The following is a 47,329-nucleotide window of genomic DNA, read 5'->3' on the forward strand; positions in this document are numbered from 1 at the left end:
TTTTGCTCAATGATGAGCGCCGCTTGTTCGATGAAAATGTAAGCGGTTCCGATTTGATCTGTTAAGGAAGGAGAGTGTGGGGAATGCCACCAGCACAAGAATTAAAGCGCGAATTAAAAAGCAGGCATTTGTTTATGATTGCCCTTGGCGGGGTGATCGGCACGGGGTTGTTTTTAGGATCCGGCTATACGATTCATGAGGCGGGGCCGGGGGGAGCGGTGGCCGCTTACTTATTTGGCGGTCTCGTCATGTATTTGACGATGCTTTCGCTAGGGGAATTGGCGGTGAGAATCCCCGATGCCGGGTCGTATCAGACGTATGCAACGAAATTCATCTCGCCGGCTGTCGGCTACTGCATCGGCTGGCTGTCTTGGCTCAATTGGTCGGTGACGGTCGGCATCGAGCTGCTCACGGTCAGCATTTTGATGAAGCGATGGTTTCCCGATGTGCCGACATGGGTGTTTTGTGCGGTCTTTGCCTTGTTGTTGTTTTTGATCAACGCCTTGTCTGTCAAAGGGTTTGGCGAGGTCGAGTTTTGGTTTTCCAGCGTGAAAGTGCTGACGGTGATCGCCTTTATTGTGCTTGGATTGGCGGCGATGTTTGGCGTCATCCAGATGAAAAACGGGCAGCCTGCTCCGTTTTTCACGAACTATACGGATCATGGCGGTTTGTTTCCAAAAGGGTTTTGGGCGATTTTTTCAACCATGATATTGGTTAACTTTTCTTTCCAAGGGACGGAACTGGTCGGCGTGGCTGCCGGGGAAAGCCGCGAGCCGGAGAAGACAGTGCCGGTGGCGTTGCGCAATACGGTATGGCGCATTTTGATCTTCTTCATTCTGGCGATTTTTGTGCTGGCCGGTTTGTTTCCGTGGGAGAAGGCGGGTGTGGTGAAAAGTCCATTTGTGGTCGTGTTTGACAATATTGGTATTCCGTATGCGGCCGATATCATGAATTTTGTCATCATTACGGCGGTGCTGTCGGTGGCCAATTCAGGATTGTATGCAACGTCGCGCGTGCTTTGGTCGATGTCGCGTCAAGGAATGGTGACGCCGTTTTTCAGCAAACTGTCGAAGCGCGGCGTGCCGCTTAACGCGCTGATCGCCAGCATTGCCATCGGATGCTTGTCGCTGTTATGCAGCATTTACGCGGAAGATACGGTGTATGTTTGGTTGACGGCGATCGCCGGGTTTGGCGCGGTGACCGTCTGGGCGTCGATTGCGCTGTCGAGCTATTTGGGACGGAAGGCGTTTTTGCGCGAGGGCGGCGATGTGCGCGATTTGAAGTATCGGACGCCGCTGTATCCATTCGTGCCGCTGGCGGCGTTTGCGTTAAATATGGTGACGATCATCGGATTGGCCTTCATTCCCGATCAGCGGATCGCGCTTTACTGCGGGATTCCGTTTTTGCTCGCTTGTTATGGCTACTACCACTTGGTGGCGAAAAAACGACTTCGGCCTTTGAACGTGGAAAAAGAGGAGCTGACGGTGGCCAAGTAAAAATCATTGAAAAAAGCCATAATTATTTGCATAATATAACTATGAAACCGTTTTATAACGAAAAAATTTTTTGCTTGTTAAAAAGGAGGACGACGAAATGGTGCAGCCGTACAGACATGAACCGCTCACCGACTTTACTGTGGAAGCGAACCGGGACGCGTTTTTGGTAGCGCTCAAGAAAGTGGAATCGGAGCTTGGGCGCGATTATCCGCTCGTGATCGGCGGCGAGCGCATCATGACCGAGGACAAGATCACGTCGATCAATCCGGCCAATAAGGCGGAGGTGGTCGGCCGGGTGGCGAAAGCGAATCAAGAGCTCGCCGAACGGGCGATGAAAGCCGCCGATGAAGCGTTCCGCACGTGGAGCCGGACGAGTCCGGAAGCGCGGGCCGATATTTTGTTCCGGGCGGCGGCGATCGTGCGCCGGCGCAAGCACGAATTTTCCGCTTGGTTGGTGAAAGAAGCCGGCAAGCCGTGGCGCGAGGCGGATGCCGATACAGCCGAAGCGATCGACTTTATGGAATATTACGGCCGGCAAATGTTGAAGTTGAAAGACGGCATTCCGGTGGAAAGCCGTCCGGGGGAAACGAACCGCTTTTTCTACATCCCGCTTGGCGTCGGCGTCGTCATTTCACCGTGGAACTTCCCGTTTGCCATTATGGCGGGAACAACGGTCGCTTCGCTTGTGACGGGCAATACGGTGCTGCTGAAACCGGCGAGCGCCACGCCGGTGGTGGCGTATAAATTTGTGGAAGTGTTGGAAGAAGCGGGGTTGCCGGCTGGTGTCCTCAACTACATCCCGGGCAGCGGGGCCGAAGTGGGCGACTATTTGGTCGACCATCCGCGCACGCGGTTTATCAGCTTCACCGGCTCGCGCGATGTTGGCATCCGCATTTACGAGCGGGCAGCGAAAGTGCACCCGGGACAAATTTGGCTGAAGCGCGTCATCGCGGAAATGGGCGGCAAAGACGCCATCGTTGTGGATAAGGAAGCCGATCTGGAACTGGCGGCGCAATCGATTGTCGCCTCGGCGTTTGGCTTTTCGGGGCAAAAATGTTCGGCGTGCTCGCGCGCGATCATTGTTGAAGATGTGTATGATCAAGTGTTGAACCGCGTCGTCGAGCTGACAAAGCAGCTCAACGTCGGCGACCCGGCGGAGCAAGCGACGTTTATGGGGCCAGTGATCGACCAAAACGCGTACAACAAAATTATGGAATATATCGAAATCGGAAAACAGGAAGGCCGTCTGATGACCGGCGGAGAAGGAGACGATGCAAAAGGCTTCTTCATCCAGCCGACAGTGTTTGCCGATGTTGATCCGAATGCGCGCATTATGCAGGAAGAAATTTTCGGTCCAGTCGTCGCGTTCGCCAAAGCGCACGACTTTGACCATGCGCTTGAGATCGCGAACAACACAGAATACGGTCTGACAGGCGCTGTCATTTCCCGCAACCGAGCGAATCTTGAAAAAGCGCGGCAAGAATTCCATGTCGGCAACTTGTATTTCAATCGCGGCTGCACGGGTGCGATCGTCGGCTATCAACCGTTTGGCGGCTTCAATATGTCAGGGACGGACTCGAAAGCCGGCGGTCCGGATTACTTACTCCTCCATATGCAAGCGAAAACGGTATCGGAAATGTTTTAAGGCAAAGGGGCTGACCCAACAGGCGATCTCCCCTCAAGAAAGACACAACATATTGTGTGGCAGGGAAGCGGCTGGTGCTTATATAGCGATGAGAGAGGGTGTCCCAGTCCTTTTGGGACACCCGCTTTTGCAACGCAACGAAGAAAACGGAAAGGAGCGGTGAAGGTGACAACTAAATCGGAACAGCTCATTGCGAAGACGGAACAATACGGGGCGCGCAATTACCATCCGCTGCCGATCGTCATCTCGGAAGCGGAAGGAGTATGGGTGAAAGACCCGGAAGGCAACCGCTATATGGATATGTTAAGCGCTTATTCGGCGGTGAACCAAGGCCATCGCCATCCGAAAATTATTGCGGCCCTGAAAAAGCAGGCGGATCGTGTCACGCTCACGTCGCGCGCGTTCCATAACGACCAGCTCGGTCCGTGGTACGAGAAAGTATGCCGATTGACAAAAAAAGAAATGGTGCTGCCGATGAACACGGGCGCCGAAGCGGTGGAAACGGCGCTCAAAGCGGCGCGCCGCTGGGCGTATGACGTCAAAGGCGTCCCGGACAACCAAGCCGAAATCATCGTTTGTGAAGGAAACTTCCACGGCCGGACGCTTGCCGCCGTGTCGCTGTCGTCCGAACCGGCTTATAAACGCGGGTTTGGGCCGCTGTTGCCGGGCGTGAAAATCATCCCGTACGGCGATATCGAAGCGCTGAAAGCCGCGATCACACCGAATACAGCGGCGTTTCTTGTCGAGCCGATCCAAGGCGAAGCGGGCATCCGCATCCCGCCGCAAGGATTTTTAAAAGCGGCGTATGACGTATGCAAGCAACATAACGTCTTGTTCATCGCGGACGAAATTCAAACCGGGCTCGGCCGGACCGGGAAGTTGTTTGCCTGCGACTGGGAAGAGGTTGTGCCGGATATGTATATTTTAGGAAAAGCGTTGGGCGGCGGGGTGTTCCCGATTTCGTGCGTCGTCGCCAATCGCGATATTTTGTCGGTGTTTGAACCCGGCTCGCACGGCTCGACGTTCGGCGGCAACCCGCTCGCTTGCGCGGTGTCGATTGCAGCGCTCGAGGTGATTGAAGAAGAGCGTCTAGCGGAGCGTTCGCTTGAACTTGGCGAATACTTCCTTTCGAAACTAAAACAAATTCAAAACGAGGATATTAAAGAAATTCGCGGCCGCGGCTTGTTTATCGGCGTTGAGCTGCATGGCCCGGCGCGTCCGTACTGTGAGGCGCTGAAAGAGCAAGGCTTGCTTTGCAAGGAAACACACGAGACGGTCATTCGCTTCGCGCCACCGCTCATCGTGACAAAAGAAGAGTTGGACTGGGCGCTTGAGCGGATTGTGAACGTTTTATCCCGGCCGGTTTCCAGTCCAAACGAATGAGAATGCAATGCGAATAGGCTGTGAAGCGAAAGAGGGTTGCGAATCTCGTTCAACAAGAGAGCATATCGCTTGAATGGAATGCGAATAGGCTGTGAAGCGAAAGAGGGAGCTGATTCAAACGCCCGCCCAATCAAGTGTGGGGCTGGAATCAGCTCCTGTTATTTTTGCGGTCACCGCGCATTTTCTGCTAAGATAGGAGAAAGGATGGTACGGATGGAGCATATCATACAGAGACGAAGAGCGAGTGAATGGAGGAAGAACTGTGCAGGCGTGGATCACTGATTTTATGGAGCAATTTGGCTATATCGGCATTTTCCTCATGATCGCGCTGGAAAATATCTTTCCGCCGATTCCGTCGGAAGTCATTTTGCCGTTTGGCGGGTTTATGACGACCTACACCACCTTGACGGTTCCCGGCGTCATTGCGGCAGCGACAGCGGGTTCGGTTGTTGGGGCGATCGTGCTGTACGGCATCGGCCGGCTGTTGTCGGTCGAGCGGCTTGGGCGGATCGTTGACCGTTGGGGCGGATGGCTGCGGGTGAAGACGGAAGACATCGATAAGGCGAACCGGACGTTTCAGCGCTACGGGGTGTGGGCGGTATTCGTTGGCCGCATGATTCCGCTCGTGCGCAGCTTGATTTCGATTCCCGCCGGCATGGCGAAGATGAACGTGTGGCTGTTTGTCTGGCTGTCGGTGCTCGGCACGCTTATTTGGAATACGATTTTAATCTCGATCGGGGCGGCGCTCGGTGAGTCGTGGGGGAAAGTATCGGAAGTGATTGGGATGTACGCTGAAGTGGTGTATGTCCTTATTGCTGCGGTTATTGTGGTTGGAGCGATCCGCGTTTGGAAGCGGCGCCAGGCTTCTTAATTCCGACATCGTAAAAAATGGTTTGGTCAAAAAGGGCTGCCCCAAGGCTGTTTTTTCGGCTTGGAGCAGCCCTTCTCGCAAACGGAAAACTTCCCGCTCCCACGTGAAACGGGAGTAGAGGCGAACGGGCTTTGTTGCCTGTGAGCTTTTTCATGGTCGTTAAAAGGTTCCGCGCTTCCATAACAAATAAATGAAGTATGGTGCACCGATGATTGACGCCACCACTCCTGCCGGAAGCGGTTCGGCGAGAACGTTGCGCCCGATCGTATCAGCGGCAAGCAGCAGCCAACCGCCGATGAGCATCGCTGCCGGAATGGCCCGCTCATGGCGCGGGCCGACGATCATTTTGGCGATATGCGGCGCCATTAAGCCGATAAAGGGGATGCCCCCGGTTACAGCGACGGCCGCTGCCGCGACGGCAACGGCGGTTGTCATCAGCACGAGCCGCTCGCGGCGAACATGGACGCCGACCCCGATGGCGACCGGATCGCCTAAATGCAAAAGGTTTAGCCGTTTCGCCCGATACAGGCCGATTAACGCACCGATGACAAGCCACGGCAGCATCGCCCAAATAAACGGCCAATCATCGCCCCAAATGTTGCCGTAAAGCCATCTGGCGATAAAGTCGACTTTCGTTCGGTCCGCGGCGGAAATGATGACGATCATGAGCCCGGAGAGCGCCATCGAAAATCCGACCCCGGTCAAGATGAAGGACACCGGCTGCAGCCCGGTTGTTTGATTGTAAGAAACGGCGTAAATGGCCGCTGCCGTCAACAGCGCTCCGACGAAAGCGACGAGCGGCAGCGCGTAAAGAAACGTCCCGGCTTCAATCGGGAAAAATAAAAAGAATATAGCGACGCCCGCGCCGGCACCGGCGTTGATGCCCAATATGCCCGGATCGGCGAGCTCATTTCGGGTGATGCCTTGCAGCATCGCTCCCGATAGGGCGAGCGCCATCCCGGCGAGCAACGTAATCACGATACGCGGCAGGCGGAGAGAAAACAAAATAAATTCTTCTTGCATCGAGCCGTAGCCAAACAGCGTCGGCACGATGCGTTCGTACGGGAGCGGCGCCTCGCCGGTGCCCAACGCGATGGCGGCTGTTGCGGCAATAAGCAACAAAAGCAGCCCCAACACGATCGTGATGCGTATTCTCATTCAAAGCCCCTCCCTTTTTTTCGCACGACAAACAGGAAAAACGGCAAGCCGATCACCGCAACGATGGCTGCCACCGGCGTTTCAAACGGGGCGTTGACCGTACGGGCCGCCGTATCGGCGCCGACCATGCCGGCCGCGCCGACCGTAGCCGACAGCGGGATGATGAATCGGTAATCGGCGCCGGCGATTGCGCGCACAAGATGAGGGATCATCAAGCCGATGAAGGTGATGTTGCCGGCGATGGCGACCGACGCTCCTGTCAATAAAAAGATAGCCAAAAATAGCCATGCTTTGACAATCGCTGTGTTTTGCCCGACGCCGACGGCGACGTCTTCGCTCAAGCTAAGAATCGTCAGCTGCCGCGAATACCGTACGGCAATGGCGAGCCCGATCACGATGAGCGGAATGATGACTGACAGCTGTTTCCACGACGTTCCGGCTACCCCGCCCGATGTCCACATCGAAACGTCTTTGGAAATATGAAAATAAAGGCCAACCCCTTCAGCGACGGCAAACAAAAGCGCTGAGATTGCCGAGCCGGCTAAGACGATGCGCAATGGTGAAAAGCCGCCTTTGCGGGCGGCGCCGATGCCAAAGACCATCCCCGCCCCGGCAGCCGCCCCAAGCAGACAAGCGACGGTGATTGAGAGATAATGGGCGGAAGGAAAACAGGCCATCGTTATGGCCAACGCTGCGTTCGCTCCAGCGGTTAGGCCAAGCAGTCCCGGGTCAGCGAGCGGATTGCGTGTCATTCCTTGCATGATCGCCCCGGCGACGGCGAGTCCGGCGCCGACAAAGGCCGCCGCTGTTTCCCGCGGCAGACGGAGCTCGCGAATCACGTCAAGCTGTTTGCCTTGTTCGTTGGAGAAGAGCGCCCGCCATACGTCGCTCCACGTCGTGTCAGCGACACCGATCGCCATCGAGCTCAACCACACGGCCAGCAGCAGGACAAGTGAGAAGGGAAACGTATAACGAAACGGCCCGCGTCGGCGGTTGGCTTCCATCGGCGGATTCCTCCTTTTCACAAGAAAGGACGGGACATTCACTGCGTGTGAACGCCCGTCTCATCTGTTATTGGCCCAAAAAATGTTTTTTAAAGAAATCGAGCTGGTAGTCTAACGTAATTGGGTCATTGAAATAAAACGCCTTGGCATCAGCGACGAACAGATGGCCGTTTTTGACCGCCGGGATGTTTTTAAACGTGTTCGTTTCCATAAACGAGGTGTCGCCATCACTGTTTTTGCTTAAGATGAGGTAGTCGCCGACAAACTGCGGCAGCGCTTCAAGGGAAACGGCGTAATAACCCGGTTTCAGCGCCTGCTCTTCGACAGCTTTTGGCATTTTCAGCTTCATTTCTTGATACAAAATTTCCGTGCCGCGCGCCCAATTGTTGCCGAACACATACAGCTGCTTATCAAAGTTTTCCGCTACGGTGACGGTCGCGTTTTCGCCGATTTTCGCTCGGATGTCTTCCCCGGCTTGTTGTGCCCGTTGTTTGAAGTCGTCAATCCACGCTTTCGCTTCTTTTTCTTTATTTAACAGTTTGCCGATTTCCAAAAACTGTGTCAAGTAGTCGACTTTTCCGTATGTAAACGTGACAGTTGGAGCGATTTTGCTTAATTTGTCAACGTTTTTTGTATTCGATAATCCGATAATTAAATCCGGTTTTAATGCCACAATTTTTTCAATGTCTTCGTCTGTCACTACTTGTGCGTCTTTCAGTTTATCCTGAAAGAGCGGGCTCATTTTTGACCACGAATCCACACCGACAATGGGAACGCCTAAGGCAAGCACATGGCCGGCAAACGTCGATAAGACGACGACTCGTTTCGGATCAGCCGGCACTTTCACCGGTCCGTTTTCCGACTGGTACGTAATCGTTTCCGGCTTTTTTTCCTTTGGTGAAGCGCTGTTGTTCTTGTTGTCGCCCGCTGTGTTGCCGCAGGCGCTTAACACAAGGATAAAAAGAAGCAACAAGGAAAGCCATGTTTTCCTCATGATGAATAAGCCTCCTTAAGTAAATGATAGGTGAAACAAACCGGCTTGTTCGTCCGCGGGTCGCGGCCGATGTCAGCGTCAATGCCAAACACGTCGCGAAGCACATCGCGGCAAATGACGTCTTCGCTCGGCCCCGCTTTGACGATTTGGCCCGCTTTCATAGCGATCACATAGTCGGCAAACCGCGCCGCTTGGTTAATGTCATGGAGCACCATCACAATTGTCCGCCCTTCTTCTTTGTTCAGCCGTTCAAGCAGCTCGAGCACCTCAAGCTGATGGGCGATGTCCAAATACGTCGTCGGTTCGTCCAAAAAGATGATGTCCGTCTCTTGCGCGAGCGCCATGGCGATCCAGACGCGCTGCCGCTGTCCGCCGGAGAGGGCATCAACCGGCCGATGTTTCAACTCGGCTGTTTTTGTCACGGCAAGCGCCCAGTCGATCGCTTCGTAATCTTTTTTTGTTAAACGGCCAAATCCTCTTTGATAAGGAAAGCGGCCGTACGAGACGAGCTCACCGACGGTCAATCCGCTTGTCGCTTCCGGCGTCTGCGGCAAAATGGCCATTTTTTTCGCCAGCTCTTTCGTTGGCTGTTGTGAAATCGCTCGGCCATCCAACATCACCGCCCCGGATTGCGGGGAAATGATGCGCGTCAGCGTCTTGAGCAGCGTCGACTTGCCGCACCCGTTCGGACCGATCATGGCGGTGATTTGCCGGTCGGGAATGCGGACGGACAAGCGTTCAAAAATCGTCCGGTCATCGTAGCGGACGGTCAGTCCTTCGGCGTATAGGCGGACCATGCGGCCACCTCCTTTTGAACTAGGAAAATGATAATCAATATCAATAACAATCTTATTATAGCGAATCCGATGAAAAACGCAATGATTTTTTAAAAATAACAATCTGTTTTACTTGCGAACAAGGCATCCATTTGCGTGGTCTCGATGGTCGACCAAAAGATGCGCATCGTTCAAAGAAACGGTCATCGCCAAACTGTTTGACTCGGGCGTGTCCATGGAATCGTCGGCATGGCCGTCTAAATTCACGGCGGCTTCCGCTTCGAGACGATGAAGCCGACGAATACGTTTGACGCTCATCGCTTGGCGCAATACGCGAAGGAAAAAGGAAGCTTGATGATGTCGTCGAACGGCTGTTTTTCGCGTATTTCACCGAATCAAAGCGAATCAGCGACCGCGCCGTGCTCCTTGACATCGCGGAAGCGGCCCGGCTTGACCGAAGCGAGACGGAAGCGGTGCTTCATGGCAGCCGCTACACAGAGCAAGTGCGAAACGATGAAGCGGAAGCGGCCCGGCTTGGTGTCCGCGGTGTGCCGTTTTTCGTGCTGAATAGAAAGTATGCCATTTCTGGGGCTCAGCCGGTCGATGTGTTCCGGCGGGCGCTAGAAACAGTGTGGGAGGAGGAACAACAAGCTTTGCCGTTGCGGCCGCTCGCTGACGGAGGCGGGGCATGCACGGACGGCAACTGCTCGATCGACGAATCCGTCCGTTAAGCAAATGAACAACCGGCTCGAGTCCTCCGAGCCGGTTGTTTTTTGCCATTCCTATTGAGGTGAGGCCGGTAGGATGAAGGCAAATCAGCCTCGCTTTACAAACAGCGGCAAGTCCGTATGCCCCATCGCGCGGACGTAGGCGAACAGCTGGCCTTTATGGTGGATTTCGTGATCCATCGCCATTTGCAGCAGCTGCGTGGTTGGGATGTGAATGCCAAAGTCGGAAACATCAATTTGCAACATGGCGGGCTCTTCATCGATCATCACGTTTACCGCTCCACCCCTAGGAGGCTGGTGATTTAAGGGAGCAAGCCTCTTATCAAGCCTGTTTCTCAAATAGAAAAACCTTGTCGCATCAGGATCGTCTTTCAAACGCTCCCCAATTGCTCAAAAGAAACAACTGTTTTTCACCAGCCATCTAGGTGGAATCATATCACTCCTGCCTGAGCTCCCTTTCCTTCATGGCAATGGAAGAAACTCCTCTTATTCATTACAATGAAAGTAAATCGTTCAGCGCGTCCACACATGACGATGAATGGGAAAACGCAAAGTGGATGAGGAAAGGGTGGGGAAAGATGAAACAGACCTCTGCGCCCGATCCGCTGCGGATCAAAGTGCTCATTGCCGATGACAATTCCTTTGTCCGCGAAGGGCTGCGGATCATCTTAAGCACGTATGACGAGTTTGATGTCGTCGCGACCGTAAGTGATGGGAAAGAGGCGGTGGAATATTGCCGGCATCATGAAGTCGATATTGCGTTATTGGATGTGCGCATGCCGAACATGAACGGCGTCGAAGCGACGAAGCTCATCTGTGAGCAGACGAAGACAAAGCCGCTGATTTTGACGACGTTTGATGATGATGAGTACATTATGGATGCCATCCAATACGGCGCAAAGGGATATTTTTTAAAAAATACCGATCCAGAGCGAATCCGGGAAGCGATCAAAGCCGTTTATCACGGTCAAGTGGTCATGCAAGAGGTGGTCATGGAAAAAATCAAGTCCAATCTCAAAGAAGAAAAAGGATCGACGCCGAAAATCGACAAACGTCTGTTTACTGAGCGAGAGTTGGACATTATGGCGCTCATTGCGAAAGGGCTTTCGAATAAAGAAATTGCCAGCCAGCTATTGATCTCCGAGGGAACGGTGGCTAATTACATTACGTCCATTTTCAATAAAACGGGATTGCAGCATCGAACGCAAATCGCTGTTTATTACCTGACGGGGAAAATCGGTTGAGGGAGCGGTATGGAACGTTTGCTTCTGTTTTACAAACTCATTGTATGGGGATATGCAGCGCTTGATTATATCTCATCGGAACAGAGGAATGAATCTTGGTTTGTCTTGTCCTCTCTGATTTATTTTTGTCTCAGTTTGTTTGCTTCTATCGTTCGAAATGTAAGGTGGAAAAAGGGAGCGGCGCTGTGTTCCGTTTTCCTTGTGATCCTTTCAAGCGCCTATGTGGAGCCGTCATTTGGTTTATTGCTGCCTCTCAATGGATATGAGTTGGCTTCGTTCTATATTCCCCGACGATGGGGGATATGGGTGGTGCTGCTTGTTCCTATGGTTTGGCTTGGCCCTTCGGCAGCGAAATTGTATGGTCTTGTGGCGTTGTTCAGTCTTGTCAGCGTGACGACCGCCAAGCGCCATCTTGAGCGGATGAAACAACAAGAAGATCGTTTGGATCAACTGCGTAACGATTGGCATCGGCTGACAAGGAGTGTCAACGAATATCATCAATATATCAAGCAATCGGAATATATGTTGCAATTAGAAGAGCGAAACCGTCTGTCACAGCGCATTCATGACCAAATCGGCCATTCGCTGACGGGGGCGCTCATTCAGATGGAGGCGGCCAAACGGTTGATGGATGGAGACCGCAACAAGGCAAAACAATTGTTGGAAAACGCCATCCACATTTCCAAAGAAGGCATTGAACAAATCCGGATGACCTTAAAACAAATGAAACCGCCGCCTGAGCAAATGGGGATCAATCGGGTGAAATTATTTATTGATGAGTTTTCCGCCCAACATCATCTCCCGATTCCACTCGTATGCAAAGGGGATTTGGATGTGATTACGCCAATCCAATGGAAAGTTATTTATGAGAACATGGCCGAGGCGTTGACGAATGCGATCAAATACGCCGAGGCCACCGCCATTGCCGTTGAGATTCACGTCTTGAATCGAGTCATCAAGGTGGAAGTGAAAGATAACGGGAAAGGTGCGACCAAGATCAAGAAAGGGCTTGGGATCATCGGCATGGAGGAACGGGCGGCCTCTGTTCATGGCACGGTCATTGTCGATGGGACAAACGGGTTCTCTGTCACAACGTTGCTTCCGATTCATGAGTAATTCGTGAGTTTTCTCATGTCAACGAGATGAATTCCTGCACTTACAGGAGTTCATCTTTTTTTCTATAATCAATAACACCAAGTATGGAAAGAAGGTGGAACGGTGAACATGTTGGAAATCAAGCAGGTCACGAAAAAATTTGGCGACTTCATTGCGGTGGATCATATGTCCCTCTCTGTCGCCGAAGGAGAAATCTTTGGCTTTCTCGGAGCCAACGGAGCGGGAAAAAGCACCACGATCAATATGATTGCCGGGTTGCTGCGCCCGAACGCAGGTGAAATCACGATTCTCGGCAAGGACATCACGAGGCACCGCCAGTTTGCCAAACGACAGATCGGCATCGTGCCTCAAGAAATCGCCATCTATGAAAATTTGACGGCGTATGAGAATGTAGAGTTCTTTGCCGGATTGTATGGACTGCGCGGCGCGGAGCTGCGCCAGCGGGTGGAAGAGGCGCTTGAGTTTGTTGGCTTGAGCGATAAAGGCAAACGTTATCCGAAGCATTTCTCAGGCGGGATGAAACGGAGGCTCAATATCGCCTGTGCGATCGCCCATCGGCCGAAGCTCATCATTATGGACGAACCAACAGTCGGCATCGATCCGCAGTCGCGAAATGATATTTTAGCTGCGGTCAAAAAGCTCAATGACATGGGATGTACGATGATTTATACAAGCCATTACATGGAGGAAGTTGAAGAAATTTGTACACGAATCGCGATCATTGATCATGGAAAGATCATCGCAGAGGGGACAAAGGAGCAATTGGAAGCGATGATTACCGATACAAAAGATATTTGGATCGAAATCAGGGGCATGGATCAGCTCAACAAGCAGCATCTGCAAGACATTCCCGGGGTCAAGGCGGTGCAATGTGAAGAAAATATAATTAAAATCAGTTCGGACATCAATGTCAATCATTTAAATCAAATTGTGCAATGTTTGATCAATGACGGGGTGGAGATCCGGTCGCTCGAAGACCAATCACCGAATTTAGAAACCGTTTTTCTTACGCTGACGGGGAGAAATTTGCGGGATTCATGACCGATCTTTCATTGGGCAAAGGAGGTGCTTCTTTTGAATATTGTTCGGATCGCGGTAAAGGAGATCAAAAGCGATTTTCGTGATGCCCGGACGCTGTTTTTCATGCTGCTGTTTCCGATCGTACTCATGTTCATCTTAGGAACAGCCCTTTCTCACGCGTTCCAATGGACGATTTCTGTCGGTGAGGTACGCGTCTTCTACAAAGACCAAACAGCCGGGCAGTTGTCGGCATCGATTCACGCCATGGCTCAAGAGGCGAAGAAAGCCCATATCAATTTTCAAAAGGTGCCGGACGATATGAATGGAAAGCAAGCGGTCCAGGACGGAAAAGCCGATGGATACGTCGAGATCGGCTTACATGGGGTCGAGTTGTACACGAATGAACATAACAAGGTAAAAGGGAGGATTGTTCAAGGAGTGATGGCCGCGTTTGTCGGCCAATATCAGCTGGCCATGGCCGTTTCGCAAGGGCAGCCGGGTTCGTTTCAGCCCAATCGAAATCCGCATGGGGAGTACATTCAAGAACGATCGCTGCGTTCTGTTTAGTGCAAAATGAAAGTACAGAGTTCTGCAACAAAAAAGTGCAGAGCTTCATGGCATAAAAAAAGGCTTGCCAGCTCCTAAAATTCCCTCTACTGTTAAGGTTGTGAAGAACAAAACAGTGGAGGTAAAGAAAGGATGCTAGCAATGCCTGAAATTCATCATATCAAACATTTGCGTGAAAAGAAAGGGTTATCGCTTTCCGAAATTGTCCGCAGGACGGGATTTAACTGGAGAACAGTCAAGAAATATGCGGATGGAGACATTTCGGTCAGACAAAAAATAAAGAGAAAACGGGGAATGATGGAGGAAGAAGGATACGGTCAAATCATTGATGACTGGCTGGAGGAGGACGCCAAACTGCCAAGAAAACAACGGCGGACAAGCAAGAAGATGTACGAACAATTAAAGCAGGAACATGGCTTTAAAGGGTCTTATCGAACGGTTTGCGCCTACGTTCAAAAACGAAGACCTCAGCTTAAGCTGGAGAAGGAACAACGTTACGAGAGGCTGGAACACCCTCCGGGGGAAGCGCAGGTGGATTTCGGCACCATGTCCGTTGTGACGAAGGAGGGAAAAGAGGAAGACCGATCAATTCTGATTTTGAGCTTTCCGTACAGCAACGCCGCGTATGCGTATCCATTGCCGGCGGAAAACAGCGAATGTTTTCTTCACGGGCTCACTCAGCTCTTTCGACAGGCCGGAGGCGTCCCGAGAAAACTGCGCATCGACAATTTGGCGGCGGCGGTGGTTTCGATTCGAAAAGGAGGCGAACGTCAATATACTGAAGCATTTGAGCGATTCCGGCTTCATTATGGGTTTGACGTACAGGCGTGCAATCCGTATAGCGGACACGAAAAAGGGAATGTCGAACGGAAAGTTTACTATACTCGTCAACACTGCTTTGTCCCTGCTCCGTTGATCGAGGGGGATGAAGAACTGGCGGAGTGGCTGCATCGCAAGATGATCGAAGATCGAGCCCGCCCCCACTATGAAAAAGGGAGAACCATTGAGGAATTATGGCAGGAAGAACAAAAGGAGTTGCTTGTCCTGCCGGAGAGAGATCTCCCGATCTTCTCCTTCCACCACGCTAATGTCAATAAATACGGGGAAGTAACGGTGGATGGGGAGGCGTTTGTGGTTCATGGGATCCCGGTTCCCAACCGTGTCCTTGTCAAAAAGGAATGGGATCGTTTCATGGTTTTGTCCCAGGAAGGGGAGGTGTACCTGGAAGCGCCAAGGCCGTACACGAAAAAGCGACGGGAGCTCCCTTGGAAGGACATTTTGGCGGAATGGGCGCAAAAGCCCCGGGTGGTGGAGTATTCGCGGTTTCGAGTTTACTTGCCGGAGGCCATTAGGAAATACTTCATGGAACAACCGAAACAGACGGCATCACGCATTCGAGGAGTGCAGAAGCTGCTGGAGCGGTACACCGTCTATGAGATCGCCCAGTGGCTTGACAAGTATCAACGGTGGGATTTGACGCCCCATGAGATCGGGGTGTTGATGGAGGCGAAGCGTTCGGAGTATCCCGCGAAATGGGAAGAAGCCTATACCCCTTCCGTTTTAGTCGACTATGAAACCGATTTACATGTGTATGATCAACGTCTTTGTCCGTCAAAGGAAGGGGGAAGCCGGGCATGAAGATGGATTTAAAAGAGATTTGTAAAGCCCTGCATTTGGCGTACATCGCGGATCGATTCGAGGAGGTGGCCTACGAGACCAAGGAACAGTTTTTGCGTGATGTGTTGGCGTTGGAGCTGTCGTTCCGTCAGAAAGCAAAACAGGCTCGATTGATCAAGAAGGCGAAGTTCCGGGAGTTGAAATGGCTCAAAGATTATGAATGGTCGGATCAGATTCATTGGCCGACCACGACCTCGAAGGAAGAACTTTGCGACCTTCGCTTTTTGGAGCAAAAACAGAACGTCCTGCTTTTAGGTTCGCCGGGAACAGGAAAAACCCATCTCGCCACCGCATTAGGATTAAAAGCGTGTGAACGGGGCCATGAAGTTCGGTTTTTCCGTGTCGCCGATCTTGTCGCCCAGCTCGAAGAGGCGTTAAAAGACGGCACCCTCGGACGGCTCAAACGGCAAATCGACACATGCGAGCTGTTGATTTTGGACGAACTTGGCTATGTACCTTTCCAAAAGCAGGGATCGGAACTGCTGTTTCACATCATTGCCGATTGTTATGAACGAAAAAGTGTCATCGTGACATCGAATTTAGAGTTTGGACAGTGGAATCGAGTGTTTGGGGACAACCGCCTGACGGCAGCGCTGGTGGATCGTTTGGTCCATCACGCCCACATTCTCGCGTTTACGGGAGAGAGCTACCGCTTACGGCACGCGCTTTCTGCCGTTCAGTCGCTCCCTTCTCACTCGGTTGAAAGGTAAATTCATTGAGCCGGCAAGCCTATGTATTTTTTCTTGCAATTCTCTGCACTTTTTGCTTGCAAAAAACAGCGTTCCAAACGAAAACCGGGGGCGATGGATTATTATGCGGTGGCGATGACGACCATGATCGCTTTGTATAGCGCATTGCCTGGCAGCTCTTTGTTGCGGGGAGAGCGGACGCGGAAGACGGCTGACCGCCTTTTGGCGGCCCCTGTTCGCAAAAGCGAGATTTTTATTGGAAAACTGGCCGGAAACATCGTGGCGAATTTTCTTTGTGTGGCCGTAGTGATCTTGTTTAGTAAACTTGTTTTTCACGCGTATTGGGGGCGTCACCTCAGTCTCGTATATTTGCTTCTGTTGACTGAGGTGGTATTGGCCATAAGCTTCGGGCTAGGGATGAGCTATCTGGCAAGGACGGAAGGAGCGGCGCGAACGATAGCGATGATCCTCATTCAGCTCGTTTCTTTTTTCGGGGGTGCTTATTTTCCGATCGATGAAACGAAGTGGTTTGCTCATTTGTCGCCGCTTTCTTGGATGAATGAAACGATTTTTAAAATGGTATATGCCAACGATGTGTCCAGCGTGGTTCCAACCATGCTTCTCAATGTCGGTCTAGCGGCGTTGTTTTTATTGATCGCGGTGGCGTCTGTAGCGAGACGGGAGGGATTATAGGGTGAACGATGTGATTTGGTTGGTGAAGTATACGTTAAAGCGAACGTTCCGTCGAAAAATCAATTTTTTGTTATACTTTGGCACGCCGTTGGCGGCAATTCTTTTGTCTTTGTTTGCGGCCGGGAGCAACCCTGTCAAGGAGGTGCGCATCGGGATCGTCAATGAGGATCATGGACGGATTACCGATGATACGATCCATTTTCTGAAAAACATTGACCATCTATCAGTGAAAAGCGTCACGTTGTCAGCAGTGGACGACCAAATCACCTCGCAAAAGGTGGATGGCGTGTTGATTTTTCGCCAAGGGTTTTCCAAAAGCGTCCAGCACGGCCAACCTCGGCCGATTGAACTCGTCTCGCTCAAGGGAGCGGAAATCACTACGTTTATCAAATCATACTTGCATGAATACATTGATCATCTGGCCACATTGGGGCGATTGGCCAATGGAAACACCGATCTCTTTTGGAAAATGTATGAACGGTATCAACACGCACCGTTCCGGTTAGCTATTCACTCCTTATCCGATACGTCCAAACAAAAAGCGATCACGTATCAAACGATCGGCTACTTGCTCATGATCATGGTAATGTCAGCGGGAAATTTGACGGAGATCATCCTCAAAGAAAGAGAAGAGCGCACGTATTCTCGATTATTGACGACACCGATTCAAGCCAGAACGTATGTGTTATCGAATGTTGTGGTGAATGTGTTGGTCATAACGGTACAGATGATCGTGACCTTTGTGGCGATGAAAAACATCTTTCATATTTATCCTAACGTTCCGATGTGGCAAATGGCCCTCGTACTTTTCGTTTTCTCTTTATCGGCAATCGGGTTGGCTTTGATTACGGTGATGGTGGCGAACAGCTCCACCTCCGCCGGAGCGCTGCAGCCATTGATCACCGTTCCGACCTGCATGCTGGCCGGCTGTTTTTGGCCCGTCGAGTTGATGCCGAAGTTTTTGCAAAAGGCGGCGTACTTTCTACCGCAACGGTGGACGCTTGATTTCTTAGTGAAGCTGCAGGAGGGGCGTTCTTTTGGCAGTTTGTATTTGCATGTGTTGATTCTTCTCGCGTTTGCACTGACCTTTTTCCTTATTGCTGTTTATACGTTCAGCCGAAGTCAGCAGAATGGACAATTTGTGTAACGATGTTGAATGGTTGTTGATCGCTAGCGGTGCAAGAGGCCTTCATTGGTGTGGAACCGTTGGGTAGTCCTTAAATCAAGCACAGCCGAAGCAGATGGCTGTGCCTTATTTTATCGGTTTTGGGAAACTGTCCATCGCATTTTCGCTCGTTATGCTTATGCTAATAGTGACAGATTCCTAAGCGAGAAGGGTGGGAGAGAGAAGCGCGATGGTGAACATTTTTCTTGACCCCGGTCACGGGGGGACGGACACTGGGGCGGTCGGTAACGGATTGCGGGAGAAAGACATCACGCTGTCCATCGCCTTGGAGATGAGCCGCCTTTTGCAAAGTGAGTACGAAGGAGTTTCCGTGCAACTGAGCCGGACAAAAGATGAAACGGTGTCATTGAACGAGCGGACGGAGCGAGCCAACCGCTGGGGGGCCGATTTATACGTTTCGATCCACGTGAACGCGGGCGGTGGCACGGGATACGAAGATTACATTTACTACGAGCTGTCGGAAAATTCCCGAACGGCGCGCATTCGTGATGTGCTGCATGAAGAAGTGATTCGGGCGACAGGATTCCGCGACCGTGGAAAAAAGAAGGCGAATTTTCATGTGCTAAGGGAGACAGCGATGGCGGCGGTGTTGACGGAGAACGGGTTTATCGATAATGAGGAAGACGCAAAAAAATTGGCGGACACCGAATTTTTGCGGACGATTGCCCGCGGTCATGTCAACGGACTAGAACGGGCGCTCGGATTGAGAAAAAAAGAAGGGACACCGAACAATCCTCCTGAGCAGGATCCGGATGAGCCAAGCGTTCAAAGATTGACGCGTGTGATCGTTGATGGCAAGCAAGTTGGCGCCTTTGCTAAACCGGAAAACGCGCTGCGCCAAGTGGAACATTATTTAGGAAAAGCGAAGCGGATTGTGCTCGAACAGGTCGAGAAGTGACGAAAAACGTTTGTCTGGCTTTTAGACGGGCATGTGGTTTTGTCCGTTTGTCCTAGGGGATCGGTGATTATTATACGACGATGTCCGGCACATCGATGGCAACGCCGATTTGCGCCGGCATTGTCGCGTTAATGCTTCAGGCGAAACCAACCGCGACGCCGGATGAAATCAAGCAGGCGTTAAAAGACGGTGCCGATTTGTGGAAGGGGCGCGACCCGAACGTATACGGGGCGGGCTACGTAAATGCGAAACGGGCTGTCGAGCGGCTGCGGCAAGGCTAGAAAAAAAGAGGGAGGCGCTTAGTGAGCGCTTCCCTCTTCGTCTTCACGGTTGTTATAATCGTATTTCGACGGATCGACCGGTTTAAAGCCTTTGGGCGTGTAGAACCGGAGCAAATCGCCGTAAACGACTTTATCCGACAAATCGAGCTTCGTGCGCACGATTTGTTCAAGACGCTTGATTTCCGGCGTTTCTTTGAGCGGTTCGCCCGTTTTTGTATCATAGTATTTCCCGTTGACGGCCGTGACTGTCGGTGTGACAAAATCGCCGTTGCGGAACGGGATGATCTCTTGATGGTCCGGCGACAACAAGTCTGTTCCAAAGTGGACATAGTTTTTCGTATCGATGCCAAGCAAGTGCAGCAGCGTCGGCAGTAAGTCGATTTGCCCGCCAAACTCGTGAATGACGCCGCCTTTGACGCCCGGAACGTGGATAAATAGCGGTACCCGCTGCAATTGGGCATGTTCGTACGGCGTAATTTCTTTTCCTAAAATTTGTGCCATGGCTTTGTTATGGTTTTCGGAAATGCCGTAATGGTCGCCATACAAAATGATGACCGAGCGGTCGTACAGGCCCGATTTTTTCAGATAATCAAAGAACTCTTTGACAGCCTCATCCAAGTAGCGAGCCGTTTGGAAATAACGGTCGACCGAGCCGTCGCCAGTCGTTGCCGGCGGGATCGTAGCGTCTTCCTCGCTGATCGGGTACGGGAAGTGGTTCGACAACGTAATGAATTTTACATAGAACGGCTCTTTCAACGTCTCTAACAGCGGGATCGACTCCCGGAAGAACGGTTTGTCTTTCAGACCGTAGTTCAAGACGTCTTCGTCGTTCATATCGTAGTAGCTCGCGTCAAAAAAGTGGTCAAAGCCGAACGACTTATAAATTTCGTCGCGGTTCCAGAACGTTTTGTAGTTGCCGTGGAAAACGGCGCTTGTATAGCCGTATTGATGCAAAATGGCCGGAGCCGCATGGTACGTATTTTGTCCCTTGGTCGTAAAGACGGCGCCTTGTGGCAGGCCGTACAACGAGTTTTCCAACATGAACTCCGCGTCCGACGTTTTTCCTTGCCCGGTTTGATGGAAAAAGTTGTCAAAATAGAACGTATTCGGATCACGGGTGAGCGAGTTCAAAAACGGCGTGACCTCTTCCCCATCCAACTTGTAGTTAATGATAAAATTTTGAAGAGATTCCAAATGAATGTAAATGACGTTTTTGCCTTTCGCCACCCCGAAATATTTCGGGTTCGGTTTGGCGTATGTCGCCTGCACGTGGTTCAGCACCGTCGTGATGTCGCTTTTGTTCGCAAACGCCCGTTGTGTCGATGATTTCATGCTTTGGAACGCGTCGTAAATCAAATAGTTGTATACCCCTAAATATTTGACGATATAGTTGCGGTCAAACGTTCTCGTCAGCAGTTGCGGGCGGTCAGCCTCAGCGAGCGCCAAATTGACGCTGAACATCAGAATGGCTGAAGCGAATACAATGCTTTTTTTGAAGCGGCCGGCTTGCACTTGCGGGAGCGGAACGCGCTTAGAGATCACAAGCGCCGCCAAAATGGCCGTATCCAAGAAATAAAACACATCGTACCACTTCAGCAATTCCCAAATGCTTCCGCCCAAATCGCCGAAGTTTTTCGTTTGCGTCAACGTCGGTAATGTAATGAAATCGCTGAAAAAGCGGTAATAGACGATGTTAGCGTATAAGATGAACGACAAAATGAAATTAATAATGATGATCCAGCGGTAGAAGCGCGCATCCTTTGCGAGGAGCGCCAACCCTAAGAAAAACACTGCCGAACTGATCGGGTTGATCAGCAGCAAAAGTTCCTGCATTGAATTGCTGATGCCGAGGTTAAACTCGGCCAAATAGGCGATGTACGTCTTCAGCCAAAACAACAGCACCGCCAAAATAAAAAAACCAATATATTGGTTAGAGAGAGAACGGCACATCGTTAACCAAGTTTTTCCTGTTTTTTTGGCGTTCACGTCCTCTTCTCCTCCTTTACCTCGTATTCTTCCATCCTACATTTCTCTTTTATATGAAATATGCACGTTGCGTTCTTACATCATTTTACATCGGATCGTCTCCATGTCAAGTAGCATAATACTTCTTTTGCCAAAAGTCAATGGAATGTTTTTCGGGATGATGAACGCCTCCTTCCTCGTTTGGCTGGATGCGGCGGCGAGGAATGGACTGCCATTTATTATAGACGAATCGCAACGAAAAAAGTTTCAACAAGTTTGTCCCGATGTCCATGCTCTTTACCCATTTTATTACCCGGATTTACGGTTATGATAAAAATTGTCCCGTACCGAGAACGGGTTATTTTTGGTATAGTTTTTCTATATGCGGTCCGCTGCCTTGAATAAAGTAGAGGGAAGGTGATGGGATGATGAAGCGAAAAGGCGCGTTTTTGGATCCGCCAAAAATTCTCGTGCTAGGGTTCGCGCTCATTATTCTGGCAGGGGCGCTGCTGCTGACGATTCCTATGGCGACGGTCAACGGAAAAGGGCTGCCGTTTTTGGACGCGCTGTTTACCGCGACGTCAGCGACGTGCGTCACCGGCCTAGTCGTTGTGGATACAGGAACGACGTTCACCCTGTTCGGTCAACTTGTCATTTTGGCATTAATCCAAGTTGGCGGGCTCGGGTTTATGACGTTTGCGACATTGTTTGCCTTTTTGCTCGGCAAGCGCATTTCGCTGAAAGAGCGGCTCTTGCTGCAAGAGGCGCTGAACCAGTTGACGATTGAGGGCATCGTTCGATTGGTGAAACGCATTTTTATTTTCACCATCGTGATTGAAGGCGTGGGCGGCGTGTTGCTTTCGCTTCGGTTTGCGTTGGACATGCCGGTCGGCCGGGCGATTTATTTCGGCTTTTTTCATGCGATCTCCAACTTTAACAACGCCGGCTTTGATTTAATGGGCGAATTTCGCAGTTTGACCGGGTATGTAGATGACCCGGTCGTCAGCCTGGTCGTGCCGCTGCTGATCATTTTAGGGGGAATCGGTTTCATCGTCATGAACGAAGTATACGAATATCGGCAAACACGCCGCCTTTCCCTTCACACGAAAGTGGTCGTTGTGACGACCGGCTGGCTCCTGCTGGCCAGCATGGCGTTGATTTTGTTGCTGGAGTGGAACAATCCGAAAACGATGGGACCGCTGTCGCTGTCAGGCAAGTTGTTGTCTGCCTTTTATCAGGCGGTGACACCGCGAACTTCAGGTTCGAACACACTCAACATCCCCGATTTGACGCAGCCGACCTTGTTTCTCATCATTTTCCTTATGTTTGTCGGCGCCTCGCCGGGCTCGACGGGCGGAGGAATTAAAACGACAACGTTCACGACCTTGCTTGGCGCCGTATGGTCGCAAATCCGCGGGAAGGAAGATGTCGTGCTGTTTCGCAACCGCATCATTTACGATACGGTATACAAGTCGCTGACGGTGACGATGAGCGGATTGTTCGTTGTCATGTTGGTCACGATGGTGCTGACGGTGACCGAGAGCGGCAAAGATTTCTTAATGATTTTATTCGAGGCGACATCGGCGTTTGGGACCGTCGGATTGTCAATGGGGTTGACGCCGGAATTGTCTCCGTTAGGGAAAATGGTCATCATTTTGACGATGTTTGCCGGCCGCGTCGGCCCGCTGACGATCGCCTATGCGGTGACGTTGCGCCGTCAGCCCGATCCGTTCCGTTATCCGAAAGGGAGAATGATGATCGGATAACGGCGGGAATAATACAAATAAACGCCTGAGGGAGTGAGCAAAAGAAAAACAAAGAGAACGTGAGCGATCGTTCGCCCGGCAAGGAAAAATGACCGAAAGCAGCGAAAAATCGTCATTAGTTGCCGATTTTTCTTGTTTACCGCATGAAGGACGAGGAGTACGATATGAAAACAAGAGCACCAGTAACTAGGCGCTGAATCCATGACGGAGCGAGGAGCCCAACGTTGTAACGGTTTCGTTACTGGGGGTGAATCCGAACAGGAAGGGCATCTCTCCAAGCCCGAACCCGACAGCGAACTCCGCAAGCGCTTTTTGGGGAGGGACGAGTATGTTTTTCGGCTGCTTTTAGCCGCTGAGTGCGTCCTCGGCGGTTTTTTCTTTTTGGCTGACAGACATGGCAAGGAGGAATTGAAGACATGGCTTCGCTGAAACGATGGGTAATCGGCAAACCGATGGAAACGAAACAGTTAAAACATGAAAAATTGCCAAAATGGAAAGCGTTAGCTGTTTTTTCATCGGATGCGCTGTCATCGGTAGCCTACGCGACCGAAGAAATTTTGTTGGTGTTGGCGCTGTTAGGAACGAGCGTCTTTTTCTACTCGCTTCCCATTGCGGTAGCGATTTTAGTGTTGCTGCTGCTGGTGACCCTCTCCTACCGGCAAATCATTTACGCCTTTCCGTCCGGGGGAGGGGCGTATGTGGTCGCACGCGATCATTTAGGGACGAAAATTAGTTTAGTGGCCGGGGCGGCGCTCATGATCGATTATATTTTGACGGTCGCCGTCAGCATCAGCTCCGGCGTCGCCGCGTTGACATCGGCTTTTCCGGGGCTGCTGCCGTGGAAAGTAGAGGTCGCTGTCGCCTTTGTTTTGGGATTGATGATTTTGAATTTGCGCGGCATCACCGAATCGGCGACGGTTTTTGCCTATCCCACATACGTATTTATCGGTTTTGTTCTCATGATGATCGCAGCCGGTGGATGGCAATTGTGGCAGGAAGGGTGGCATGGGTTCACGAGGCAGGAGCATGCATCGACAGCCCATATGTTCGCATCGGGGTACAGTTGGTTTCTTTTGTTGCGCGCTTTTTCTTCGGGATGTTCGGCCATGACGGGAGTCGAAGCAATCAGTAACGGCGTGCCGGCGTTCCGGCCCGACAGCTCGAAAAACGCCGCCATTACGATGGGATGGATGTCCTTGCTGCTCGGCACGATGTTTTTAGGCATCACAGTGCTGGCAGCTGGATTTGGTGTGACACCGGCTGAGCACCAGACGGTGATTTCGCAAATTGGACGTCACGTCTTCGGAAATGGACTTTTGTTTTACTTGTTCCAGCTGACAACGATGCTGATTTTAGTGCTTGCCGCCAATACGAGTTTTGCCGGGTTTCCACAGCTGACGTCGATCATGGCGAGAGACGGATTTTTGCCGCGAAGCTTGGCGGCCCGAGGGGATCGCCTCGTGTTTTCCAACGGTATTATTTTATTGAGCGTGCTGGCGATTTTGTTGATCGTTATTTTTCATGCCGAAACGCATTCGCTCATCCCGCTTTACGCGGTTGGTGTCTTTCTTTCCTTTACCATCGGTCAGAGCGGGCTGATGAAAAAATTATGGAATCGGGAAGAAGGACGGAAGATCGGCGTGCTGTTTACCGTTGGAATGGGAGCGGTGGTCACCGGAATGGTGACGATTGTCACGATGGTCGCTAAATTTGCGCAAGGGGCGTGGATCGTTATTGTGGCGATTCCGCTGTTCGTCTGGATGTTCATCCGAATTCATGAACACTACAAAAAACTCGGCAAGCAGCTGCGCTTGGACGAACGGGAGTGGCAACGTCCCAAAAAAATATGGAAACCAAAAGTTATTATTCCGATTTCCGGCGTCAGCAAAGTAGTCGACCAGTCCGTTCAGTACGCCCGCAGCATTTCTGATGACATTACCGCTTTGTCGATCATTTTCGACGAAAAAGACGAACAAAAACTGCGGCAGAAATGGGAGACGTTTTATCCAGACATCCCGTTGACCATCATCTATTCCCCGTATCGAACGATTTTATCGCCGCTGCTTGAGTATATTACGCGAACAGAAAAAGAAGCTGATCGAGCGCCGGTGACAGTACTCTTGCCACAATTTGTTGTGAAAAAATGGTGGCATACGTTTTTGCATAACCAAACCGCAATCATTTTACGCTTTGTTCTCATTATGAAAAAAGATGTCGTCATCGCGACATTGCCGTATCATTTGCGGGAATAATGTCGAGAAAAGAGGAAGTATTTCCCCGGAAATCGATTCGTGTCGAAGGGGATGACATTCCCCTTGCCGTACTGGATTGCATATTTTACGGCAAGGGGGGATTTGAATGTGGTTATGGGTATCGATGATGGGGTTGGCTTTGAGCGTGAGCATGGACAGTTTGAGTGTGGGGATTTCATATGGGATGAGGGGGATCCGTTTTCCCTTTCTTTCATTGACGCTCATTTCATTGATGTCTGGAGTGGTAGTGTTTGCTTCCATGCACATCGGCGAGTGGCTGGCGCTTCTGTTGCCGAGGCAGGTTGAACGCGGACTTGCTTCAGTCATTCTCATTGGTCTTGGCGGTTGGGCGGTTTATCACGTTTATCGTTCAAAGGAGGAGCGAAGGGAAGGATTGGCGGAAGACGGCGGCAGCGCGGTGGCCGGCCGACTGAACGGCGCCGTTCAAGTGTTGAAACGGCCTGAGCAGGGGGATTTAGACCGTTCGGGAACGATCAGCCAAAAAGAGGCATTGTTGATCGGATTGGCCTTGTCAACGGATGCGTTTGGCGCCGGAATCAGCTCATCGCTTTTGCATCTTCCCGCGCTTTCTTTTGCCTTGCTGGTTGGGTTGTTTACTCTCGCGCTGATTCGTGCTGGCTTGTCGCTCGGGCGTTTAGCCTCAAAAACGAAAATCATGAAAAAGGCGAACGTGGTACCTGGCTTTGTGCTCATTGTTTTAGGAGTGGTGAAGTTCTTTCGATGACACCGTTAAACCGATTCATTCGTAATTCAAGGATGGAACTAGGGAAAAGGGAAAGGAGAGAGAGTCGATGTGGAAACGGTTTTTAACGAAATTTGGCATCGGTGGCGCGAAAGTGGATCTCATGTTGCACCGTCCCCATGTGCACCTCGGTGAAACATTGGAAGGCGAATTTTGGTTGGAAGGCGGTTCCGTTGCGCAGCACGTCCGTGCCTTGGACGTTTTGCTGGAATTGGAAATGCAAGCGGAAGGGAAGGGGTATCGCCAGACGGCAGCGGTGATTCCGGTCGCGTCCTCGTTTACGATTCAGCCTGGGGAGCGAAAAAAACTGCCGTTTGCCTACAAACTCCCACTCCATTTGCCGATCAGCCGTCCCACGGTCCGTTATACGTTCGTCACTCGTCTTGATATTGCCAATGGGGCGGATGCGTACGACGAAGATGCTATTGAAATCTTGCCGCCACCAGCGCTTGAGCAAACGTTCGCGGCGTTTGCAGCGCTTGGGTTTCGCGAGAAGCCGGTCTCTGGGCGCATTACACGATATGGGCAGGAATTTTCGTTTTTCCCAACAGGCGAATTTCATGGAATAGTTCAAGAAGTAGAGTTTTTGGCCCTTGTTGAGACGGAAGGCGTGCGTCTGCATATGGAAGTGGACGTTTGCCATCGTGCCGGTGGGGAACGGGAGATGAAGCGGGAATTGTTTCTCCCGTTGGAGTCGCTGCATGATCTTGAGACCGCGGTCCGCCTGATCCGGGACGCCCTTGAAGAAACGGTGCAAGCGGCTGGCGCGATCGATTCGTTGGAGCCGCATCATTGGCCATTGTCGTCTTCGCCGTTCTATGGTCATTCGGGCAGCCACGTGCCACCCGTTTCTCGCCCACATCATGGCGGATCAGGATGGGCGGGAGCCATTGGCGGCTTTGCGGCCGGAATGTTGACGGGAATGATCGCCGAGGAGCTGCTCGATGATGTGATCGATGATGTTGCCGACGATGTCGCGGATGGAATCGATGCTGATGATTGGTTTGACGGTGGCGATGGCTTTGACGGCGGGGATTGGCTGTAACGGCGGCGCAACGCAGTTCGCTTTGTCTTCTTTGCGTTGCTAGGCTTGGGCAATGGGAACCGTTTCCTCTTAGGAGGCCGGTGATTTAGTGGAAAATAATGCTGATTCCATCCATTTCTCAATGAGAGAAATCTTGTAGAATCAGCTTTCTTTTCTGAATGAACATGCCGCTGATTGGTGTGTGTCAGCGGTTTTTCACCGGCTTTCTAGGGGGGCGGGTGATTTACTCGCACAAACGCTTCTCAGAATCGTTTCTCAAGCAGAAAAACTGGTTGCATCAGATTCTATGTTCAAGCGTTCCATCATCGATCAAGGCAAACAACGATTTTTCACCGGCCTCCTAGGCAATACAGCCAATGGAAGCAAGCCGAATAGGGGTGGGATGGATGCCTCAATATATCGTCTTTGATGTCGGTGGAACGTATGTCAAATATGCGGTGATGAACCGTCAAGGAGATTTTTTGGAGAAAGGAAGCTATCCTTCCGAACGGCATGATTTTGCCAAGTTTAAAGCCGATCTGTTGGCTGTTGTCCGTCAAGTCCGAACGAATTATTCGATTCAAGGCATGGCGATGAGCTGTCCGGGGGGAGTGGACAGTGAGAGCGGCATCATCGGTGGAAGCAGCGCGTTGCCTTGCATTCATGGCCCCAATTTCAAAGAAGTGTTCGGCGGTGAGACGGGACTGCCGATTGAATTGGAAAACGACGCGAATTGCGCCGCGCTCGGTGAGCTTTGGAAAGGAGCGGCGAAGCATCATCGCGATGTCGCCTTTGTCGTCGTCGGCACCGGCATCGGGGGAGCGGTCGTAAAAGACGGCCGCATTCATAAAGGGGCTCATTTGCATGGCGGAGAATTTGGCTATATGTTGATGGCCGTTTGCTATGAAGATGGGACGGTGAAAGGAAAAACGTGGAGCGAGTTAGGGGCAACGAGCGCGCTTGTGCGCATGGCCGCGGCGGACATGGGAGTGCCAGAAGGCGAACTGAATGGGGAAAAGGTGTTTGCGCTGGCCGATGAAGGGAATGCCGCCGCCCAAAAGGCAGTGGACCGGTTTTATTTTTCACTCGCCCATGGCATTTTTAATTTGCAGTACGCCTATGACCCGGAAAAAATCGTTCTCGGCGGCGCCGTCAGCAATCGTCCGGACTTTATCGAACAGATTGAACGGCGGCTTTCCCTCTTGCTCGCAGCCGTGCCGTTTGCCAAAGTGAAGCCGGTCATTGAAAAGTGTCACTTCAAAAATGATGCCAATTTGCTTGGGGCGTTGTACCACTATTTGCAGCGGCGCGGGGAACTGCCGCCGGCGTAACGGGCATGCATGATGGCTCCGTCTTTGTCCAGCCAATGAACGGCGCGGGTAGTAGAAACAGATGATTTATAGTACAATAGAGCAGGCGTGGCCGAACAGGCCGTGCTATTTTGCCGCTTGGCCCATATATATGGAAACAGACGATTTCCGCGCAGAAAGGATGGACAAAGATGCAATGGATGGAGTTGTGGAAGGCCGTCATTTTAGGAATGGTGGAGGGATTGACAGAGTTCGCTCCCGTTTCTTCCACCGGCCATATGATTATTGTCGACGATCTTTGGTTGAAGTCGACGGAGTTTTTAGGCCAATACGCCGCCAATACGTTTAAAGTCGTCATTCAGCTCGGCTCCATTTTGGCTGCCGTTGTGGTGTTTAAAGACCGGTTTTTGGATTTGCTCGGCGTTCGTGGCCGTCATCCGGGTGGGAAGCCGCGGCTGACGCTGCTTCATGTCATCATCGGTCTGTTCCCGGCCGGGGTGCTCGGCGTATTGTTTGAAAACTATATCGATGAACATTTGTTTTCAACGAAAACGGTGCTCATCGGCTTAGTGCTTGGCGCGCTGTTGATGATCGTTGCCGACCAATTCGCCAAAAAGGCGGCGCGGGCGCGGACGGTCGACGAAATCACGTACAAGCAGGCGTTTTTTGTTGGTCTCGTGCAATGTTTGTCCTTATGGCCGGGGTTTTCCCGCTCCGGATCGACGATTGCTGGCGGGGTGCTCGCCGGTATGAGCCATCGCGCTGCCGCCGATTTCACGTTTATTATGGCAGTGCCGATCATGGCGGGGGCGAGCGGCCTGTCGCTCTTGAAAAATTGGCAATATGTCAGCGCCGCCGATATTCCGTTTTTCATCGCCGGCTTTTTGAGCGCTTTCGTCTTTGCCTTGCTGGCGATCCGCTTTTTCTTGCAGCTGATTAACCGCATCCGTCTCGTGCCGTTTGCGGTGTACCGCATTGTCTTGGCGGCGGTCATTTATTTCTTGTATTTTTAACTTAACCAACGGAAGAAGTCTCCCACTTCTAAACAAAAAAGGGAGATGAATTTCGGTTCCGTCTCAAAAAAGAAAGGCTTGAAACAGTTAGGTGTGGTCTAACGGGCTGTCGAACCGTGGGGCACACGGGAGTGGCTCGGTCCACTTCCTGTCGATAGACGCGATGACCCGAGTCCCCGCCCCTAAGCGTCGGCGTAGGTGGTGGAAATATATCACCGCTCGTTTCGAATGAAGTTTCTCTTCCGGTTTGGCTCGATGTTGACGTGATCCGTTAGACGGGAAGGCGTTAACGATGAGGAAGCCCATTCGAGGAGGGAGGAAGGCGATGCCCAGCAACGGCCAATAGCGGTGTGAGGCATCGCCTTCTTTTGATCAGCGGGCGGTATCTTCAATGACAGAAAGAAGCGTTTGCAGCGGATCGTTGTTGCCGGACCGTTCCATGTTTTGCTGGTAGCGGTCTCGGTTTTCGTACAGGCGGCGAATGGCCGCTGGCAATGATTCATCTGTCAAGTCTTCTTCCATTAACACGGCTGCATAACCCGCTTTTTCAAATGAGCGAGCGTTTAAGATTTGGTCACCGCGGCTGGCGGCTTTTGAGAGCGGGATGAGCAACATTGGCTTGCGCAAGGCCAGCAGTTCGAAAATGGCGTTCGCGCCGGCGCGGGAGACGACGAGATCGGCCAAGGCCAACAGGTCAGGCAGCTCTTCGTTGACGTATTCGAACTGTCGGTAGCCTTGTTGGCCTACTAGGCTTGAATCGACGTTGCCTTTTCCGCAGATGTGGACGATGTCAAATTCGCTCAGCAGCGCGGGCAGGCAGGCGCGCAATGCATCGTTGATCGTTTTTGAGCCTAAGCTGCCCCCCATGGCGAGCAGCACCGGTTTTTTTCCCGCAAATCGGCAAAGGCGTCGCCCTCGCTCCGCGCTTCCGTGTTTCAGCTCTTCGCGGATGACGGCGCCGACGTACACCGCTTTGTCAGCTTGCACATGATTCTTTGTTTCCGGAAAGGTCAGGCAAATTTTTGTCGCAAACGGCATGGCGATTTTGTTGGCCAAGCCGGGCGTCAAATCAGACTCGTGAATGACGGACGGAACGCCGTTTAGCCAAGCGCCGAGAATGACGGGAACGGAGACGAACCCACCTTTGGAGAATACGACCGCCGGCTTTTCTTTTTGGATTAAGCGATACGCTTGCCAAATCCCTTTTAAGACGTGAAACGGGTCCTTAAAGTTTTTCCAATCAAAATAACGGCGCAGCTTTCCGGTTGACACCGGATAGTACGGAACGCCGTCGATGCGGCCGATAATCTCACGTTCAATACCTTGATGGGATCCGATGTACACGATTTCCCACCCAAGCTCTTTCAGCTTCGGGATGAGGGCGACGTTGACCATGACATGTCCAGCCGTGCCGCCGCCGGTTAAAACGATTTTTTTTCGCAACACACATCACCTGTCTTGTTGGCAAAATGAACCTATGCCATTCTAGGCGCCGAGAGGCAGAAAGTTTCCGCAGCCAAGGCCCGCTAGCGGAAATTCCCGCCCCAACATATCGTGCCCATCTGTCATTATAGCAAATTTCCCGCCGCTGATGGAGGAAACCAGAGAGCGGTGCATTTCGTATTGAGCAGGAGGAATGGGCAAGGCGACTTCGTGGTAATGAAAGGAGCCGCTCGCTTCATCGCTAAGGTTTTCAAATGAAGCAACTTGGTGTCGTTCGCTTCTCAGTTGACGAGATTGGGCGTTAGCTAGGAACGATCGGCGTTTTTCACCAGCCTTCGAGAAGAATGGCGATTTGGTGTGAAATACCGGTGATTTCATTTCTAAAATGCCGGGCTGACGCGAGATTTTCATTTGTTGGGTGGAGGGGAGATCGCGCTGCCCATGCAATTTTTCCATTAGCGAACCTCCTGCAGACACAGCGATTGTTCTGATGAAAATGCCTCCGATTGGTGCGTGACGACAGTTTTTTACTATTCTTCTAACGATTTATTAAACAGTGATTGGCTAGTCTCCTATTTTCAAAGACGCGAAATATTGGTAAAGTACTATCAAGGGGTGAAGACGAGATGTTGGCATGGCTGGTTGGTTGTTGGTTGGTTGGAATCGTTAGTTATGGGGTTGTGCCGACGATCGTCATTCGCAAAAAGCGGGTGCGTTTGTTTCGTGAAGGAACGGCGCCTGACTGCCTCGCTTTGACGTTTGATGATGGCCCTGACCCGTATTATACGCCAAAGCTGCTTGATTTATTAAAGAAATATGGAGTGAAAGCGACCTTTTTTGTCGTCGGTCGAAAAGTGGAGCGCCATCCAGAGATCGTGCGGCGGATGGTGGAAGAGGGGCACGAAGTCGGTTTGCATAATTACCGTCATATCAGCAATTGGCTGCTTCCACCGTTTTGGCTCGACCGAGGGTTGCGGCGGACCGCTGCGGCGATCGAGCGGGCGACCGGGCAGCGTCCCTTGTATTATCGGCCACCATGGGGCCATTTTAACGCTTGGACGCCCATTGTGCAAAAGCGATATGTTACCGTGTTATGGTCGCATATTCTTGGTGATTGGAACGAGAAATTGGGTACAATGGAATTGTTCCATCGATTGCGGGCGGCTGTGCGCGGTGGAGCTGTGATCGTATTGCATGACAACGGTGATGCTTTAGGCGCGGATCAACGCGCTCCGGAGCAGATGCTGGCCGCTCTTGAGCTGCTGCTGAAGGATGAAACGGTGAAAAAGATGCGCTGGGTGACGATTACAGACTTGAGAAACGCGCAAACTAATCAACAAATGCTGTCGATGTAATGGGGGAGCTATGGATACGAGCGTATGGTTGCCGTATGTTCAGTCGTACGGGTATGTGATGTTGTTTTTGCTTTTGTTTTGCGGCATCGTTGGCATTCCGGCGCCCGAGGAGAGTTTGCTTTTTCTTGTTGGAGTCATGATTGCCAAAGAGCAGCTGCTGTTTTGGCCGACGATCGCTTCGTGCTGGGGCGGAACGATGGCCGGCATGGTGACCGCGTATGGGGCTGGGAGATGGTGGGGAGCTCCGTTTGTGCAAAAATACGGGAAATATGTAGGGATTACGAAGGAGCGGTGGGAACAGGCCCAGCTTTGGTTTCGCCGCCGTGGAAAATGGGGCATTTTGTTCGGGTGCTATGCCCCAGGGGTGCGGCAAATCTGCCCGTATATGGCGGGGGTGAGCCGTCTCCCGTTTCGGACGTTTTTATGGTTGGCTACGGTCGGGACAGCCGGATGGGTCATCCCTTTAACGTTGGCTGGACAGCTGCTCGGCCGGCATCTCCATCTCCCCCTCGCTTCCTTCCCGCTCGCTGGATTGGGATTGTTTTTGCTGTTTTTGCTTGCGGCATGGGTCGGACAGCGGAGGCGAAAAAAATCTATGGAGAGCTAAAGGGTGCGATCGATGATGAAAGTGTTGTTTTTGCCGCTGTTTCAAATGAATACCGGCCACCATAAAGTGGCCGATACGCTGATCGATTTTTTACAACGGCAAATTCCGGCGGTTGAAAGCAAAAAGATCGATTTTTTGAGCTATTGCAATGAACTGATGGAAAAGATGGTGTCGGAGGCATATTTGCGCTGGATTCGCTCGCATCCCGGTTCGTATCACCGCTTGTACAAAACGCTCATGTACCAAGAGTTGTCACGGTTTGAGCTGATGCCGTTCGAGCCATGGCTTCCTTACTTCGAGAACAAGATGAAAAAGATGGTGGAGCAAGAGCGTCCAGATCTTATCGTCTGTACCCATTCGTTTCCATCACGCATTTTGCAGCGGCTGAAGCGGAAACGAGCCTTGGCCGTTCCCGTAGTAAACGTCTATACGGACTTTTTTATGAACAGCGTATGGGGAAAACGATTCATTGACTACCATTTTGTTCCCCATCAAGAAGCCAAATGGGAGCTGATGACGACATACGGACTCGATCCGGCGCGCATTGTTGTGACAGGCATTCCGGTCCATGATGTGTTTATGAACCGTGCCGAGGGGCGGCGAAAACGGCAGCCTGCTCACGTGCTTGTCGCTGGCGGAAACCAAGGGCTCGGCAATATGATGGCCTTCTTACAGGCGGCGCGGACATCGGCTCGGTTCCGCTACTCTGTGTTATGCGGCGCCAATCGCCAACTGTACGAAGAAATCGCCAGCTGGCAGCTGCCCCACATTCGCCCGCTTCCGTACATCACCGACCCTGAGGAGATGAACCGGCTGTACGATGATGCGGATGCGGTGGTGACGAAACCGGGCGGGGTAACCGTCAGCGAACTGCTTCATAAGCGCATTCCGATCTTTGCGGTCGATTGCCTGCCTGGGCAAGAGCGCATTAATTTGCAATACTTGCAGCGAAACGGCCTCATTTACCATTTGAGCGGACCGGAACAAGTCGAACAGGAGATGTTGCGGCTGCTGACCGACGATGTCGAGAAAAACCGCTTTTTCCGGCGTGTCTCAGACTATTTCGCTGGGTTGGAAAAAACGGCGCAAGAGGCGCTTACCGAAATGGTGGCCGCGATGCCGCAACGCGTGGCTTGGCGGGTGTTGCGTCCGTAATGAGAAGCCATCTGACAGGAGTTGGATGGCGTTTTTTGGAAAGATGGAGGTGTGGCGAAACAACCCACGCCGCACATAATAAAATATCAGACCGTTGGATGTGAACCGTGTTACAATAGACAACGATGGCTAAAGAAATGAGGAGGAACGATGATGAAAACGAGAGTAGGCGTGTTATACGGGGGCAAATCGCCTGAACATCAAGTGTCGCTGTCAACGGCCATGGCGGTGATGAACGCGATCGATCCTCATAAATTTGCTGTAGTTCCCATTTATATTACGCCGGAAGGGAAATGGATTAAAGGAGAGCCGCTGACGGGTCCGGTCGAGGAAGTCAAGCAGCTCCAATTTGTGTCAGACGCTACCGCGATGATCCCGGTGTCTTTGAACCAAGTCCAACCATCGGATGCGGGTGGCCAAGAGGAAGCGATCGATGTCATTTTCCCGCTTTTGCACGGACCAAACGGCGAAGACGGAACGGTGCAAGGGCTGCTGGAAATGCTCAACCTTCCGTACGTCGGCAATGGGGTGCTCGCCTCTGCCGTCGGGATGGATAAAGTGGTGATGAAAAACTTGTTTGCCCAAGCTGGGCTGCGCCAAGCGAAGTATGTGGCAGTGACAAAATACGAATGGAACCAAGGCGGCGAGGCGGTGTATGACCGGGTTGAACAGGCGCTCGGCTATCCGTGCTTTGTCAAGCCGGCCAACGCCGGTTCGAGCGTCGGTATTTCGAAGTGCAAGCGGCGCGATGAGTTAAAAACGGCGTTTGCTGAGGCGTTTACGTATGATCGGAAAATTATTATTGAGGAAGCCATTGTCGGCCGAGAAATTGAGATTGGCGTGATCGGGAACGACGAGCCGGTTTGTTCCGTTGTCGGAGAAATTGTGCCGAAAAAGGAATTTTATGATTATGAAGCGAAGTATGAAGATGGGCAAACGGAGCTGATTATTCCCGCCGCTGTGACGGAGGAACAGTATGAAACGATCCGGTCGATGGCGTTAACGGCGTTTCGGGCCCTTGATTTATCCGGGCTCGCACGCGTTGACTTTTTCCTTGCTGAGAACGGCACGGTGTACATTAACGAAGTCAATACGATGCCGGGATTTACGCCATACAGCATGTTCCCGCTCCTTTGGAAGCATAGCGGCGTGTCATATCCGGAGCTGATCGAGCGCCTCATTGCGCTGGCGTTGGAACGGCATCAAGAAAAACAGACGATTTCATACACATTGGAACGAAAAAGAGGGTGAGAGCCGATGATGAAACGGACGGTGCGAGAGATTGCCGCGATGACCGGCGGCCGTTGTCCCCAGCCAGAGTGGGAAGACATTGTCGCCTCTGGGGTATCGACCGACACGAGGACGATTGCGGCCGGCAATTTGTACGTCCCGTTGCGCGGCAAGACGTTTAACGGCCACGCGTTTGTGAAAGAAGCGGTGCAGAAGGGAGCGGCCGCCGTCTTATGGACGGCAGCGGAGGGGGAGCCGCCGGAAGGGGTTCCGGTCATCGTTGTCGACGATACATTGACGGCGCTGCAACGGCTTGCTGCCCGCTATCGCGAACAGCTCGGTCTACACGTAGTCGGCGTCACCGGCAGCAACGGCAAAACGACGACGAAAGACATGCTTGCCGCTTTGCTTTCGACCCGCTATCGCGTGCAAAAAACGGAAGGGAACTTGAACAATCATATCGGTGTGCCGCTCACGCTGCTTGCCCTGGAGGAAGGGACAGACATCGCCGTCGTGGAGATGGGAATGAGCGGGTTTGGCGAAATTGAGCGGCTTACGATGATCGCTCGGCCGAACGCCGCCGTCATCACGAACATCGGTGAAGCGCACTTGCAAGAGCTTGGGTCGCGAGAAGGAATCGCCAAGGCGAAACTCGAAATTGTCGCCGGTTTGCATCGCGATGGGTTGTTCGTTTATCACGGCGATGAGCCGCTTTTAGCCGAACGGGTGCCGCATTTGCCGCTGCCCCGTCACGTCGTCACGTTTGGGGAGAGCGAGGAAAACGATTATTATCCGACAGCGGTGCGCATCGAAGCGGGGGGCACGTCATTCGCGGTGAACGCCCTCCCCGGCCGGACGCTGTTTATGCCGGTATTGGGGAAACATCACGTATACAATGCGCTCGCTGCCATTGCCGTGGCCCGCTTTTTTGACATCAGCTGGGAGGAGATTGACGCCGCTCTCTCCCGTTTGCAAGTGACGCGCATGCGTACGGAAGTAGTGAGAACGAAACGCGGCTTTACAGTGATTAATGACGCTTACAACGCCAGCCCGACATCGATGCGCGCTGCGTTGCTGCTGCTTGGAGAACTGGATGGTTATCGGCACAAAATCGCGGTATTGGGCGATATGCTCGAACTCGGCGACCAAGAAGTTGCGTTCCACCGAGAAATCGGGGAAATGCTGCGGCCGCAAATGGTGGATTATGTGTTCACTTACGGACCGTTGGCGCGCCATATTGCCAAGGCCGCCGCGCCGTTTTTTGGCCAAGGACGTGTAACGGCGTTTGACGATAAGACGGCACTGGCCGAGGCCGTGCTATCGATTGCCTCTCCGGATGATATTGTGTTGTTGAAAGCATCGCGCGGCATGAAATTGGAAGAGCTGCTTGGCTGTTGGGAGTAGCGCCGAGTCGGCGCAAAGAAATGAAGAGCAGGGGGGCGTGGCTGTAAGTCTCATCGACCGCTTTTGTGACCTTCGCCCGCTGCGCCTGTTATAGCATCGCCCGCTGCATTCATCGACCCGAGGGGGGGAACATTTTTGCCCGCCGCGGACGCCCAACATTGCAAATCGCTGCATAACATGGTATGATAACTGTCAAACCTTTCTCACGAACAAAAGGGACGATTTTGGATTAAGGGAGTTTGAATAACATTGACGACATTTCAAGAATTAGGATTAAGCCAAGAAGTCATGAAAGCCATTGAGCGAATGGGATTTGAAGAAACGACCCCGATTCAAGCGAAAACGATCCCGCTCAGCCTGCAAAATAAAGACGTGATCGGCCAAGCGCAAACCGGAACGGGGAAGACGGCGGCGTTTGGCATTCCGATCGTGGAAAAAGTGGACGTGAAAAACGGCGCCATCCAGGCGCTCGTCGTCGCACCGACGCGCGAGCTGGCCATCCAAGTGTCAGAAGAACTGTATAAAATCGGCGCCGTCAAGCGGGTGCGCGTTTTGCCGATTTACGGCGGCCAAGATATTGAACGGCAAATTCGCGCCTTGAAAAAGCATCCACACGTCATCGTCGGCACGCCGGGCCGCATCATCGATCATATTCAGCGCGGAACGCTGCGCCTCGATCACGTGCATACGGTCGTGCTTGACGAGGCGGATGAAATGCTCAACATGGGCTTTATTGAAGATATCGAGGCGATTTTAAGCCATGTGCCGACCGAGCGGCAGACGCTGCTGTTTTCGGCGACGATGCCGGATCCGATCCGCCGTATTGCCGAGCGGTTCATGAACGAACCGGAGCTCGTCAAAGTGAAAGCAAAAGAAATGACCGTGCCGAACATCCAGCAATACTATTTGGAAGTGCACGAGAAAAAGAAATTTGACATTTTGACGCGGCTTCTGGATATTCAAGCGCCGGAGCTGGCGATCGTGTTTGGCCGCACGAAACGGCGCGTTGACGAGCTCGCCGAAGCGCTCAACTTGCGCGGCTATGCGGCGGAAGGCATTCACGGCGATTTAAGCCAAGCGAAGCGGCTGTCGGTGCTGCGCAAGTTTAAGGAAGGAACGATTGAAATTTTGGTCGCGACCGATGTGGCGGCGCGCGGGCTCGATATTTCCGGCGTCACGCACGTGTACAACTTTGACATTCCGCAAGACCCGGAAAGCTACGTTCACCGAATCGGGCGCACCGGGCGCGCAGGCAAGACCGGGATGGCGATGACGTTTGTCACGCCGCGGGAAATCGGACAGCTTCACCATATTGAACGGACGACGAAGCGGAAAATGGAGCGCATGAAGCCGCCGACGCTCGATGAGGCGCTCGAGGGCCAACAGCGCGTTGCCATTGAACGGCTGTTGAACGTTGTTGAAACCGAAAACTTATCGTTTTACAAACGGGCGGCGGAAGAGTTGCTTGAGGAGCACGATTCGGTGACGATCGTCGCCGCTTGTTTGAAAATGTTGACGCGCGAACCGGACACGACGCCGGTGAAGCTGACGGAAGAGCCGCCTTTGGCGGTCAAACGGGAGAAAAAGCGAGGCGGTCGCCCGGACAGCTCGACGCGCAGCCGGACGAAAAAACGGCGGATGACGGCGCATTAAGCGCCGTTTTTCTATGCCCGTGGCCGGAAACCGCCGCGTTCTTCGAGCGCTTTTCCCCCGTCCGAGGTGGCGCTCTGTTGGTGAACACGATCAAAAAAGACGATTTCGTTTCGGCGTATGGAGCCAAAGGAGGGGCGGTGGGTCAAGGCGGACAGCCAAAAACGGGGCGAGCAGCCCGCCGGTGGTGAAGCCGAACAAATGGGCCAGCAAATTTCCGTTGGGCCTTGTCAAAGCAAGCGCCAGATTCACAGCGATGACGGCCAGCAGCAGCTGGGCATATCGGGGGGCGATTGCCTCGCGGCGAAACAAAGCGAGATAGCTATACATGCCAAATAAAGCGAAAATGGCACCCGATGCCCCGACGTGTGTATACATTGGCGGCATGAACAAGACGGTGGCGATATTCGCGCCGATGCCGCCCGCGAGGTAAAGGGCGAAAAATCGTCTCGTTCCGAGCGCGCGTTCCAGCCATGGACCGCATACGTACAACGAAAGGCTGTTGGCTGCCATATGGCTGAAATCGCGGTGCAGCACGATCGGGCTGACAAGCCGCCAATATTCTCCACGGAGAATGGCGCCGTTTGTTCCGACGGTATACTGCCAAACCGGTTCGAGCGTTGCGATGGGCAGGGCGAACAGCAGCCATAGCGCGATATGGGCGCACAGCAGCGCGGCAACGGCCGGGCAAAGGCGGATCAATGTGCGACTATCGTTTGCGGGAAGAAACACGGATTTGTCTCCCTTCTTAGTGAAAATGAAATGGCATTTCTATGAAACCATTTTATGCGACGCGTCATGAAAACATTTGTCCAAAGAAAGAAGAGGAGGGAAGGCGATGATCATCGGCATCGGCATTGATATTGTCGAGCTGGAACGGATCCGGTCGCTCCTTGAGCGCAGCCGTAAATTCGCCGAGCGCATTTTGACGCCGCGCGAAAAGGCGCAGTTTGATGCGTTGCCGACCGCGCGGCAGACGGAATTTCTCGCCGGTCGGTTTGCGGCGAAAGAAGCGTATGCCAAAGCGCTTGGGACGGGGATTGGCAAGAAGGTGTCCTTTCGCGATATCGAGATCGTTTGCGATGAGAATGGGAAACCGGGGATTCTCGCCCGCCGCGACGGTGAGGCGGTGCACTTGTCCATTTCGCACAGCCGCGACTACGCGGTCGCCCAAGTGATCATTGAGCGTCTCAGACCGGGCCAGCCGCTCGATGCTTGCCATGGCTAGTCTGCATATTCCCGGACTTTGTCTCATATATTGTAGTGCATGGACAGAAACCGATCTATGAGGCAAAGGGGTTGAAGCGATGGGCAAAAAAGTCCTTTTGGCATTCGCCGGCATCATCTTTTTGTTTGCTTTGGCTGGCTGCGGGTCGAAATCACAGGAGGAAGTGCTGAAAGCGCTCGATGAAAAGATGGAAGAGATGACGAGCTATCAAGCGGAAGCGAAAATGACGTTCCGCACGGGGGCCAAGCCGCAAGTATATCATGTAGAAGTATGGCATAAGCAGCCGGCGTATTACCGCGTCAGTTTGAAAAACGCCGACAAAGGGCAAAGCCAAATGATTTTGCGCAACGACGAAGGGGTGTTCGTCTTTACGCCCGCCCTCAACAAAAGTTTTAAGTTTGTCAGCGATTGGCCGAAAAACAGCAGCCAAGCCTATTTGTACGAATCGCTCGTCAAAGACATTTTAAGCGACTCGAAGGCGAAGTTTAAGGCAACGAAGGACTACTACGTGTTCGAAACGAAAACGAACTATCCAAACAGTCAGGTCGTTCCAACACAAGAAATTACATTGCGCAAAAAAGATTTGGCACCTGTTTCGGTCAAGGTGATGGACACGGATCGAAAAGCGCTGTTGACCGTGGAATTTTCGAACGTCGAATTCAACAAAACGTTTGATGATGATGCGTTTGATACGTCCAAAAATATGACCGGGGCGCGCCTCGAAGTACCAACGATGGCTGAGGGCAGCGGACAAGGGATGGCCGTGATGTATCCAAGCCGCCTTCCGCAAGGCGTTCAAGCGCTGGAAGAAAAAGAAATCAAAAACGAAAACGGCACACGGGTGATTATGACATTCGGCGGCCAAAAATCGTTTACCCTCGTGCAAGAAAAAGCGGAAGTGCTCCCGGCGACAAGCACGCCGGTGCTCATTAACGGCGATCCTGTTGATTTAGGATTCACGGTCGGCGCTCTCACCGACAGGACGTTAACTTGGTCGTATAATGGAGTGGAATTTACATTGGCTTCAGACGATTTGACGCCGGAAGAAATGATCATGGTCGCCAGCTCGGTGCAAGAAAAAGCAGCCAAATAGAGGCATTGGAAAAGGCGGATTCCCCGCTTCGGGCGTGGGGCCGCCTTGTTGTTATTTTCCAGCCCGCGGTTTAGAAGGGCGGTGATTTAAGGAAACAGGCCGCTTACCAGCCTCGTTACTCAAATAGAAAAGCCCTGTCCCATCCAAGATCGATCGGCTTGCAAACGCTCCCCTATTGTTCAAGAGAAACAACCGTTTTTTCACCAGCCTTTTAGAACGTTGGTGAAAAACCGCTGTTGGCCTTAATCGGCGATGGAACGCGTGAACATAGCGGCTGCTGCAGCAAGTTTTCTCTACTTGAGAAATGATTCCGAGAAGCGGTTGCGCGAGTCAATCGCCAGCCTCTTAGGCCGGAATCGGGCCTTCTAGGGTGAAAGGCCGTTCAAGGAGAGGACGGAATGAAACAAGAGAGGATGGGAATCGTTTGCGCTCCCTAGGCAATGGGAAAGGAGCGGCCCTTTGCAACATTTTCCTCCGTGCAGGCCGTTTTTTCGCGGCTCCTCCTATTCCTTCTTTTTGGAGAACGTGATAAACTAAAAAAGGATTAAGAATCGTTGAAACGCTTACAAAACGGCTATTAAGGGAAAGGCAGCGAGAGAAGGATGGACGACTTTCATCGCGATACATGGGCGGAAATCGATTTGGACGCCATCTATGACAACGTCGCCAATCTGCGCCGTTTTTTGCCAACGGGCACGAACATTATGGCGGTCGTCAAGGCAAACGCTTACGGGCACGGTGATGCTGAAGTGGCGAACACCGCGCTGGAGGCCGGCGCCTCTTACCTAGCTGTCGCTTTTTTGGATGAGGCGCTCGCGCTAAGGAAAAAGGGCCTCGCCGCCCCTATTTTAGTGCTCGGAGCGTCTCGCCCCGAAGATGTGAGCCTTGCTGCGGAACACCGCATTGCTCTCACCGTGTTCCGTTTGGATTGGTTGGAAAAAGCAGCAGCGCTGTATCAAGGTTCTGCCCCGGTTCATTTTCATTTAAAGATGGATACGGGAATGGGACGGCTTGGCGTCAAGGATGAACGGGAGACGAAGCAAATGGCGGCGCTGATCGAACGCCATCCGCATTTCATCCTTGAGGGAGTTTACACACATTTTGCGACGGCCGACGAAATCAATACGGACTATTTTTCGTATCAGTACGATCGTTTCTTATCGATGCTTGAGTGGCTGCCGTTTCGGCCGCCCCTCGTTCATTGCGCCAATAGCGCCGCGACGCTCCGCTTTCCTGATCGAGCGTTCAATATGGTCCGCTTCGGCATTTCGATGTACGGGCTCGCCCCATCGCCAAGCATCAAGCCGCTGCTCCCGTACGAGCTCAAGGAGGCGTTCTCGCTCCATAGCCGCCTTGTGCATGTGAAAAAGCTGCAACCGGGGGAAAAGGTGAGCTACGGAGCGACGTATACGGCGCAAGCGGAAGAGTGGATCGGCACGATCCCGATCGGCTATGCCGATGGCTGGCTGCGCCGCCTAGAGCATTTTCATGTGCTAGTTGACGGCAAAAAAGCGCCGATTGTCGGCCGCGTTTGTATGGACCAATGCATGATCCGTCTCCCGGGGTCGCTGCCGGTCGGCACGAAGGTGACGTTGATCGGCCGCCAAGGGGACGAAGTCATTTCCGTCGATGACGTCGCTCGCCATCTGGATACGATCAACTATGAGGTGCCTTGCCTGATCAGCTATCGGGTGCCCCGTATTTTTTTCCGAAATAAGCGTATAATGGAAGTGAGAAATGCCGTTGGTCGCGTGGGAACGAATGCATAATTTGCTTCGGGAGACAAAGGATAGAAAACGAAGAAATGACTTTGCAGCGCCGTTGTTTAATGGTATCATGAAGTGGAAGCAATGAATGGCTGCAGTTCGTGGAGGTGTATATTCGTGTCGGAATCGGGCGCAACAACGGAAATCATCGTTCGCTTGCCGCAATCGCTGGTGACGGAGCTGGATGTGCTTGTCAAACAGGAAAATGGCAACCGCAATGAACTGATTTATCAGGCGACAAAAATGTATATTCGTGAGCGGAAAAAACGGCAAATTCGCGAGGCGATGAGACGAGGCTACATGGAAATGGCAAAAATCAATTTATCTATCGCTTCTGAAGCGTTTCATGCTGAATACGAGGCCGACCACACCGTTGAACGCTTAGTTAGCGGGGGGTAATGCTTTGATTGTCAAACGTGGCGACGTGTATTTTGCGGACCTTTCCCCGGTTGTTGGCTCAGAGCAGGGCGGCGTGCGTCCCGTCTTGGTCATTCAAAATGACATCGGCAACCGCTTCAGTCCAACGGTAATTGTTGCGGCAATCACGGCGCAAATTCAAAAGGCAAAATTGCCGACGCATGTGGAGATTGACGCGAAGCGTTACGGGTTTGAACGCGATTCCGTCATTTTGCTTGAGCAAATCCGTACGATCGATAAGCAACGGCTGACCGATAAAATCACCCATTTGGATGACGAAATGATGGATAAAGTCGATGAAGCGTTGCAAATCAGTTTAGGGCTGATTGACTTTTGAGCTTCGTTGCCTTGCCACCGCAACGCGTTTTTGTGGCCAATAAGATGAGGGAAAGCGGCGTTGACGTGCGGCATCGGTCTTGGATAATGGTCTGTGGATGAGATGGGCAGATCGGGCTCCCATCGCGATCTGTCCTTCTATGTATATATGAAGTTGACCAAGAAGCTGCGGATTGAGTAGCTCTTTTTTTTGTCACCGCGAATGGAGAAGCCCGCGGTTTCTCCATACATAATAAAGGGGGAAGTACATCGCCAATCGCTATCATGTGCATCGGCTAGAGTTTCTCTATACATAAAAGGAGGGAAGCGTTTGACCACTGAACAGCAACTCATTTCGCTGATTGCTGCCGAGCAGAAACTGGCAGCGCCACACGTTAAAAATGTCATCACGCTTCACCAGGAAGGAAACACGATCCCGTTTATCGCCCGTTACCGGAAAGAAATGACCGGGGCGCTTGATGAGGTGCAAATTCGTGATGTGCTTGAGCGCTGGGAGTACTTGCAGCATTTAGAACAGCGCAAAGAAGAAGTCATTCGCTTAATCGATGAGCAGGGGAAATTGACGGAAGAGTTAAAAAACGAGATTATGGCGGCGACGAAGCTGCAGCAAGTCGAAGATCTGTATCGCCCTTACCGACAAAAACGGCGCACGAAAGCAACGATCGCCAAGGAAAAAGGGCTCGAGCCGCTTGCCGATTGGCTTCTTTCCTGCCCCCCGTCCCCAACGCCTGATGCGCAGGCGGAAGCGTTCGTTGATGTTGAAAAAGGGGTGGCGACTGCTAGTGAGGCGCTGCAAGGGGCGAAAGACATTATCGCTGAACGAGTAGCCGATGATGCTGGCTTCCGTCAATGGATACGCGAGCAAACATGGCGGAAAGGAACGATCGCTTCGGCCGCCAAAGCGCCGGAAAAGGACGAGAAGCGCGTGTATGAAATGTATTATGATTACGAAGAGCCTGTCGGCAAAATAGTTCCGCACCGTGTGTTAGCGTTAAACCGCGGTGAAAAAGAAGGCGTGCTGCGCGTCTCGATCAAGGCGCCGGTCGAGGAGATCGTTCGCTATTTGCAGCGAAAAACGGTCACCCATCCGTCCTCTCCGGCCGCCGCGCTGGTGGCGGAAGCGGTGGAAGACGGGTACAAGCGGCTGCTTGAACCCGCCATCGAACGCGAGATCCGCAACGAGCTGACGGAAAAGGCCGAGGAACGGGCCATTCATATTTTTGCCGAAAACTTGCGCAAGCTGCTTCTCCAGCCGCCGCTAAAAGGAAAAACGGTCCTTGGCATCGATCCGGCCTATCGCACGGGATGTAAACTCGCTATCGTCGATGAAACGGGGAAGCTGCTCTGCATCGATGTCATGTACCCGCACCCGCCTCAAGAACGGAAAGAAGAAGCGCGAGCAAAGCTTCTGCGTTTGCTTGCTGACTATCATGTGGACATGATCGCCATCGGCAACGGAACGGCATCAAGGGAAACAGAGCAGTTTGTCGCCGACGTGCTGAAGGAAGTGGAGCGGGACATCTTTTATGTCATCGTCAACGAGGCGGGGGCGAGTGTCTATTCCGCTTCCGACCTTGCGCGCGCCGAATTCCCGGATTTGCAAGTGGAAGAGCGGAGTGCCGTTTCCATCGCTCGCCGCGTTCAAGATCCGCTGGCCGAATTGGTAAAAATCGATCCGAAATCGGTCGGGGTCGGCCAGTACCAGCATGATGTGTCGCAGAAAAAGCTGGCCGAATCGCTTCAGTTCGTCGTGGAGACGGTGGTCAACCAAGTGGGCGTCAACGTGAACACGGCGTCCGTTTCATTGCTTCACTACGTGTCAGGGCTGACGAAAACGGTGGCCGAAAACATCGTCAAGCGCCGCGAAGAACAAGGAAAATTCCGCAGCCGTGAAGAGCTGAGAGCGATCCCGCGGCTTGGGGCGAAAACGTACGAGCAATGCATCGGCTTTTTGCGCATTCTCGATGGTGAAGAACCGCTCGACCGCACGCCGATTCACCCTGAGCGGTACGCGGAAGCAAAACGGCTTTTGCACACGGCCGGATTTACCACCGACGCCATTGGCAGCAGCGAACTGCGCCAAGCGCTGCAAGCCATCGACATCGAAGCAACGGCAGCTGAACTTGGCATCGGCGAACTAACGTTGCGCGATATCATCGACGCCTTATGCCGTCCGGAGCGCGACCCGCGCGATGAGCTACCCAAGCCGCTGCTTCGCAAGGACGTTTTGAAAATGGAAGACTTGCAACCGGGCATGGAACTTGAAGGTACAGTGCGCAATGTCGTGGATTTCGGCGCCTTTGTCGACATCGGGGTCAAACAGGACGGTCTAGTTCACATTTCCAAACTTAGCAAACAATACGTGCGCCATCCGCTCGATGTCGTTTCCGTCGGCGATGTCGTCAAAGTGTGGGTCGAGCATGTCGACGTGGCGAAAGGGAGAATTTCCTTATCGATGGTAGCACCAGAAAAGTGAAGCGAGAAGCACTGCTTCATGAGCAGTGCTTTCTCCGATAAAAAAACCAGCATTGGTTTAACAGCTTAATTTGATCGCGGTTTTTCTCATAATAGGCTCGTCTCATCTGGTTTTTCAGCCATGTAGGCAAAACGGTCACCTCCCTACCAACGGAAAGGTAGTATATAATGTATGTATCTGGGCATTGTCCTGTGCCAAAAACATAAAGGGGGCGCCTGCCAATGGATCAGAAACAGTTGCAAGCACTCGTGGAGGAAGTTTCCCTAAGCGCATTTGGCAAACCGTTTCGCCACACCGCCTCCTTCAATCCAAGACTTCGCACGGTCGGCGGGCGCTACGTGTTGCAAACGCACAACATTGAACTGAACAAAAAACATTATGACCGATTTGGCGAAGAAGAGCTCATTGCCATCATCAAACATGAACTATGTCATTACCATCTTCATCTGGAAGGGAAAGGCTACCGCCATCGCGACCGCGACTTCCGCGAGCTGTTGGCCAAAGTCGGGGCCCCTCGTTATTGCCGCCCGCTCGAACAAAAAGCAAAAACGGCCAAGGTGATCCATACATACATCTGCACATCGTGCGGCTTAGCTTACAAGCGCAAAAAACGCATCAACACCGACCGCTATGTCTGCGGTCGGTGCCGCGGCCGACTCGAGCTCGTCCAAAGCGCGCGCTCGTGAGCTGCGCAAAATCTTTTCAAAAAAGGTTGACAACCTAAATATCCTATGCTAAATTATAAAAGCCGTCGCCGAATGGCGATCAGTGATTTTTCCCGACAGTATATTGACAAATCAAAAACTGCTCAATATAATAAACAATGTCAGTTTGTGAAGAACATCGTTGGGGCATCGGAGTTTGCTTGGAAAAGAACGAGGCGAGCTCGAAACGCTTTCGGTGATCATTAAACAACAGCCTAGCGATGAGCCTACGCATCATCGAATATGCTTTGCGTGACCCTAACGTATTAAGCTTTCTTGGATATGCTTGGAGAGGAAGGAACAGGGCAAGTTTTGAACAGGTTTCTTGACTACTATTCCGCAATAGCTCAGCGGTAGAGCAACCGGCTGTTAACCGGTAGGTCGTAGGTTCGAATCCTACTTGCGGAGCCATCTGTTTGGAGAAGTACCCAAGTGGCTGAAGGGGACGGTTTGCTAAACCGTTAGGTCGTGGCTTTACGGCGCGCGGGTTCAAATCCCGCCTTCTCCGCCACTTCTCATATTTGCATGGCCCGTTGGTCAAGTGGTTAAGACACCGCCCTTTCACGGCGGTAACACGGGTTCGAATCCCGTACGGGTCACTTGCAGCGCGGGGATTCCCGCGAATTCACGGTCCCGTAGTGTAGTGGTTAACATGCCTGCCTGTCACGCAGGAGATCGCGGGTTCGAGTCCCGTCGGGACCGCCATTACAACATAATAGTTCGCTGGGCCATAGCCAAGCGGTAAGGCAACGGACTTTGACTCCGTGATGCGCTGGTTCGAATCCAGCTGGCCCAGCCATTCTTCTTTCATACATACCTAAGCTGTTCGCTTAGGGCCTATCATGCTCATTAGCTCAACAACAAGCCATATATCTTCGAGTTGACTGCGAGTTGCCTCGACGCACTCGGCATCCTTGGATCAGCTAGCAGAGGAAGGGACATCGTT

Annotated in this window: 42 protein-coding genes, 5 tRNA genes, 2 pseudogenes and 1 riboswitch; of the genes and pseudogenes, 39 read left to right on the top strand and 10 right to left on the bottom strand. The window is 52.3% G+C overall.

What is annotated here, in order from left to right; all coding sequences use genetic code 11:
* Positions 1-83: 83 nt before the first annotated feature.
* The 4 genes from NST29_RS01145 to NST29_RS01160 all read left to right on the top strand — a co-directional run bounded on the left by NST29_RS01145 (position 84) and on the right by NST29_RS01160 (position 5,395).
* Positions 84-1,496 carry an amino acid permease gene (locus NST29_RS01145; RefSeq protein ID WP_033023631.1) on the top strand — a complete coding sequence of 471 codons (1,413 nt, stop codon included), beginning with the start codon at positions 84-86 and terminating at the stop codon, positions 1,494-1,496.
* A gap of 97 nt (positions 1,497-1,593) precedes the next feature.
* A complete protein-coding gene (pruA, locus tag NST29_RS01150) occupies positions 1,594-3,141 on the top strand; it encodes an L-glutamate gamma-semialdehyde dehydrogenase (protein ID WP_339232592.1) in 1,548 nt (515 codons plus the stop codon).
* Between the two features lie 165 nt (positions 3,142-3,306).
* A complete protein-coding gene (locus NST29_RS01155; protein WP_033842639.1) occupies positions 3,307-4,524 on the top strand; it encodes an ornithine--oxo-acid transaminase in 1,218 nt (405 codons plus the stop codon).
* 262 nt (positions 4,525-4,786) lie between these two features.
* The gene (locus NST29_RS01160; RefSeq protein ID WP_033842638.1) at positions 4,787-5,395 is read left to right on the top strand and encodes a DedA family protein; all 609 of its coding nucleotides are present in this window, start codon (positions 4,787-4,789) and stop codon (positions 5,393-5,395) included.
* Positions 5,396-5,554: 159 nt separating this feature from the next.
* Here NST29_RS01160 and NST29_RS01165 read toward each other — a convergent pair whose 3' ends face one another.
* The 4 genes from NST29_RS01165 to NST29_RS01180 all read right to left on the bottom strand — a co-directional run bounded on the left by NST29_RS01165 (position 5,555) and on the right by NST29_RS01180 (position 9,348).
* Positions 5,555-6,553: an iron ABC transporter permease gene (locus tag NST29_RS01165; RefSeq protein WP_033842637.1), complete on the bottom strand. Its 999-nt coding sequence runs from the start codon at positions 6,551-6,553 to the stop codon at positions 5,555-5,557.
* Positions 6,550-7,557, bottom strand: a complete 1,008-nt coding sequence (locus NST29_RS01170) for an iron ABC transporter permease (protein WP_339232593.1) — start codon at positions 7,555-7,557, stop codon at positions 6,550-6,552. Before NST29_RS01170 ends, NST29_RS01165 begins: the two co-directional genes overlap by 4 nt.
* 67 nt (positions 7,558-7,624) lie before the next feature.
* A complete protein-coding gene (locus NST29_RS01175) occupies positions 7,625-8,551 on the bottom strand; it encodes an iron-hydroxamate ABC transporter substrate-binding protein (protein ID WP_033842635.1) in 927 nt (308 codons plus the stop codon).
* On the bottom strand, positions 8,548-9,348 hold the full coding sequence (locus NST29_RS01180) for an ABC transporter ATP-binding protein (RefSeq protein WP_033842634.1): 801 nt from the start codon (positions 9,346-9,348) through the stop codon (positions 8,548-8,550). The genes NST29_RS01175 and NST29_RS01180 overlap by 4 nt, the downstream gene beginning before the upstream one ends.
* 252 nt (positions 9,349-9,600) lie before the next feature.
* Between NST29_RS01180 and NST29_RS01185 the strand changes: the two are divergent.
* Positions 9,601-10,058: pseudogene (locus NST29_RS01185) on the top strand (DsbA family oxidoreductase); the annotation flags it as partial.
* Positions 10,059-10,142: 84 nt separating this feature from the next.
* On the opposite strand, the gene NST29_RS01190 reads toward NST29_RS01185, so the two are convergent.
* The gene (locus NST29_RS01190) at positions 10,143-10,322 is read right to left on the bottom strand and encodes a DinB family protein (protein WP_033842633.1); all 180 of its coding nucleotides are present in this window, start codon (positions 10,320-10,322) and stop codon (positions 10,143-10,145) included.
* A 311-nt stretch (positions 10,323-10,633) separates the two neighbouring features.
* Here NST29_RS01190 and NST29_RS01195 point away from each other — a divergent pair, with 311 nt between their 5' ends.
* From NST29_RS01195 to NST29_RS01240, 10 genes and pseudogenes are all read left to right on the top strand, one after another.
* Positions 10,634-11,299 (top strand): response regulator transcription factor, encoded by a 666-nt coding sequence (locus NST29_RS01195; protein ID WP_172418736.1) that lies wholly within the window; start codon positions 10,634-10,636, stop codon positions 11,297-11,299.
* Between the two features lie 9 nt (positions 11,300-11,308).
* Entirely contained in the window at positions 11,309-12,415 is a 1,107-nt protein-coding gene (locus NST29_RS01200; protein ID WP_172418737.1) for a sensor histidine kinase, read from the top strand.
* 102 nt (positions 12,416-12,517) lie between these two features.
* Positions 12,518-13,456 (top strand): ABC transporter ATP-binding protein, encoded by a 939-nt coding sequence (locus tag NST29_RS01205; RefSeq protein WP_172418738.1) that lies wholly within the window; start codon positions 12,518-12,520, stop codon positions 13,454-13,456.
* Between the two features lie 33 nt (positions 13,457-13,489).
* Positions 13,490-14,002, top strand: coding sequence for an ABC transporter permease (locus NST29_RS01210; RefSeq protein ID WP_339232595.1), 513 nt, complete (start codon positions 13,490-13,492; stop codon positions 14,000-14,002).
* A gap of 132 nt (positions 14,003-14,134) precedes the next feature.
* Entirely contained in the window at positions 14,135-15,640 is a 1,506-nt protein-coding gene (istA, locus tag NST29_RS01215; protein ID WP_033019222.1) for an IS21 family transposase, read from the top strand.
* Positions 15,637-16,389, top strand: a complete 753-nt coding sequence (istB, locus tag NST29_RS01220) for an IS21-like element helper ATPase IstB (RefSeq protein WP_033019214.1) — start codon at positions 15,637-15,639, stop codon at positions 16,387-16,389. Before istA ends, istB begins: the two co-directional genes overlap by 4 nt.
* Positions 16,390-16,410: 21 nt before the next feature.
* Positions 16,411-17,061, top strand: coding sequence for an ABC transporter permease (locus NST29_RS01225; protein ID WP_339232596.1), 651 nt, complete (start codon positions 16,411-16,413; stop codon positions 17,059-17,061).
* 1 nt (position 17,062) lies between these two features.
* Positions 17,063-18,208, top strand: a complete 1,146-nt coding sequence (locus NST29_RS01230) for an ABC transporter permease (protein ID WP_033023649.1) — start codon at positions 17,063-17,065, stop codon at positions 18,206-18,208.
* Between the two features lie 208 nt (positions 18,209-18,416).
* Positions 18,417-19,145 (top strand): N-acetylmuramoyl-L-alanine amidase, encoded by a 729-nt coding sequence (locus NST29_RS01235; RefSeq protein WP_061912470.1) that lies wholly within the window; start codon positions 18,417-18,419, stop codon positions 19,143-19,145.
* A 59-nt stretch (positions 19,146-19,204) separates the two neighbouring features.
* A pseudogene (locus NST29_RS01240) lies at positions 19,205-19,426 on the top strand (S8 family serine peptidase); the annotation flags it as partial.
* 18 nt (positions 19,427-19,444) lie between these two features.
* Here the strand turns inward: NST29_RS01240 and NST29_RS01245 are convergent.
* Positions 19,445-21,376 (bottom strand): LTA synthase family protein, encoded by a 1,932-nt coding sequence (locus NST29_RS01245; protein ID WP_061912482.1) that lies wholly within the window; start codon positions 21,374-21,376, stop codon positions 19,445-19,447.
* 443 nt (positions 21,377-21,819) lie between these two features.
* Between NST29_RS01245 and NST29_RS01250 the strand changes: the two genes are divergently transcribed.
* The 6 genes from NST29_RS01250 to NST29_RS01275 all read left to right on the top strand — a co-directional run bounded on the left by NST29_RS01250 (position 21,820) and on the right by NST29_RS01275 (position 29,519).
* Positions 21,820-23,157 (top strand): TrkH family potassium uptake protein, encoded by a 1,338-nt coding sequence (locus NST29_RS01250; protein ID WP_339232977.1) that lies wholly within the window; start codon positions 21,820-21,822, stop codon positions 23,155-23,157.
* Positions 23,158-23,338: 181 nt separating this feature from the next.
* Positions 23,339-23,480: riboswitch (cyclic di-AMP (ydaO/yuaA leader) on the top strand.
* A gap of 93 nt (positions 23,481-23,573) precedes the next feature.
* A complete protein-coding gene (locus NST29_RS01255; RefSeq protein ID WP_033023657.1) occupies positions 23,574-25,409 on the top strand; it encodes an APC family permease in 1,836 nt (611 codons plus the stop codon).
* A 106-nt stretch (positions 25,410-25,515) separates the two neighbouring features.
* Entirely contained in the window at positions 25,516-26,154 is a 639-nt protein-coding gene (gene ytaF / locus NST29_RS01260) for a sporulation membrane protein YtaF (protein WP_033023658.1), read from the top strand.
* Positions 26,155-26,221: 67 nt separating this feature from the next.
* Entirely contained in the window at positions 26,222-27,217 is a 996-nt protein-coding gene (locus NST29_RS01265; RefSeq protein WP_033023661.1) for a sporulation protein, read from the top strand.
* 386 nt (positions 27,218-27,603) lie between these two features.
* Complete coding sequence (locus NST29_RS01270) at positions 27,604-28,527, top strand: ROK family protein (protein ID WP_033023662.1); 924 nt, start codon at positions 27,604-27,606, stop codon at positions 28,525-28,527.
* 170 nt (positions 28,528-28,697) lie between these two features.
* Entirely contained in the window at positions 28,698-29,519 is an 822-nt protein-coding gene (locus NST29_RS01275; protein ID WP_033023663.1) for an undecaprenyl-diphosphate phosphatase, read from the top strand.
* A 372-nt stretch (positions 29,520-29,891) separates the two neighbouring features.
* Here the strand turns inward: NST29_RS01275 and NST29_RS01280 are convergent, their stop codons facing one another.
* Positions 29,892-30,962, bottom strand: a complete 1,071-nt coding sequence (locus NST29_RS01280) for an undecaprenyldiphospho-muramoylpentapeptide beta-N-acetylglucosaminyltransferase (protein ID WP_033023665.1) — start codon at positions 30,960-30,962, stop codon at positions 29,892-29,894.
* Positions 30,963-31,004: 42 nt separating this feature from the next.
* Complete coding sequence (locus NST29_RS01285) at positions 31,005-31,418, bottom strand: hypothetical protein (protein WP_033023666.1); 414 nt, start codon at positions 31,416-31,418, stop codon at positions 31,005-31,007.
* Positions 31,419-31,588: 170 nt separating this feature from the next.
* Here NST29_RS01285 and NST29_RS01290 point away from each other — a divergent pair, with 170 nt between their 5' ends.
* The 6 genes from NST29_RS01290 to NST29_RS01315 all read left to right on the top strand — a co-directional run bounded on the left by NST29_RS01290 (position 31,589) and on the right by NST29_RS01315 (position 38,366).
* Entirely contained in the window at positions 31,589-32,317 is a 729-nt protein-coding gene (locus tag NST29_RS01290; RefSeq protein ID WP_033023668.1) for a polysaccharide deacetylase family protein, read from the top strand.
* Between the two features lie 10 nt (positions 32,318-32,327).
* Positions 32,328-32,924 carry a DedA family protein gene (locus tag NST29_RS01295; protein WP_033023669.1) on the top strand — a complete coding sequence of 199 codons (597 nt, stop codon included), beginning with the start codon at positions 32,328-32,330 and terminating at the stop codon, positions 32,922-32,924.
* 12 nt (positions 32,925-32,936) lie between these two features.
* On the top strand, positions 32,937-34,079 hold the full coding sequence (locus NST29_RS01300) for a galactosyldiacylglycerol synthase (RefSeq protein WP_033023671.1): 1,143 nt from the start codon (positions 32,937-32,939) through the stop codon (positions 34,077-34,079).
* Positions 34,080-34,232: 153 nt separating this feature from the next.
* A complete protein-coding gene (locus NST29_RS01305; RefSeq protein ID WP_033023672.1) occupies positions 34,233-35,330 on the top strand; it encodes a D-alanine--D-alanine ligase in 1,098 nt (365 codons plus the stop codon).
* Positions 35,331-35,336: 6 nt separating this feature from the next.
* The gene (gene murF, locus NST29_RS01310) at positions 35,337-36,713 is read left to right on the top strand and encodes a UDP-N-acetylmuramoyl-tripeptide--D-alanyl-D-alanine ligase (protein WP_339232599.1); all 1,377 of its coding nucleotides are present in this window, start codon (positions 35,337-35,339) and stop codon (positions 36,711-36,713) included.
* A gap of 249 nt (positions 36,714-36,962) precedes the next feature.
* Positions 36,963-38,366, top strand: a complete 1,404-nt coding sequence (locus tag NST29_RS01315) for a DEAD/DEAH box helicase (RefSeq protein WP_033023675.1) — start codon at positions 36,963-36,965, stop codon at positions 38,364-38,366.
* A 90-nt stretch (positions 38,367-38,456) separates the two neighbouring features.
* Here the strand turns inward: NST29_RS01315 and NST29_RS01320 are convergent, their stop codons facing one another.
* Complete coding sequence (locus NST29_RS01320; protein ID WP_051962575.1) at positions 38,457-39,095, bottom strand: rhomboid family intramembrane serine protease; 639 nt, start codon at positions 39,093-39,095, stop codon at positions 38,457-38,459.
* 106 nt (positions 39,096-39,201) lie between these two features.
* On the opposite strand from NST29_RS01320, the gene acpS reads away from it, so the two are divergent.
* From acpS to NST29_RS01350, 6 genes are all read left to right on the top strand, one after another.
* Complete coding sequence (gene acpS, locus NST29_RS01325; RefSeq protein ID WP_033842624.1) at positions 39,202-39,591, top strand: holo-ACP synthase; 390 nt, start codon at positions 39,202-39,204, stop codon at positions 39,589-39,591.
* Between the two features lie 79 nt (positions 39,592-39,670).
* Positions 39,671-40,684: an outer membrane lipoprotein carrier protein LolA gene (locus NST29_RS01330; RefSeq protein WP_033842623.1), complete on the top strand. Its 1,014-nt coding sequence runs from the start codon at positions 39,671-39,673 to the stop codon at positions 40,682-40,684.
* Between the two features lie 602 nt (positions 40,685-41,286).
* On the top strand, positions 41,287-42,453 hold the full coding sequence (gene alr / locus NST29_RS01335) for an alanine racemase (protein WP_033023680.1): 1,167 nt from the start codon (positions 41,287-41,289) through the stop codon (positions 42,451-42,453).
* 114 nt (positions 42,454-42,567) lie between these two features.
* A complete protein-coding gene (locus NST29_RS01340) occupies positions 42,568-42,849 on the top strand; it encodes a hypothetical protein (protein WP_033023681.1) in 282 nt (93 codons plus the stop codon).
* Positions 42,850-42,853: 4 nt separating this feature from the next.
* Positions 42,854-43,204: a type II toxin-antitoxin system endoribonuclease NdoA gene (gene ndoA, locus NST29_RS01345; protein WP_003253417.1), complete on the top strand. Its 351-nt coding sequence runs from the start codon at positions 42,854-42,856 to the stop codon at positions 43,202-43,204.
* Between the two features lie 309 nt (positions 43,205-43,513).
* Positions 43,514-45,679: a Tex family protein gene (locus tag NST29_RS01350; protein WP_033023683.1), complete on the top strand. Its 2,166-nt coding sequence runs from the start codon at positions 43,514-43,516 to the stop codon at positions 45,677-45,679.
* 16 nt (positions 45,680-45,695) lie between these two features.
* Here NST29_RS01350 and cmpA read toward each other — a convergent pair whose 3' ends face one another.
* A complete protein-coding gene (gene cmpA / locus NST29_RS01355; RefSeq protein WP_089135018.1) occupies positions 45,696-45,809 on the bottom strand; it encodes a cortex morphogenetic protein CmpA in 114 nt (37 codons plus the stop codon).
* A gap of 91 nt (positions 45,810-45,900) precedes the next feature.
* Here cmpA and NST29_RS01360 point away from each other — a divergent pair, with 91 nt between their 5' ends.
* From NST29_RS01360 to NST29_RS01385, 6 genes are all read left to right on the top strand, one after another.
* Positions 45,901-46,365 carry a SprT family protein gene (locus NST29_RS01360; protein WP_033023684.1) on the top strand — a complete coding sequence of 155 codons (465 nt, stop codon included), beginning with the start codon at positions 45,901-45,903 and terminating at the stop codon, positions 46,363-46,365.
* 354 nt (positions 46,366-46,719) lie between these two features.
* Positions 46,720-46,794: transfer RNA gene (locus NST29_RS01365), tRNA-Asn, on the top strand.
* A gap of 7 nt (positions 46,795-46,801) precedes the next feature.
* A tRNA-Ser gene (locus NST29_RS01370) sits at positions 46,802-46,894 on the top strand.
* A 16-nt stretch (positions 46,895-46,910) separates the two neighbouring features.
* Positions 46,911-46,982, top strand: a tRNA-Glu gene (locus NST29_RS01375).
* A 30-nt stretch (positions 46,983-47,012) separates the two neighbouring features.
* Positions 47,013-47,088 (top strand) — tRNA-Asp (locus tag NST29_RS01380).
* A gap of 19 nt (positions 47,089-47,107) precedes the next feature.
* Positions 47,108-47,182: transfer RNA gene (locus tag NST29_RS01385), tRNA-Gln, on the top strand.
* The last annotated feature ends 147 nt before the right edge of the window (positions 47,183-47,329 follow it).

This window comes from Geobacillus sp. FSL W8-0026 (genome assembly GCF_037966255.1).
GTDB lineage: Bacteria > Bacillota > Bacilli > Bacillales > Anoxybacillaceae > Geobacillus > Geobacillus icigianus.

What these genes read in the sequence shown, in the direction of transcription:
- NST29_RS01295 (WP_033023669.1), top strand. Translation starts at nt 32,328, where the DNA reads ATGGATACGAGCGTATGGTTGCCGTATGTTCAGTCGTACGGGTATGTG.
- NST29_RS01195 (WP_172418736.1), top strand. Translation starts at nt 10,634, where the DNA reads ATGAAACAGACCTCTGCGCCCGATCCGCTGCGGATCAAAGTGCTCATT.
- NST29_RS01165 (WP_033842637.1), bottom strand. Translation starts at nt 6,553, where the DNA reads ATGAGAATACGCATCACGATCGTGTTGGGGCTGCTTTTGTTGCTTATT.
- NST29_RS01270 (WP_033023662.1), top strand. Translation starts at nt 27,604, where the DNA reads ATGCCTCAATATATCGTCTTTGATGTCGGTGGAACGTATGTCAAATAT.
- NST29_RS01175 (WP_033842635.1), bottom strand. Translation starts at nt 8,551, where the DNA reads ATGAGGAAAACATGGCTTTCCTTGTTGCTTCTTTTTATCCTTGTGTTA.
- acpS (WP_033842624.1), top strand. Translation starts at nt 39,202, where the DNA reads ATGATCATCGGCATCGGCATTGATATTGTCGAGCTGGAACGGATCCGG.
- istB (WP_033019214.1), top strand. Translation starts at nt 15,637, where the DNA reads ATGAAGATGGATTTAAAAGAGATTTGTAAAGCCCTGCATTTGGCGTAC.
- pruA (WP_339232592.1), top strand. Translation starts at nt 1,594, where the DNA reads ATGGTGCAGCCGTACAGACATGAACCGCTCACCGACTTTACTGTGGAA.
- alr (WP_033023680.1), top strand. Translation starts at nt 41,287, where the DNA reads ATGGACGACTTTCATCGCGATACATGGGCGGAAATCGATTTGGACGCC.
- istA (WP_033019222.1), top strand. Translation starts at nt 14,135, where the DNA reads ATGCTAGCAATGCCTGAAATTCATCATATCAAACATTTGCGTGAAAAG.
- NST29_RS01330 (WP_033842623.1), top strand. Translation starts at nt 39,671, where the DNA reads ATGGGCAAAAAAGTCCTTTTGGCATTCGCCGGCATCATCTTTTTGTTT.
- NST29_RS01290 (WP_033023668.1), top strand. Translation starts at nt 31,589, where the DNA reads ATGTTGGCATGGCTGGTTGGTTGTTGGTTGGTTGGAATCGTTAGTTAT.
- NST29_RS01235 (WP_061912470.1), top strand. Translation starts at nt 18,417, where the DNA reads ATGGTGAACATTTTTCTTGACCCCGGTCACGGGGGGACGGACACTGGG.
- NST29_RS01305 (WP_033023672.1), top strand. Translation starts at nt 34,233, where the DNA reads ATGAAAACGAGAGTAGGCGTGTTATACGGGGGCAAATCGCCTGAACAT.
- murF (WP_339232599.1), top strand. Translation starts at nt 35,337, where the DNA reads ATGATGAAACGGACGGTGCGAGAGATTGCCGCGATGACCGGCGGCCGT.
- ytaF (WP_033023658.1), top strand. Translation starts at nt 25,516, where the DNA reads ATGTGGTTATGGGTATCGATGATGGGGTTGGCTTTGAGCGTGAGCATG.
- NST29_RS01225 (WP_339232596.1), top strand. Translation starts at nt 16,411, where the DNA reads ATGTATTTTTTCTTGCAATTCTCTGCACTTTTTGCTTGCAAAAAACAG.
- NST29_RS01180 (WP_033842634.1), bottom strand. Translation starts at nt 9,348, where the DNA reads ATGGTCCGCCTATACGCCGAAGGACTGACCGTCCGCTACGATGACCGG.
- NST29_RS01300 (WP_033023671.1), top strand. Translation starts at nt 32,937, where the DNA reads ATGATGAAAGTGTTGTTTTTGCCGCTGTTTCAAATGAATACCGGCCAC.
- NST29_RS01255 (WP_033023657.1), top strand. Translation starts at nt 23,574, where the DNA reads ATGGCTTCGCTGAAACGATGGGTAATCGGCAAACCGATGGAAACGAAA.
- NST29_RS01275 (WP_033023663.1), top strand. Translation starts at nt 28,698, where the DNA reads ATGCAATGGATGGAGTTGTGGAAGGCCGTCATTTTAGGAATGGTGGAG.
- NST29_RS01170 (WP_339232593.1), bottom strand. Translation starts at nt 7,557, where the DNA reads ATGGAAGCCAACCGCCGACGCGGGCCGTTTCGTTATACGTTTCCCTTC.
- NST29_RS01250 (WP_339232977.1), top strand. Translation starts at nt 21,820, where the DNA reads ATGAAGCGAAAAGGCGCGTTTTTGGATCCGCCAAAAATTCTCGTGCTA.
- NST29_RS01145 (WP_033023631.1), top strand. Translation starts at nt 84, where the DNA reads ATGCCACCAGCACAAGAATTAAAGCGCGAATTAAAAAGCAGGCATTTG.
- NST29_RS01190 (WP_033842633.1), bottom strand. Translation starts at nt 10,322, where the DNA reads ATGATCGATGAAGAGCCCGCCATGTTGCAAATTGATGTTTCCGACTTT.
- NST29_RS01285 (WP_033023666.1), bottom strand. Translation starts at nt 31,418, where the DNA reads ATGGAAAAATTGCATGGGCAGCGCGATCTCCCCTCCACCCAACAAATG.
- NST29_RS01200 (WP_172418737.1), top strand. Translation starts at nt 11,309, where the DNA reads ATGGAACGTTTGCTTCTGTTTTACAAACTCATTGTATGGGGATATGCA.
- NST29_RS01265 (WP_033023661.1), top strand. Translation starts at nt 26,222, where the DNA reads ATGTGGAAACGGTTTTTAACGAAATTTGGCATCGGTGGCGCGAAAGTG.
- NST29_RS01245 (WP_061912482.1), bottom strand. Translation starts at nt 21,376, where the DNA reads ATGTGCCGTTCTCTCTCTAACCAATATATTGGTTTTTTTATTTTGGCG.
- NST29_RS01360 (WP_033023684.1), top strand. Translation starts at nt 45,901, where the DNA reads ATGGATCAGAAACAGTTGCAAGCACTCGTGGAGGAAGTTTCCCTAAGC.